This window comes from Streptomyces sp. NPDC002328 (genome assembly GCF_042890065.1).
In the GTDB taxonomy this organism is placed as follows: Bacteria; Actinomycetota; Actinomycetes; order Streptomycetales; family Streptomycetaceae; genus Streptomyces.
Map to the genome: position 1 here is coordinate 1 of NZ_JBIARQ010000033.1, position 55,702 is coordinate 55,702.

Below are 55,702 nucleotides of genomic sequence, written 5' to 3' on the forward strand. Positions count from 1 at the left end.
CCAGCCCGAACCCGGTCCCGAACTCGAACCCGGTCCCGAGCCCGCCGAGCCCCAGCCCCAGCCCGCGCCCCCCCCCCCCCCCCCCCCCCCCCCCCCCCCCCCCCCCCCCCCCGCCCCCACCTCACCGGACCCCCATCACTCCATGGCCCTCACCGCAACCACTGATCACTTATGCCGTTCATCCCGTTCATCCCGTTCGAGGAGCCCCCCGTGCCCCGTTTCCGCAGATCCCGCATCGCCCTGATCGCGACCGTCGTCGCCACTACCGCCGTCACCGCCGCGTGCACCAAGCGCACCGACTCCACCGGCTCGGACGACTCCGGCGCTTCTTCCGGTCGGAAGCTGTCCGTGATCGTCGTGTCCGGCCCGCTGAGCGATCCGTTCTTCGGCGCCATGAAGACCGGCGCCGACAACGCCGGCAAGGAGCTGAACGTCTCCACCGAGTACCTCAGCCCGACCTCGACCGACGCCTCCGGCCCGACTCTCGCCAGGCTGATGCAGGCGGCCGTGGCGAAGAAGCCGGACGCGATCGTCGTCGGCAACTTCTTCCCCGAGGCCCAGAACTCGGAGGTCAAGGCCGCGGTCAAGGCCGGCATACCCGTGGTCGTCATCAACTCCGGCCAGTCGGACTGGGATCGGCTCGGCGCCCTCGCCTTCGTCGGCATCGAGCCGGCGGTGGCCGGCACCAGGTCGGGCGAGCAGTCGGCCGAGCTCGGCGTGAAGAAGGGGCTGTGCGTCAACACGGTCCCGGGCAACCCGGCCCTGGAGCAGCTGTGCCAGGGCTACACCGACACGCTCAAGAAGAGCGGCGGCACGGCGAGTTCGCTGCGCATCCCGTACAAGGACGCGACCAACCCGACGAAGGTCACCCAGGCCATCGCGGGCGCGCTCAAGGCGGACAAGAGCATCGACGGCGTGTTCACGACGGGCTCCATCGTCGCCGAGTGCGCGCTGACCGCGGCGAACGACATCGGACGCAAGCTGATCATCGGCAGCGGCGACCCGTCCACCAAGGTCCTCCAGGACATCGAGGCGGGCAAGATCCAGTACGCCATGGACCAGCAGCCCTACCTCCAGACGTACTACGGCGTCCTGATCGCCAAGCAGTACGTGCAGTACCGGATCTCCCCCTCCGGCAACGTGCTCACCGGTCCGCTGGTCATCGACAAGGACAGCGCGGCCGCCGTACTGAAGATCAACGAGACGTACAAGGGCATCCGCGGTGCCGCCTGAGACGCCGCAACAGCAGACTTCCAGTTTCAGGAGAGCGCACTCATGACCATCGACCAAGCGGCCGCAGCACCCGCCGTGCCGAACGAGCAGAGCGAACCCCCCGGCCCATCACTGATCGCACGCACGGCCCGGCGCCCTGAGTTCGGCGCGCTGATCGGCGCCGTCGCGGTGTACTTCTTCTTCCTCGTGACCGCGTCCGGCGCCGGCTTCACCAGCGTGGACGGCACCGCCAGCTGGCTGAACACCGCCGCCGAACTGGGCGTGGTCGCCACCCCGGTCGCGCTGCTCCTCATCGCCGGGGAGTTCGACCTGTCGATCGGCTCGGTCGTCGGCGCGACGTCGGTGATCGTGGCCATCGGCAGCGGGACGTACACCATGCCCCAATGGGCGTCGATCCCTCTCGCGATCGGCTTCGGCCTCCTCGTGGGACTGGTCAACGGCCTCGTCGCCACCCGCACCAAGCTGCCTTCCTTCATCGTCACCCTGGGAAGTTCCCTGGTCGTGGGCGGTGGCGCGCTGGGCCTCAGCCGCGCGCTGTCGGGGAGTACGGCCGTGACGTTGGCACCGGAGCCCGGCGTGCAGGCGGTGTTCGGCTCCGAAGCGGGGCAGTTCCAGGTCTCCATCGCGTGGTGGCTGGCGATCACCGTCGTCGCGTGGTGGGTGCTGACCCGTACCCGTACCGGCAGCTGGATCTATGCCACCGGCGGGGCCCCCGAAGTGGCCCGGGACGCCGGCGTGCCGACCGCCCGGGTCAAGGTCGGACTCTTCATGGCCACCTCCGCCGGTGCCGCGCTTGTCGGCGTCCTGCAGACGATCGCCTACAGCGGGGGCGACGTCACCCGCGGCTCCAGCTTCATCTTCGACGGCGTGATCGCCGCCGTGATCGGCGGAGTGCTCCTGCAAGGCGGCTACGGCTCCACCCTCGGCGTCATGCTGGGCACGGCGACCTACGGCATCGTCAGCCTCGGCATCTTCTACACCGGCTGGAACACCGACTACGCCCAGCTCTTCCTCGGCGGCCTGCTGCTGGTCGCGGTGATGGCGAACAACTACTTCCGCAAGCTCGCACTGAGCGGCAGGTGACCCTCATGACGACCACCACGACCGACCATCCCCTCATCGAACTCCAGGGCGTCACCCAGCGGTTCACCGGCGTGACCGCCGTCGCCGATGTCTCGCTCACCGTCCGCCCCGGCCAGGTGCTCTGTCTGCTCGGCCACAACGGCGCCGGCAAGTCCACCCTCATCAAGATCCTCTCCGGGGTGTACACGCCGACCGAGGGCACCCTGTCCATCGACGGTGAACCCGTGGCCCTCGGCGGCCCGCGCGACGCGCTGGACCGCGGCATCGCCACCGTCCACCAGGGCGCGGGCACAGTCCCGCTGATGAGCGTGGCCCGCAACTTCTTCCTCGGCGCCGAACCCACCAAGGGCCGCGGCCCGTTCCGCCGCTTCGACGCCGCGACGGCGGGCCGGATCGCGCTGCAGGAGATCCAGCAGCTGGGCATCCGCCGCATCCGCGACGCCGACCAGTTGGTGGGCACCATGTCCGGCGGTGAGCGCCAGGCCCTCGTCATCGCCCGCGCCCTGCACTTCGGCGCCCGGGTGCTGATCCTGGACGAACCGACCTCGGCACTCGGCGTCCGCGAGGCCGAGATCGTCCTGCAGGCCGTCGAGACGGCACGGGACCGCGGCGTCGGCGTCGTTCTGATCACCCACCAGGCCCACCACGCCCTGCGGGTCGGCGACCACTTCGCCGTCCTCGCCCACGGCCGGCTCGTCGCCTCGTTCGCGCGGGGCGAGATGGAGGCGGCCGAGGTCATCGACCTGATGGCGGGCGGCACGGTGATGGAGGAACTGGAGCGCAGGCAGGCATGAGCACCACGCACGACGCGCCTGCGGCGAAGGCCGCCGGATACACCGCGCCCCGGTTCGCGGGTGTCCGGGAGGCTTTCGAGAGCAACCTGCGCAACGGTGACGACTTCGGCGCCTCGGTCGCCGTCTACCACCATGGCCGACTGGTCGTGGACCTTCGGGGCGGCGCCCGGGACGTCAGCGGGGCGCCGTACCCGGAGGACGCCCTGCACGTCGGGTACTCCACGACCAAGGGTGTGATGGGCCTGGTGCTCGCGAGCCTGGTCGACACGGGCGAGGTGGATCTCGACGCCCCGGTGTCGGCCTACTGGCCGGACTTCGGCGCGGTCGGCAAGGACGGCGTCCTGGTCCGTGAACTCGCTTCACACCAAGCCGGATTGCCGGCCTTCGACGAGCCGGTGACCGAGGCCGACCTCGCCGACTGGGACGGCTGCGTGCGGCGCCTGGCCCACCAGGCGCCGGCGTGGCGTCCTGGTAGCCGGCACGGCTACCACGCCCTGACCCTCGGCTATCTGGTCGGCGAGGTCGTACGACGCGCGGGCGGCAAGACCGTGGGCACCCTGCTCCGTGAGCGGTTCGCCCAGAACGGAGACCTCCAGGCGTGGATCGGTCTGCCCACCGAGCACCATCACCGCGTCGTCCGGTACCAGGACGCCTTTCCCACTCCGGGAATCGGCGCCGTCGTGGCCACGGCCGCCGAAACGCCGGACACGCTGACCCACGCCACCTTCAACAATCCCGTCGTCACGGCCGATCTCTTCAACGACCCCGCGCTGTGGCGGCCGGAGATCCCCGCCGCCAACGGCGTCTTCGACGCCAGGTCACTGGCCCGGCTCTACTCCACCGTGGTCGACGGTCCCCTGCGTGTCGTCTCCTCCACCTCCGTCGACCGGGTCCGCCGCCAGCAGGTCCACGGCCCCGACGAGGTCCTGGTGGACCAACCGACCCGCTTCGGCGCCGTCTTCGGCCTGTCGTCCCCACGCCAGCCGATGCTCGGTCCCGGCTCGTTCGGCCACGACGGCCTCGGCGGACATCTGGCCTTCGCCCACCCGGAATCCGGAATCGCGTTCGCCTTCCTCACCAACCGGGCCATCCCCGACCCCACGCCCCACACCCGGCTGTGGCGCCTGCTCTCGGCAGTGGCCGCGGGGCTGTGACGCGTGTGCTCCGCCGCGGATCAGGTCGCCGCCGCCGGGCCAGGCGGCAGGTGGACCGTCATGATCAGGTGGCAGGTCTCGGTGCCCGCCCCGCGGTAGGTGTGCGGGGCATCGCCGTCGAACGTCGCGGTCTGGCCGGCTTCGACGGTGTGCTCGCTGCCGTCGACGACCAGGGTCAACTGGCCGGAGGTGACACTGACGGTCTCCACGACCCCGGCCTGGTGGGGGTGGCTGGGGTAGTCCTCGCCCGGTTCCAGCCGCCAGCGCCAGACCTCCACCGGAGCCGGCCCCGAGGTCGTCAGCATGAGCCGGGCCTCACCGCCCCGCTCGCCCGTCCACAAGGGTGCCACGGCATCGGCCGCCACGACCCGCACACGCCCTTGGGGCGAGCCCTGCATCAGGGCGGAGACCGAGATGCCCAGGGTGTCGGCCAGCCGGACCAGCGTGGCCAGGTTGGGGTTGCCCTGGGCCTTCTCCAGTCCCACGAGGGCGCCCTTGCTGACCTGGGCACGACGACTCAGTTCGTCCAACGACAGGCCCGCACGCATACGCGCCGCCCGGACATTGTGCGCGACCGTGCGCAACGCTGCGGCCGTCTCCGCCACCTGATCCCCTTCCCTACCACTGCACATTCCAATGCACCGTACGGTCGATCGGTTGTGATGCTCGGTCGCTTGGTTGTACGGTGTGGTCGTTCCACTGAATGGTAAGGGATTGTGCTGTGCTCGCTCTGTTGCTGGCCCTGGGCAGCTCATTCGCGTACGGATGCGCCGACTTCCTCGGCGGCCTCGGCGCCCGAAAAGCCCACGTGCTGCGCACGGTGATGGTCGCCGCCCCGGCCAGTCTGGCGGTCGAGCTGCTGCTGTGGCCGCTGCTCGGCGCCTCCTTCAGCCCTGGAGCCCTGGGCTGGGGTGCCGCCTCGGGCGTCGCCTCGGCCGCCGCGTTCGCCCTGCTGTACCGGACCCTGGCGATCGGCCCGATGAACGTGCTGTCACCCGTGACCGCGCTGGTCTCCGCGGCGCTCCCCGTCGGCGTCGGCCTGATGCAGGGCGAGCACCTGGCAGCCACTGGGCTGGTGGGTCTGCCGCTCGCGCTGGTCGCGGTGGTGCTGGTCAGCGCCGGACACGGTGCGGGCTCGACGCGCCCCTCCCGTACGGCGCTGCTGCTGGCCTTCGGGGCGGGCACCGCCATCGCCCTGCAACTGGTCTTCCTGCACCAGGCGCCGTCCGACAGCGGGGTGGCCCCGCTGATCGTGGGTCGGGCCGTCGCCTCGGCCGTCACCTTGTCCGCAGCCGGGCTGGTGCACCGCAGGCTTGGCCCCGATCGGCCCGCGTACGCGCTCTCGGCGGCCGCCGGCGTGCTGGACTCCGTGGCGAACCTGCTGTTCCTGCTCGCCGCCCGCAGCGGGGACCTCACCGTCGTCGCCGTCATCACCGCCCTCTACCCGGCCGGCACCGTCCTGCTGGCCCGCGGGGTACTCGCCGAGCGCATACACCGCGCCCAGCTCGCCGGCCTCGGCACCGCCGCCGTCGCCGTCAGCCTCCTCGCTCTGACCTGAGCAGACCCGCAAGATCTAGGAGATGAGCATGCTGATCCACCCCTGGGACGCCGGCCTCGACGAGGCCGAGTGGCAGACCTGGATCGCCGACGGCCACGACTTCGGGCAGCTCAGCGTGAACGGCCTGCCAGGCCGCCCGCCCATGGTCGTCCCCACCCACTTCACCTGCGACGGGACCTACCTCCTGATCCACCTCGCCAAGCCCAACCCGGTCTGGAAGGCGATCGAGCAGGACCCCGGCGTCGTCTTCACCGTCATCGGCGACTACGCCTTCATCCCCGGCCCCTGGCGTGCCAAGCCCGGCGCCCCGCCCACCGATGGCGTCCCCACCAGCTATTACGCGGCCGTCCAGTTCACCTGCCGCGCCGAGATCGTCGACGGCCCCGAGGCCAAGGCCGAGCTGCTGCGCCGCCAGCTCGCGCACTTCCAGCCCGACGGTGACCACGCACCCGTAGCGGTCGACGAGCCGCCGTACGGCCGGATGCTCTCCGGCATCCGCGGGCTGCGCCTCGAAGTCACCGACGTACGGGCCAAGTTCAAGTACGACGACCACAGGCCCGTCGAACACCGCAGCACGGTCGCCGAGCGCCTCACCGAGCGCGGACAAGGGCTGGACGTGCCCACCGCACGTCAGCAGCTGCGCCGCCTCGACAGCATCGGTCCCTGGAAGTCCTGACCACCTCCGCCCGCAGGAAACGGAAACGCCGCCCATGCCCGCATTCCGCATCGCCCCCGCCGTCGCCGCAGCCTTCCCCGACACCCTGATCGCCCTGGTCACCGCCACCGGCCTGCGCGGCCGAGAGTCCTGGCCACACACCGCCGTGGCCGTGGAGGAACTGGAGCAACAACTCGCCGACGGCACGTGGCATCCCGCAGACGAGGCCGACCCGCGCATCGAGGCGTGGCACACCGCCTACCGTTCCTTCGGCACCAACCCCCGCCGGATCCGCCCCAGCGTCGACGCGCTCGGACGGCGCCTCGCGAAGAAGGGGAGCCTGCCGCGCATCAACCCGGCCGTCGACTCCTACAACGCCGTCTCCGTCCGCCATGCCCTGCCTGCGGGCGCCTTCGACCTCGACCATGTCGCCGGCGACGTCGACATCCGCCACGCGGACGGCACCGAGTCCTTCACCCCGCTCGGCGAACCCGACACGGTCGAGAACCCCAAGCCCGGCGAGATCATCTACGCCGACACCACCGGGGTCCTGACCCGCCACTGGAACCACCGGGACGCCCACCGCACCCGCGTCACCGAGGACTCCACTCACATCGCGTTCGTCCTCGAGACCCTGCACGCCGACCGCGACGGCGACCTCCTCAAGGTCGCAGCGGACGAACTTCAGGGCCTGCTCGCCCCGCACGCCGAACAGACCGCCGTGCACTTCCTCAGCCCGACGCAGGCCCAGATCACCACCTGAGATCCGATAGGGCTCGGCCACCAGGAGCACAAACCGACCGCAGCGAATCGAGGTATCCCCATGCCGAATTCGAGCACTCGACCTGCCGGGCCGGACAAGCATGATCCGGCCATGCTCGCGTTCCGGCTCCAGGCGGTGCACTGCGGGAACCGGACTGACGCCGGCACGGGGGCGATCCGTACCCGATCGTCATGGCGAACTCCTTCCCCCTGCCCGAGGAGCCGTTCACCGGGGGCACCTATAGTCGCGCATCTTGTAGCCGGTGTTGAGGCAGTCGACGACGTTGCGGCCGAGCCGGTCGACAGCCGCGGCCACCAGACCGTCGTACGGACCCTTCTCATCGCGGAGCCAGGGGCACCAGGTGCGGCCGGGGCATCGGGTCGGTGGCGCCTGAGACCCCCCAGTCATCGGCCCAGCCGATGATGTGGCCCCCTACGGCGCCGGCCGCAGTGAGTACGTCCTCGCGTTGGCGCTCCGGGGACGACGTAGCGAGCTTCATCCGCGACAGCCGCCGTACGCCGAGCAGGCACTTGCCACATCCGTCGTAGGGGCGTTCGATCATGTTCAGGTCCGCCGCGCAAGGCTTCTCCGTTTCGAACGCGCCAGGTACGGAGATCTGGCGGCCGCGCCCAGGACGATCTCGCTCAGCCCAGGAAGCTCAACCGCACCTTCCGCTCCGGGTTGTCCTTGTTCGTGTCCACCAGGCACACCGACTGCCATGTCCCCAGCTCCAGCCTCCCGTCCACGACCGGCAGCGTCGCATGGGGCGGGACGAAGGCCGGCAGGACGTGGTCGCGGCCGTGGCCCGGGCTGCCGTGGCGGTGCTGCCAGCGGTCGTCGGCGGGGAGGAGGGTGTGCAGCGCGGCGAGCAGGTCGACGTCGCTGCCCGCGCCCGTCTCGATGACCGCAATGCCGGCCGTGGCGTGCGGGACGAAGACGTTCAGGAGACCGTCGCGGCCGGCTGCCTCCTCCCGCAGGAATTCCTCGCAGTCACGGGTGAGGTCGACGACCCGCTCCCGTGAGCCGGAGGCGATGTGCAGAACTCGGGTGGTGAACGCATCTGACATGCTCCCATCCTCACCCATACGCCGGATTTCACACCTCACCGACCGCTCGGCACGTGGGACGGGAGTCCGATCCGCGAGACGCCGTTGACCATGGCCACGCCACCTGACTACGTTCGGCCGCATGTTGCGTTCAGCCCTGCTCACCACGCGCGGTCACATCGACCTGCTGCGGGTGGCCTCCGCCGCGTGTCGTCGCGGCTGCTGACGCCTTCTCACCCCACCTCCGCGGTCACCGCCCTCGCCTTCCGCTCCGGCTGAGCCGCCTGGACGTGCGCCCGTATGCCGGGTCCCGTCTCGGGTCTCGCGTCGGATCGACGGCCTGTCAGCGCGTCCGATCACACGCCCGGTCCCGGGTCGCGACGACCGTCCGGTCGCGTGTCGTATCGAGCGCCCGGTCACGCGTCGCGACGATCGCCCTGGTCACGCGTCGCGCCTGACGTACGGCCGTGCTTCCCGCGCGCGTCGGAATGGGACCGAGCCCGCCGTGACCCGGCGGTGCGGAGGTGTGTCCGCCCGTCCCCCCACCGGTCGCCCCCTCCCCCTGTGGAGCCCCCCATGAGCATCAGTCATGCCCCGCCCGAGTCCTCCGGGCCAGGCATCTCCCCCACATCCCCCTCGTCATCGGCCACGGTGACGGACAAGGCCTCTCCCCCACAGGCCTCCCCCGCTCTCGAACCCCTCCTCCCACGCTCCACCCGCCGCACCCGCGTCCCCCGCTGGCTGCGTCGCACCACCGGGCCGCTCGCCCTTCTCGTGCTGTGGCAGATCCTCAGCAGCACCGGCGCGTTGACGCCGGACGTGCTCGCCTCGCCCGGCCGTATCGCCCAGGTCGCCCGGGAACTGATCGCCGACGGCTCGCTGGCCTCCGCCATGGGCACCTCCCTCCAGCGCGTGGCCGCCGGGCTCGCGCTCGGCACGGTCGTCGGCACCGGACTCGCCCTGCTCTCCGGGCTGTTCAGGACCGGCGAGGACCTGGTCGACGCGCCGGTGCAGATGCTGCGGACGGTGCCGTTCGTCGGTCTCATCCCGCTGTTCATCATCTGGTTCGGCATCGGAGAGGCCCCGAAGGTCGCCATCATCACGCTCGGCGTGACCTTCCCCCTCTATCTGAACGTGTACGCCGGCATCCGTGGCGTGGACGCCCAGTTGATCGAGGCCGGGGAGTCCCTGGGACTCTCGCGCTGGGGCCTCGTACGGCATGTCGTGCTGCCGGCCGCGCTGCCCGGCGCGATGACCGGCCTGCGCTACTCGCTCGGCATCGCCTGGCTCGCCCTGGTCTTCGCCGAGCAGGTCAACGCCGACTCCGGCATCGGATTCCTCATGGTGCAGGCACGGGACTTCCTGCGGACCGACGTGATCGTGGTCTGCCTCATCGTCTACGCCTTCCTCGGCCTGCTCGCCGACTTCGTCGTCCGTTCCCTCGAAAGGCTGCTGCTGCAATGGCGACCGACGTTCACCGGCCGGTGACCCCCACCTCGGCCGTGCGGGTCGAGGGGCTGACCCGCTCCTTCGACGGCCGCGCCGTCATCGACGACCTTCAACTCGACATCCGGCCGGGTGAGTTCGTGGCCCTGCTCGGCCGCAGCGGTTGCGGCAAGTCCACGCTGCTGCGCATCCTCGCCGGGCTCGACCGCGACATCGAGGGCACCGTGCTGGTGCCGCGCCGCAAGGCGGTCGCCTTCCAGTCGCCGCGGCTCATGCCGTGGAAGAAGGTGTGGCGCAACGTGCTCCTCGGTCTGCCGGGGCGGCCCGAACGCCCGGTCGCCGAGAAGGCGTTGGAGGAGGTGGGGCTCGGCCACCGCTCCGACGCCTGGCCGAAGACCCTCTCCGGCGGCGAGGCCCAACGCGCCTCGCTGGCCCGGGCCTTGGTCCGCGAGCCCGATCTGCTGCTGCTCGACGAGCCGTTCGGCGCGCTCGACGCCCTCACCCGCATCAAGGCCCAGCGCCTGGTGGACGAGTTGTGGCGGCGGCGCGGCTGCGCGGTGCTGCTCGTCACGCACGACGTCGAGGAGGCGGTCCTGCTCGCCGACCGCGTCCTGGTGATGGACGACGGCGTCATCGCGCACGAGCAGCGCATCGACCTCGACCGCCCGCGCGACATCGCCGACCCCCGGTTCGCCGAGCTGCGCGCCGGACTGCTGCGGCAGCTCGGCGTCGACGCGACGGAGGCCGAAGCTGAAGCTGAAGCCGTGGCCGTGGCCGTGGCCGTGGCCGAAGGCAAAGCCGCCGCCTGAGCTCGACGAGCCGTATCTCCGGCTCCCCCTCCCCAATCCTCAATCCCCCATCCTCAATCCCCCCACGACTCACAACTTACGGCTCACGCCCCACGCCCCACGGAACGGATCCCCCCATGCGACGACGCCTCGCCCCCGGCGCTCTACTCCTCCCACTCGCCCTGGTCCTCACCGCCTGCGGCGGTGCCTCGTCCGCCAACACGGGCACCGGTGGTGGCACGGACGGCAAGGGCTCCGTCACCATCAACGTCGGAGACCAGAAGGGCGGTTCCGAGGCCATCCTGCGAGCCGCCGGCGAACTCGACGACCTCAACTACAAAATCAAGTGGTCCACCTTCACCTCCGGCCCGCCCCTCCTGGAGGCCGTCAACGCCAAGGCCGTCGACGTCGGCGGCGTCGGCAACACCCCGCCCGTGTTCGCGGCCGGCGCCGGCTCGAAGATCTCGGTCGTCGCGGCCTGGCACGGCACGTCCAAGGGCGACACCATCCTCGTCCCGAACGACTCGAAGCTCACCAAGACCGACCAGCTCAAGGGCAAGTCCATCGCCGTGGCGCAAGGCTCCTCCGCCCACTACCAACTGGTCGCGTCCCTCAAGGCGGCCGGGCTGAGCCTGAACGACGTCAAGGTCAAGTACCTCCAACCGGCCGACGCGCTCGCCGCGTTCACCTCCGGCAAGGTCGACGCGTGGGCGGTGTGGGACCCGTACACCTCCCAGGTGCTCCAGTCGAAGCAGGGCCGCCTGCTCACCACCGGCGACGGCATCACCAACGGGCTCACCTTCCAGGTCGCCGCGCCCACCGCGTTGAAGGACGCGAAGAAGGCCGCCGCCATCAAGGACTACTTGGACCGGCTGCGGCGCGCCACCGCCTGGGTGTACGACCACAAGGAGGAGTGGGCCAAGGTGTGGGCGAAGGACACCGGACTCCCGTACGAGGCGGCGCTCGCCTCGGTGAAGCGGACGAACGCCACCCGGATCGCGGTCGCCGTCGACCAGCCGCTCATCGCCTCCGAGCAGAAGATCGCCGACGCGTTCACCGAGCTGAAGCTCATTCCGCGCAAGGTCGACTTCGGCGAGTTCGTGGACCCGCGCTACAACGGCGACCTGCCCGCCTCGACGAGCACCCCGCGCGCGTCCTCGTAGCGCGCCGCCCGCGCACTGCCACACGGGCGAGCCGGCCGCCCGGCGTCGGGGAAGATCCACGTCCCCGACGCTGTTGGTAGAAACGTGAACGACATACGTGAGGTCGAGGTGGTCGTCATAGGCGCTGGTCAGGCCGGTCTGTCCAGCGCCTATCACCTGCGGCGCGCCGGTTTCGAACCGGAGCGCGACTTCGTGGTGCTCGACCACTCCCCCGGCCCGGGCGGCGCCTGGCAGTTCCGGTGGCCCTCACTGACGTACGGCAAGGTGCACGGGATGCACGCCCTGCCCGGCATGGAACTGACGGACGCGGACCCGGCGCGGCCCTCGTCCGAGGTGATCCGGGAGTACTTCGAGCGTTACGAGCGCACGTTCGACCTGCGGGTGCGCCGGCCGGTGGACGTACGGGCCGTTCGATCAGAGGTCAAGCGCGGGGAGAGCGGGCCCGAGCCGCGCGGCGGGCGGCTGCTCGTGGAGACCTCCGACGGTACGTGGTCCACGCGAGCCCTGATCAACGCCACCGGCACCTGGGACCGGCCGTTCTGGCCGCGCTACCCCGGCCAGGAGACCTTCCGCGGACGGCAGCTGCACACCGCGCACTACCCGGGGCCGGAGGCCTTCGCCGGACTGCGCGTGATCGTGGTGGGCGGGGGCGCGTCCGGCACGCAGCATCTGCTGGAGCTCGCCCCGTACGCGGCCGGCACCACCTGGGTGACCCGGCGCCCGCCCGTGTTCCGCGAGGGCCCCTTCGACGAGGACGCGGGCCGTGCGGCGGTCGCGCTCGTGGAGGAGCGCGTGCGGCAGGGGCTGCCCCTGAAGAGCGTCGTCTCCGTGACGGGTCTGCCGCTGAACGACGCGATCCGCGAAGGGCTGGCGGACGGAGTGCTCGACCGGCTGCCCATGTTCGACCGGATCACCCCGGACGGCGTGGAGTGGAACGACGGACGGCACGTGAACGCCGACGTCATCCTGTGGGCGACCGGGTTCCGGGCCGCCGTGGACCATCTCGCGCCGCTGCGGCTGCGCGAGCCGGGCGGCGGCATCCGCGTCGAGGGCACGCGTGCGGTCGCCGATCCCCGCGTCCACCTCGTCGGTTACGGCCCGTCGGCGAGCACGATAGGCGCCAATCGGGCCGGACGCGCCGCGGTACGGGACATCGCTCGGCTGCTCGCCGAGGGGGCGGGAGAGCAGGAGGCAGCCGCCGCCTGACATCCCCGCACGCTCTTCTGGCGCCGGGTGAAATCCGCGACGTTGCGCTGGTGTTCCTCGTAGCTCGCCGTGAAGCGCGTGTCGCCCGGCTTGACCGTGACGAAGTACAGCCAGTCGCCCGGCGTCGGACTGATCGCGGCCTGCATCGCCTTCTCTCCGGGACTGTCGATGGGCGTCGGAGGCAGGCCCATGCGCTGGAAGGAGTTGTAAGGGCTCTCGATGCGGGTGTCGGCCTCCGTGGTCTTCGCGGCGAAGCGGTTCAGGGCGTAGTGGATGGTGGAGTCCATCTGGAGCGGCATGCCGCGCTCCAGACGGTTGAAGACGACGCGGGCCACCTTGCCCATGTCGGCCTTGGTGGCGGCCTCGGCCTGGACGATGCTCGCGATGGTGACCGCCTGATAGACGTTCATGGCGTTGCGCTGCGCCCCGGCGGCGATCGGCGCTCCGTTGAACTTCCTGTTCGCCGTGTCGACCATCGACGTCAGAAGGGCCTGTGGGGTGGCCTCCTCGTCGAGCGGATAGGTCGCGGGGAAGAGATAGCCCTCCGGGTTGCCCTCGGCGTCGTTCGGCAGTTGCAGGTCGGCCGTCGGCAGCGTCTTCCTGGTGGTGCCGGCGGGCAGGGCGAGGACCTTGTCGACGGCCTCGTAGATCTGGTTCGCGCGCCAGCCCTCCGGGATGACCAGCGAGGTCGGCCGCTTGGCCTCGTCGGGTCCGTCCGGGGTGAGCAGCGGTACCGCCACGGCCGTGCCGGCCACGACGGCTCCGGTCGCGATGAGGGCGAGACGGCCCCGGCAGGTCAGTCGCATCGTTCTCCGTGACGAAGTGTTCGTCTGCATGCGGGCACGGTAACCCGCACACCGTCACAAACCCGGCGCAACCTGCCATATCTTCATCTCGTCGGCTCCAGCCGGGCGTCCCGCCGTACCAGAGCCGCGTAGCGCCCGCCGCGCGCCAGCAACTCCTCGTGCGTGCCGCTTTCGGCCACTCGTCCGGCGTCGAGGACGACGATCTGGTCGGCGCCGCGAACCGTGGACAGCCGGTGGGCGATGGTGAGCGTGGTGCGGTCGGCGGAGAGCGCATCGATGGCCTCCTGGACGGCGTGCTCGGTGCGGGTGTCCAGGGCGCTGGTCGCCTCGTCGAGGATCAGCACCGGCGGGTCGCGCAGGATGGTGCGGGCGATGGCCAGGCGCTGCTTCTCACCGCCGGAGAAGCGGTGTCCGCGCTCGCCCACGACCGTGTCGTAGCCGTCGGGCAGTGCGGCGATGTGGTCGTGGATCTGGGCCGCGCGCGCCGCCGCGTGCAGTTCCTCGTCGGTGGCGTCGGGCTTGGCGAAGCGCAGGTTCTCGGCGACCGAGGCGTGGAAGAGGTACGTCTCCTGCGAGACGACGCCGACCGCGCGCGCGAGGGTGTCGAAGTCGAGGTCTCGGACGTCGACGCCGTCGAGGGTGACCCGACCGCCGGTCACGTCGTACAGACGGGGCACCAGATAGCCGAGCGTGGACTTCCCGGCGCCGGTCGGGCCGACGAGAGCGAGGCTGCCGCCGGCGGGGACGGTGACGTCGATGCCGTCCAGGATCGTCCCCTCGGAGCCGTCGCCGCCTCGGTCTGCGTCGTCGTACCGGAACGAGACGCCCTCGAAGCGGACCTCACCCTTCACCTGGTCCAGGTGGACCGGGTCCTCGCGTTCGATGATGTCGACCGGGAGGTCGAGGTACTCGAAGATGCGCTGGAAGAGCGCGAGGGAGCTCTGGATCTGCACGCCGGTCGACAGCAGGCTCACGGCCGGGCGGAACAGGCCCTGTTGCAGGGAGACGAAGGCGACGATGGTGCCGAGGGAGACGTCGGGGCCGCCCAGTTGGAGGGCGATGCCCGCCGTCCAGTAGATGAAGGCCGGCATGGCCGACATGACGATCCCGATCACCGCCATGCGCCATCGGCCGGCCATGTTCGACCTGACCTCCAGATCGACCAGGCGCTCGGACTCGTCGGCGAAGGAGCGCGTGAGGGAGCCGGAGCGGCCCATGGTACGGCCGAGGAGGATGCCGCTGACCGACAGCGACTCGGTGACCGTGGCGGCCATCGCCGCCATCTGCTTCTGGCGCTGGGTGGTGATTCTGCGGCGCTCGTCGCCCACGCGGCGGCTGATCCACACGAAGACCGGGAGCAGCAGCAGCGAGACGACGGTCAGGCGCCAGTCCAGGGCGATCATCGCGATGATCGTGGCGAGGACGCTGGTGAAGTTGGAGACCAGGGAGGTGGCGGTCGAGGTGACGGTGGCCTGCATGCCGCCGATGTCGTTGGCGATGCGGGACTGCACTTCGCCGGTACGCGTGCGTGTGAAGAACGCGAGCGACATCCGCTGGAGACGGCCGAAGACGGCGGTGCGCAGGTCGTGCATGACCCGCTGGCCGACCGTGGTGGAGATCAGGGTCTGGAGGACGCCGAAGACGCCCGCCAGGACGGCGCTGACGATCATGCCGAGGGCGAGCAGGCTCAGGAGCCCGGTGCGGCCTTGCGGGATGGCGACGTCGAGGATCTCCTTGAGCAGGAACGGCGTCGCGACCGAGACCAGTGAGGAGGCGGCGACCAGCAGGCCGACGACCGCGAGGCGGCCTCGATAGGGGCGGAACAGCCGCAGGATGCGGCGCACCTGCCGGCTCTGCGGCGCATCGGCGTCGGTCGGCGGGGACCAGGAGTCTGGTTTGTCGGGTTTCATGGGCTCCTACGTAGGTGTGGTGAGCGGACTTGGAGAGCGTAGCTCATTGTTACCTATACTCACAATGAACGGCGTCCTGATATTGTTCCCGCATGACCACCCCCGATCCCGAAGGCGCGCTCGCCGAGCAGCTGCTGCGGTTCACCCGCCGGGTGCACCGCATCCAGAAGCGCCATCTGGAGCATTCCGAACTGGGCGTCACCCCGGCCCAGTCGCGCCTGCTGCGCACGCTGAGCCACTTCGACGGGCCGCCGCGCATGGCGGACCTCGCCGAGCGTCTCGAAGTGGTGCCGCGCGCGGTGACCACTCTGGTCGACGGCCTGGAGGCGAGCGGCAAGGTGCGCCGGGTCCCCGATCCGGCGAACCGCCGGGTGATCCGGATCGAGCTCACGGACGAGGGTCGCGAGACACTCCTCGAACTGCGCCGGGCGCGCCGGTCGGCCGCGCGGGAGATCCTGGAACCGCTGACGACCGTGGAGCGCGCGCTGCTCGGTGAGCTGCTGGACACGCTGGTCGACGGGACGCCCCCCGCCCACTGCTGAGCTCCCGGACGCGCGAAGGGCCCCGGCCCACCGCTCCTCACCTGCGGAGCGGTGGGCCGGGGCCCGTGAGCTGCGGATCCGTCAGCCGGTCTCGCCCACCGGCTCCTTGACCTTCGGCTGCGCCGGGATGCCCGCACCGGCCTTCTCTTCGGCAGGAGCCGGAGACTCGCGCCCGACCCCGACCCCGTTCCCGCCCCCGTCCGTGTCGGGCTCGGGCTCGGGCACTGCCTCCCCGTTCAGCACCTTCTTCGCCCGCTCCACGTCCAGCGCGCCCTCCCATCGGGACACGGCGAAGACCGCCACGCAGTTGCCGAGCAGGTTGGTGACGACGCGCATCGAGTCCATGATGCGGTCCACGCCGAGCAGCAGGGCCACGGCGCCGGCGGGGATCGCCCCCAGCGACGACGCGGTCGCGGACAGGGCGAGGAAGGCGGATCCGGGGATGCCCGCCATGCCCTTGCTGGTGAGCATGAGCACCAACACCACGGTGATCTGCTGGCTCAGACTGAGATCCACGCCGACGGCCTGGGCGACGAACAGCGTGCCGATCGACAGATAGAGCGAGGCGCCGTCGAGGTTGAAGGAGTAGCCCGTCGGCAGCACCAACCCCACGGCGTCGTCGCGGGCGCCGGCCTTGCGCAGCTTCTGCATCACGCGCGGCATGACCGACTCGGTGGAGGCGGTGCCGAGGGCGAGGAGCATCTCCTCACGGATGTAGCGCAGGAACTTCCAGAGACTGATCCCGGTGAGCGCCTTCAGGGCGACGGCGAGCAGCACGATGAAGAACGCGGCGGCCGCGTAGCACAGAATGATCAGTTTGGCATAGGTCTCGATCACGCCGAGCCCGTACTGACCGATCAGCACGGCCATCGCGCCGAAGACCGCGAGCGGGGCCAGACGCATCACGAAGCCGACGATCGCGAAGATGATCTCCTGGGCCTGCTCGATGGCGGGCAGGACCTGCGGCACCTTGGTGTGGCCGAGGTGCAGCAGCGCCGCGCCCACGAGGCAGGCCAGGAGGAGCACCTGGAGCAGGGAGTTTTCCGCGAAGGCGCCGACGAAACTGTTGGGCAGCGCGTTCAGTACGAACTCGGTGGTCGAGGGCAGCGACCCACCGTCCGTCTTGGCGTCGAGGGCCGAGGTGTCGAGCGTCGCCGGGTCGACGTTCATCCCCGAGCCGGGCTGGACGACGTTGGCCGCGAGGAGCCCGATCACCAGGGCGAGCGTGCTCGCGACCTCGAACCAGATCAACGCCTTGAGGCCGATCCGGCCGAACGCCTTCAGGTCGCCGGCCTTGGCGATGCCGACGACGACCACGCAGAACACCAGCGGGGAGATGATCGTCTTGATGAGCCGGATGAAACCGTCGCCGAGCGGCTGAAGGTCCGCGGCCACGCCGGGCCACAGCTTCCCGACGGCGATTCCGAGCACGAGCGCGCAGGCGACCTGCGCGAAGAGTGAGGTACGCAGTATGCGTGCGACGCGTCGCGGCAAGGACGGAACGGACGGTGGCACGGGCACTCCTTGGGGGGGACGGCGTCTCACAGAAGCGTGAACCGGGGGGACTTCTGCGATACGGAAAGCGGCTTCCGTAGGCCACTGTGAAGGTGCCGTTGATCGCTGAAGAAACCCCCGTGTTGCGAAGGTGTAAATCCCTCAGGAGCAGCCGACCGCTGCGCCGTCGCGGAAAAAACAGGTTGATTCCGACCGCCCATCGACGCGAACCTTTCACGGTTTGCTGCGCCGCTCTCACGGGCCGTCCGTGCGTCCGCCCGCTTCCCCTCCCCCCACCTGACACGAGCCAATGGGACGTCATGCAGATCCAAGACCTTCCGTATCCCGACCCTGGTGTGCCGGACGCGCGCTCGGGGCCCCACTTCCTGCGGTGGCTCGGCCGCAACCAACTCGGCGGCCAGCTCAGGTCCCTGGCCTGGGGTCTGCTGCACTTCATGGCCGTCTCGGCGCAGCCGTTCTGCGTCGGGTTCGCCGTCGAGGCCGTCGTCGACCGCTCGGGCTCCCGACTCGCCCTCGCCGGCGGGCTGATGATCCTGTTCGGGGCCGCCATCGCGCTCGGGGACACCTTCCTGCACCGGGCCGCCATCACCAACTGGATCACCGCGGCCGCCCGCGTTCAGCAACTCCTCGCCCGCAAGGCCGCCCAGTTGGGCTCCGCGCTGAGCCGACGGGTCGCCGCCGGCGAGGTCGTCGCCGTCTCCACCGGCGACGTCGAGAAGATCGGCTGGTTCGTGGAGGCCGTGTCGCGCTTCACCGCGGCCGCCCTCACGGTCGTGCTCGTCTGCGTCGGCCTGGTCGTCTACCAGCCGGCCCTCGGGATCGTGGTCGCCGTCGGCCTGCCCGTGCTGGCGCTGGCCGTGCTGCCGCTGCTGCCCCACGCGACCCGCCGGGCCGACCACCAGCGTGAGAAAGCCGGACGCGCCACCGAACTGGCCTCGGACACCGTGGCCGGACTGCGCGTGCTGCGCGGCATCGGCGGCGAGGAACTCTTCCTCGACCGCTACCGGCGCGCCTCCCAGGAGGTCCGCCACGCGGCCGTCCGCAGCGCCCGCATGTGGTCCCTGATCAGCGCCATCCAGGTACTGCTGCCGGGACTGCTGCTCGTCGCGGTCGTGGTCTACGGCGTCCACCTGGCCCGCGAGGGCCGGATCACCGTCGGCGAACTCGTCACCGTCTACAGCTCCGTCATGGTGCTCACCTATCCCCTCAGGCACTTCGAGGAGATCGCCATGGCCTACTCCTTCTCCCGCCCGTCGGCACAACGCGCCGCCCGCGTCCTCTCACTCGAACGGGTGACAGACATCGGCGGTTCGCGCGACGCGGACCTCCCCACGGGCGACCTGTACGACCCGGCCACCGGACTGCTCGCCCCGGCCTCCGTCCTCACCGCCGTGGTGTGCGGCGACCCGGACGCGGCCGGACGGCTCGCGGAACGCCTGGGCGGACACCCCTCGGAGGACGGCCCGTCCGCACTCCTCGGCGGAGTCCCGCTGGACGAACTGCCGTTGGACTGCGCCCGCACGGCCGTCCTCGTCCAGGACAAGGACCCCGTCCTGCTGTCGGGTTCTCTCCGCGACCTGCTGGACGTGCCCGCCTCGGGCGCCGTCGACGCGGCGTCCGCGCTGGCCGCCGCCCAGTGCGGCGACGTGCTCGACGCGCTCGTGCAGGGCTCACTGGAGGCCGACGACCCCATGGACGCCCGTATCACCGAACGCGGACGCTCCCTCTCCGGCGGGCAACGGCAGCGGCTCGCGCTCGCCCGGTCGCTGTTCACGGACCCCGAGGTCCTCGTCCTGGACGAGCCCACCTCCGCCGTCGACTCGCACACCGAGGCCCGCATCGCCGAAGGGCTGCGCGCACTGCGGGCCGGACGCACGACCGTCGTGTTCACCTCGTCCCCGCTGCTCCTGGACCGCGCGGACCGGGTCGTCCTCGTGCACGAGGGCCGGGTCGAGGCGGTCGGCGCGCACCGCGAACTGCTGGACACCGAACCGCGATACCGCGCGGTGGTGACCCGGGAGACCGACGAGGAGGCCGCCATGAGCGACGCCCTCAAGGGACTCGACGGACTCAAGGGACTCGACAACGACGAACTGCGAGAGATCGAGGAGACGGCATGATCGGCGTGGCGCCACCCGCCTACGACCCGGCGGCACCGAAGACGGCGAACACCCTGCCCGTCGGCGCCCCCGCGACCGTACGCGCCTACGTGGCCGAACTGTTGCGCCGGCACCGCCGCGCCTTCCTGCTCCTCGTCGGCGTCAACACCGTCGCCACGATCGCCTCCATGGTGGGCCCATGGCTCCTGGGCGACCTCGTGGAACGGCTCTCCCAGGGGACACGCGAACTCCATCTGGAGCTCACCGCCGCCCTGTTCGTGCTCGGCCTGGTCGTCCATGCCGCCTTCGTACGGCAGGTGCGGCTGCGCGGCGCGATGCTCGGCGAGCGGATGCTGGCCGACCTGCGCGAGGACTTCCTCGTCCGGTCCGTGCGGCTGCCGCCGGGCGTGCTGGAACGGGCCGGCACGGGCGACCTGCTGTCCCGCATCACCACGGACATCGACCGGCTGGGCAACGCCATGCGCGAGGCCGTGCCCCAGCTGACCATCGGCGTGATGTGGGCGGCGCTGCTGCTCGGCGGGCTCGTCGTCGCCGCGCCGCCCCTCGCCCCGGCCGTGCTGGTCGCCGTTCCGTTGCTGGTGGTCGGCTGCCGCTGGTACTTCAAGCGCGCGCCGGCCGGCTACCGCTCGGAGGCCGCCGGGTACGCCGCCGTGGCCGCCGCCCTCGCCGAGACCGTGGACGCCGGGCGCACCGTCGAGGCCCACCGCCTCGGCGACAGCCGCGTCGCGCTGTCGGAGCTGCGGATCAGGCAGTGGACGGCCTGGGAGCGGTACACGCTGTGGCTGCGGTCGGTGCTCTTCCCCGTCATCAATGTCGTGCACGTGACCGTTCTCGTCTCGGTGCTCATGCTCGGCGGGGTGTTCGTCCTTCAGGGCTGGATCGGCGTCGGCCAGCTCACGACGGGCGCGCTCCTCGCGCAGATGCTCGTCGACCCGGTGAACCTGATCCTTCGCTGGTACGACGAGCTTCAGGTGGCGCAGGTGTCGCTGGCCCGTCTCGTGGGGGTGCGCGACATCGAGTCGGACGCCGGGGACTCCGCCCTGGAGCCCGCCGGGCGGGACGTGCACGCCGACCGCGTCCACTTCGGCTACCGGGAGGGCGTCGATGTCCTGCGCGAGGTCTCCCTGGAGGTCGCGCCGGGAACCCGGCTCGCCCTGGTCGGGCCCTCGGGGGCGGGCAAGTCGACGCTGGGCCGGCTCCTCGCCGGAATCTACGCCCCGCGCGACGGCCGGATCACCCTCGGCGGCACCGAACTGTCCCGAATGACCGCCGAACGCGTCCGCTCGCACGTGGCGCTGGTCAACCAGGAGCACCACGTCTTCGTCGGCTCCCTGCGCGACAACCTCCGGCTCGCCCTGCCCCACTCCCGGCTCCACCTCGACGAGAGCACGCCGGGGCCGGGGGGCGCGCAGGAGGCCGAGGACGCCGAGCTGTGGGCCGCGCTGTCGGCGGTCGACGCGGACGGCTGGGCGCGGGCGCTGGACGACGGTCTGGACACCGAGGTCGGCTCCGGGGGCCTCGCGCTCACTCCGGCGCAGGCCCAGCAGATCGCGCTGGCCCGGCTGGTGCTGGCCGACCCGCACACGCTGGTCCTCGACGAGGCGACCTCGCTCCTCGACCCACGGGCCGCCCGCAATCTCGAGCGGTCCCTGGCCCGTGTCCTGGACGGCCGTACCGTCGTCGCCATCGCCCACCGCCTCCACACGGCCCACGACGCCGACGTCATCGCCGTCGTCGAGAACGGCCGGATCACGGAGCTGGGCAGCCACGCGGAGCTGGTCGCGGCGGACGGAGCGTACGCGGCGCTCTGGCGGTCCTGGCACGGGTGACGGGAGCGGGAGCCGGAACGGAAGCGGGAGCCTGAGCGGGAGCGGGAGCCAGAGAGGGCGCGGGCTCGTACGGGAGGGCGGTGCGGAGGAAGCCGGCGGCGGGGCGGGCGCCGGCTTCCGGGCCGCTGCCGCCTCTGCCGTTGCGCGCCACCGAACCGGGGTGGAACGCTGGAAAGCGGCACCCGCGCGGAGGGCAGCCGGACCCCACCGTCCGGAAGACGCCGCGCTCGGCCGGTGGTCCGTGCGGCTGTCTCCCGCAGCCCACCCCGGAGAGGACGGGCCCGTCACCCCTTGGAGGTACCCGTGAACAACGCCGACGAATGGGGGGACGACGTCTACCAGCCCGATGCCTCGGAGATCCAGGACGACGCGGGACTGCTCGACGCGGAGGACACCCTGGAGAACGACGGGGTCGCCGACCCCCTGGACCGGGGCTGGTCGCCCCCGGAGAGGCCGTGGGCCGTCGAGCACACGGGTGTGACGGCCGCGGAGCGCCGGCAGGGCGAGACCCTCGACCAGCGGCTCGCGGAGGAGCTGCCGGACCTCGCCCCGCCCGACGGCGACGGCATCGGTGACTGCGACGACACCGACGGGGAACTCCTGGACAAGGAGGTCGGCTCCGCCCGCTCCGGCCGGCTCCTGGCGCCGGACGAGGGAGCCCACGAGGACGAGGAGAGCGCCCTGATCGCCACGGACGTCGGCATCGACGGCGCGGCAGCCTCCGCCGAGGAGGCGGCGGTGCACATCGTCGACGAGGACGCCCTGTACGGCTGACGGGCCCCCATCGCACGAGGAGCACGTATGCAGCAGGACAAGCACCCCGACTACCGCCCGGTCGTCTTCCGGGACCGCGCCGCCGGCTACGCCTTTCTGACCCGGTCCACCGCGATCAGCGAGCAGACCATCGACTGGGACGACGGGGAGACCTACCCGGTGGTGGACGTGGAGATCTCCTCTGAGAGCCACCCCTTCTACACCGGCAAGGCCCGCACGGTGGACACGGAGGGCCGCATCGCCCGCTTCGAACGGCGCTACGGCGAGGGTTCGCCGACGCCCTGACCCGCCAGCGGCGGCCGTCAGATGACGTTGAGCGCCGCCGCGCCGCCCACCCCTCCGAGCAGTATGAACACCGGCATCAGCACCTTCAGTTCGACCCAGCTGCCCGCCCGGAACCGCAGCGCCTTGGGCGGACCGAGCGGGTACCAGCGCTTGCGCCCGATCGGGATGGGCCACAGCACCGGGCAGCCCGAGACGGTCAGTGCGTCCCCGATGTCGTGCACCAGCGCGCCCAGCAGGATCGGCAGGCCCAGCCACAGGTACTCCTGGCCGGGGTCGGTGAAGAGCCAGTCCGAGCCGTTGCCCGGCTTGTCCAGGATCCCGGCGATGATCCACGCGCTGGTCGCCGCCAGCAGCCACACCAGCACATCGCTGCTGGAACCGCGCGTCGCCCGCCACAGCAGACCCTCGATCGCCAGCACCATGTGCACGAAGAGAATCGCCAGCACCGCCCAACGGCCACCGGTGATCGCCAGCGCCGAGGCGCCCCCGCCGATCATGACCGCCCACAGCCAGGTGTGCGTCAGGGTGCGGTGCCCGCCGGAGCGGCGTGGGTCGCCCTGCTTCCTGGTGGCCTTGTAGACGGCGTAGGAGAGCTTGTCGACGATCTCGCATATCCAGCGCGAGACGGGACCGAAGGCGCGGGAGATCGTCGCGGCCTTGTGGTCGAGATCCGGAGCGAGAGCCGCTCCGGCGCAGATCAACGCACCCGCCAGCAGGACCGGCCAGGGCATCGTGTGGCCGGCCGCGGCCGCCGCCGCTCCGACGCCGAGCCAGGCGGCGGCGCCCGACAGTGAGTGTGCTGGTCCCATCATGGCCGTTGCCCGCCCTGTTCCTCGTGTGTCGCTGTCCAGTTGACCGGGTGCGATGACGCTCCGTCGGCGACCCAGCGTATCGGCCGTGATCTTCGGTCCGGCATCCGATTCCCGCCTCGGGCACCTGGGCAGGCAAGATGGGGGCGTGACCCTCATCGATCAGTTGCCGCCGACCGCAGATCCCGACGCCCTGTACGAAGCCTTCGAGTCCTGGGCCGAGGAGCGGGGTCTCACGCTCTACCCCCACCAGGAGGAGGCGCTGATCGAGGTGGTCTCCGGGGCGAACGTGATCGTCTCGACGCCCACCGGCTCCGGCAAGAGCATGATCGCCGCAGCCGCGCACTTCGCGGCCCTGGCCCGGGACGAGGTCACCTTCTACACGGCGCCGATCAAGGCGCTGGTGTCGGAGAAGTTCTTCGAACTGTGCAAGATCTTCGGCACGGAGAACGTCGGCATGCTCACCGGCGACGCCTCCGTGAACGCCGACGCCCCGGTCATCTGCTGCACCGCCGAGGTGCTCGCCTCGATCGCGCTGCGCGACGGCAAGAACGCGGACGTCGGCCAGGTCGTCATGGACGAGTTCCACTTCTACGCGGAGGGCGACCGCGGCTGGGCCTGGCAGATCCCCATCCTGGAGCTGCCCCAGGCGCAGTTCGTCCTCATGTCGGCGACGCTCGGCGACGTCTCCTTCTTCGAGAAGGACCTCACCCGCCGCACCGGCCGGCCGACCGCGGTGGTCCGTTCGGCGACCCGGCCCGTGCCGCTGTCCTACGAGTACCGCTACACGCCGCTGACCGAGACGCTCACGGATCTGCTGGTGACGAAGCAGGCACCCGTGTACATCGTGCACTTCACGCAGGCGCAGGCGGTGGAGCGGGCGCAGGCGCTGATGAGCATCAACATGTGCTCGCGTGAGGAGAAGGAACAGATCGCCGAGCTGATCGGCGCCTTCCGCTTCACCACGAAGTTCGGCCGCAACCTCTCGCGTTACGTACGGCACGGCATCGGCGTGCACCACGCCGGCATGCTGCCCAAGTACCGGCGGCTGGTGGAGAAGCTCGCGCAGGCCGGTCTGCTGAAGGTGATCTGCGGTACGGACACGCTGGGCGTCGGCGTCAACGTGCCCATCCGGACCGTGCTGTTCACGGCGCTCACCAAGTACGACGGCAGCCGGGTGCGCACGCTCAGGGCCCGGGAGTTCCACCAGATCGCGGGCCGCGCCGGCCGGGCCGGGTTCGACACGGCGGGCTTCGTGGTCGCGCAGGCGCCCGAGCACGTCATCGAGAACGAGAAGGCGCTCGCCAAGGCCGGCGACGATCCGAAGAAGCGCCGCAAGGTGGTGCGCAAGAAGGCGCCGGAGGGCTTCGTCGCCTGGACGGAGAACACCTTCGACAAGCTCATCGAGTCCGAGCCGGAGCCGCTGACCTCCCGGTTCCGGGTCACACACACGATGCTGCTCTCCGTGATCGCCCGACCCGGCAACGCCTTCAAGGCGATGCGGCACCTGCTGGAGGACAACCACGAGCCGCGCAAGCAGCAGTTGCGGCACATCCGGCGCGCGATCGCGATCTACCGCTCGCTGCTCGACGGCGGCATCGTCGAGAAGCTTGACGAGCCGGACTCCACGGGCCGCCTCGTCCGCCTCACCGTCGACCTGCAACAGGACTTCGCGCTCAACCAGCCGCTGTCCACCTTCGCGCTGGCCGCGTTCGAACTCCTCGACCCCGAATCGCCGTCCTACGCGCTCGACATGGTCTCGGTCGTCGAGTCCACGCTCGACGACCCCCGCCAGATCCTCGCCGCCCAGCAGAACAAGGCGCGCGGCGAGGCGGTCGCCGCGATGAAGGCGGACGGCGTCGAGTACGAGGAGCGCATGGAGCGCCTCCAGGACATCACCTACCCCAAGCCGCTGGAGGAGCTGCTCTTCCACGCGTACAACACGTACCGCAAGAGCCACCCGTGGGTCGGCGACCATCCGCTGTCGCCGAAGTCGGTGATCCGGGACATGTACGAGCGGGCGATGTCGTTCACCGAGCTGGTGTCCCACTACGAACTGGCCCGCACCGAGGGCATCGTGCTGCGCTACCTGGCCAGCGCCTACAAGGCCCTCGACCACACCGTCCCGGACGACCTGAAGTCCGAGGACCTCCAGGATCTGATCGAGTGGCTGGGCGAGATGGTCCGCCAGGTCGACTCCAGCCTCCTGGACGAGTGGGAGCAGCTGGCCAACCCGGAGGAGATGACCGCCGAGGAGGCCCAGGAGAAGGCCGACGAGGTCAAGCCGGTCACCACCAACGCGCGCGCCTTCCGCGTCCTCGTCCGCAACGCGATGTTCCGCCGCGTCGAGCTCGCCGCCCTCGACCAGGTCGAGGCACTCGGAGAGCTGGACGCCGAGTCGGGCTGGGACGCGGACGCGTGGGGCGAGGCGATGGACAAGTACTGGGACGAGTACGACGACCTCGGCACCGGACCGGACGCGCGCGGCCCCAAGCTGCTGGTCATCCAGGAGGAGCCGCAGAACGCGCTGTGGCGCGTCCGCCAGATCTTCGACGACCCGAACGACGACCACGACTGGGGCATCAGCGCGGAGGTCGACCTCACGGCCTCGGATGCCGAGGGCCGCGCGGTCGTCCGCGTCACCGACGTCGGCCAGTTGTGAGCACAGGAGAAGCGCACCCATGACGAATCCCGCCGAGAGGCTCGTAGACCTGCTCGACCTGGAGCAGATCGAGGTCAACATCTTCCGCGGCCGCAGCCCGCACGAGTCCCTCCAACGGGTCTTCGGCGGCCAGGTGGCGGGCCAGGCACTGGTCGCGGCCGGCCGGACCACGGACGGGGACCGGCCCGTGCACTCGCTGCACGCGTACTTCCTGCGTCCGGGCCGGCCGGGCGTGCCCATCGTGTACCAGGTCGAGCGGGTGCGGGACGGTCGGTCGTTCACGACGCGCCGGGTCACCGCCGTGCAGCAGGGCCGCACGATCTTCAATCTCACCGCCTCCTTTCACAAGCCTGAGGAAGGTCCTTTCGAACACCAGCTGCCGCCGGCCCGCGAGGTCCCGGACCCGGAGTCCCTGCCGACGGTCACCGACGAAGTCCGGGAGCACCTGGGCGGACTGCCCGAACAGTTGGAGCGGATGGCGCGCCGCCAGCCCTTCGACATCCGGTACGCGGACGGGCTGCGGTGGAAGCCCGAGGAGATCAAGGACGCCGAGCCGCGCAGCGCGGTGTGGATGCGCGCCGTCGGTCCGCTCGGCGACGACCCGCTCGTGCACACCTGCGCGTTGACGTACGCCAGCGACATGACGCTCCTGGACGCCGTCCGGCTCCCCGTCGAACCCCTCTGGGGACCGCGGAACTTCGACATGGCGTCGCTGGACCACGCCATGTGGTTCCACCGGCCGTTCCGGGCGGACGAGTGGTTCCTGTACGACCAGGAGTCACCGATCGCGACGGGCGGGCGCGGTCTGGCGCGTGGGCGGATCTACGACGTCCAGGGCCGTCTGCTGGTGTCGGTCGTGCAGGAGGGGCTGTTTCGGGCCCTCTAGGCCGCCGGCTGCCGGGCCGTCATGTGCTTCTGCCGCGCAGCCAGCCGAGGAGGCCGCCGCGCGACTTCCGCGGCTCGTAGGCCGCCCCCGCTTCCTCTTCCGGCGTCGACGCCGGCGTGGTGGCGGCGGCGGTCGCCGGGCGGGGCGCCGGCTGCTGGGTACGGGCCTCGTCCAGGGCCCGTGCCAGGTCGGACCTCAGCCAGCCGATCTCGTCGGGATGGTCGGCCGTGGTGATCTCGTCCACGAGGTGCGCGGCCGGTGAGCCGGGGGCGCCGTGGGCCGGCGGGTCGGGCCGGAACCGGTTCAGGTGGGTGCGTTCGTAGGGATCCGTGACGATCTCCGCGACGTGGGCGGGGTCGAGGAACGCGGCCAGGACTCCCGCCTGCTGCCAGGGGCCGTCCGCCTGCCGCAGCAGGAACCCCAGATGGCGTCCACGCCAGTTGCGGGGCCGCGTGTCCAGGCCGGCGGCCAGCTGGTCCCGGATCCAGTCGGGCGTCCGCCCCGTGAACAGGAACTTGTTGCTCCTCTCCTCCGCGAACTGCCGCAGTTCCTCGGCGAGATACAGCCAGACGACGGCACGGTAGCGATTGAGGTAGAACTTCACCGGCACCACGAGCCCCACCCGTGCGAGGCGTGTGAAGCGGGCGGGCGGCACGCCCAGGAGCATGGCTCCCTCGGTGGTGCCGACGGCCTGGACGCTCCTGACCAGCGCCTCGGGGAAGCCGGGGGACGAGCCCAGCCGCTCGATCTCGGCGAGCGCCACCCGGCGGCCCCCGCCTGCTTCGTCGGGCACGGTCCTGATCCGCCCGAGATGCACGGCGAGATCGAACTCGCTCCGCTTCAGACCCAGTTCCCGCGCTGCGCGGCTGAGGCTGCGGAGCGGGGTGTGCGATGGCGTGACGGTGTTGTCGGACATGGTCGTTCTCCCCCGTGGAGTGCGGTGCCTCCGCGCCGTCCGCGGTGGCCTGGGAAAAACCGTAGCCCGATCCGCGCACATCGTGGCAAGCCTGTGGATAACTAAGGAAAACTCCCCGAGGCTCGCAGAACGTGCAGGTCAGAGGTCTGTGTACGGTGCCCAGTCAGGTCGGCGGGCGTCGACCGTGAGGTGCTCTCCGACCCGGTTGACGAGCAGCGCCATCTCGTAGGCGATCTGGCCCATGTCGGCCTCCGCGCCGCTGAGCACGCACAGACAGCTTCCGGTGCCGGCGGCGGTGACGAACAGCAGCGCGTCGTCGAACTCGACCATCGTCTGGCGCACCTGGCCCGCCCGGAAGTGACGGCCGGACCCCTTGGCCAGGCTGTGCAGTCCGGAGGAGACGGCTGCGAGGTGTTCGGCGTCCTCCCGGCGCAATCCCGTGCTCGAACCCGCCACCAGCCCGTCGTTGGACAGGACCAGCGCGTGACGCACGTGGTCGACCCGTTCGGTCAGGTCGTCCAGCAGCCACCCCAGCCCCTGCTTCTGCCCCATGTCTCCGTCTCCCCGCGTGACGTTCCCCGTGTCGTGTCCCCGTGCCGTGTCCCCGCCCGGTCCGAGGACCCGCCCGCCAGCCTTCCCCACCACCGGCCGCCGGGCAAGGAGGATGGGGGGCATGGCACACAAGATGACCGATGAGGAATGGCGGGCGTTCGTCTCGGACGGCACCCGCACCGCGAAGCTGTCCACGGTCCGTGCGGACGGCAGTCCGCACGTGGCGCCGATCTGGTTCCTGCTCGACGGGGACGACGTGGTTTTCAACACGGGCAAAGGCACGGTGAAGGGACGCAATCTGGCGCGGGACGGCCGGGTCGCGCTGTGCGTGGACGACGACCGCCCGCCGTTCGACTACGTGGTGCTTCAGGGCAGCGCCCGGCTCTCGGAGGATCTCGACGAGGTGCGCCACTGGGCGGCCCGCATCGGGGCGCGGTACATGGGCGAGGAGCGCGCCGAGGAGTTCGGCGCGCGCAACGGCGTCCCCGGCGAACTCCTCGTCCGCGTCGCGATCGACAAGGTCCTGGCGCAGAAGGCCGTGGCCGACTGACTGTCGTGCGTGCCAGTCAGCTGACGGAGTCGAGCAGCCGGGCGGTGTGCATCCGCCCGGCGTACTCGACGAGCCGGATCAACACCTCCTTCCCCGAGGCCCGGTCGCGCGCGTCGCACAGGACGACGGGAGTGCCCTGGTCGAGGTCGAGGGCACGCGAGACCTCGGGGGCTCCGTAGGCGCGCGCTCCCGTGAAGCAGTTGACGGCGACCACGAACGGGATGTGCCGGTGCTCGAAGTAGTCGACGGCGGGAAAGCAGTCCTCCAGGCGTCGGGTGTCGGCGAGGACCACTGCGCCCAGGGCTCCCTGTGACAGTTCGTCCCAAAGGAACCAGAAGCGGTCCTGGCCCGGGGTGCCGAAGAGGTACAGGGAGAGACCGGAGCGGATGGTGATCCGGCCGAAGTCCATGGCGACGGTCGTCGTGACCTTGTGGTCCACGCCGTCGGTGTCGTCCACCGACTGGCCCGCCTCGCTGAGGAGTTCCTCGGTGCGCAGCGGTTTGATCTCGCTGACCGCGCCCACCAGGGTGGTCTTTCCCACGCCGAATCCGCCGGCGACCAATATCTTCAACGCCAGGGGAGTCGTGTCGCCGCCCGCGGGGTCGGAGTGCTCGGGGACCATGGATCACTTCTCTCGTTTCCGGATCGGTCGGAAGGTTCGTCTTCGGAGCCCGGTCACAGAGCTCGCAGTCCTGCGATGACCTCGCGCAGAATCCGTTCGTCGGGGAGTTGCGCGGGCGGCACCGGCCGGCTGACTCTGACGCGGCCGAGTTCCAGCAGGTCACCGAGGAGGACCCGGACGACGCCGACTGGCAGGTCGGAGCCGGCGGCGAGTTCCGCGACGGACTGCGTCTCGGCGTGGCACAGATCGACGAGGGTCCGGTGCTCCGGACCGAGTCCCGTGCCGTCGGCGGCGGGCGATCCCGGCGCGCCGGGATCGAGGGTCACCAGGGCGATCAGGTCGAAGCGAACCCCGGTGGGTCCCGGCTTCGTCCGTCCGCCCGTCATCGCGTAGGGACGGACGAGCGGCCCGGCCTCGGTGTCGTACCACTGGCTGCCCTGTTCGCCCGCGGCGGCGGTCGGGTCCTCGGTCATCCGCACAGGTCGCTCTCTCGCCTCAGCCCGCGGCGGGCGGCCGTGCGGAGAGACGTGGCGGCGTGCGGAGATGCTCGCCGACGCGTTTGACCAGCCGGGCCATCTCGTAGCCGACCAGGCCGATGTCGGCGGTCACGGCGGTGAGGACGGCGAGGCAGGAGCCGTCGCCCGCGGCGGCCACGAACAGGAAGCCGTCGTCCATCTCGACCATGGTCTGGCGTACGCCGCCGACCCCGAAGTGCCGGCCGGCGCCCTTGGCGAGGCTGTGGAAGCCGGAGGCGACGGCGGCGAGGTGTTCGGCGTCCTCGCGGCTGAGGCCGCCGGAGGCGCCGACGGCGAGGCCGTCGTTGGACAGCACCACGGCGTGCCGCACCTCGTTCACGCGCACCACCAGGTCGTCCAGCAGCCAGTCGAGTTCACCGGACCGCTGGGACGGTCTCGTGCTCGGGTCGTGGATCATGCGGGGTCTCCTTCGCTGCTGTCGCTGCGCGGTTCGGGATCCGGCGTGGTTCCGCGGCCGGGCTGTCCGCCGCGGCCGGGTTGTCCGCCGCGGCCGGGCTGTCTGCCGCCGCCGCGCGCCCAGCCGTCCCGGTAGGCGGCCATGCGGTCGCGTACGAGTTCGGGTGTGCGCCGCTCGTCGGCGTCTCGGCCCGGCGCCTGGGTGAGTTCTTCGGGGAGTGACCTGCGCAGTTGGGGCGCGAGGTTCGCCTGTCGTACCCGGCGCGGCAGGTCGTCCGATCCGGCGAGGTGTCCCCCGGGCGATCCCGCGGACGATCCGGAGGACGGGCCGGGGTCGTCCGGTGGGCGGTGCAGGCGCAAGGCGGTGACTCCGGGGGGTGGGGTGTCGGCGGCCGTCGGCTCGGCGGCGGCCCGGACGGGGGCCGCCTGCGTCGGCACGGCCCTAACGGAGCCAGCACGGACGGAAGCAGCCCGGACGGCAGCCCGGACCGGGACGGGCTCAACGGCAGCCGGCGCAACGGCAGCCGGCTCGACGGGAACGGGCTCGACAGACACGGGCTCAGCGGAAACGGGCTCAATAGGGCCGGGCTCGACGGGACCGGCCCCAACAGGACCGGCCCCAACAGGAGCGGCCTCGACGGGGGCGGCCAGGGCCGGCCGGTCGGCGGTCGCGGTGACGGCCTCATGGTGCCGGTCGGCGACGGGCACGCGCGCGTACGAGTGGTCCGCCGGTGTCTCCGCGTCGGCCACCTCTCGGGCGGAACGTTCCGGCTCGCCGTTGTGCAGCAGGGCGATGGGCAGCAGGACGACCGCCGTGGTGCCGCCGTAGGGCGAGGTCCGCAGGTGGACCTTGACGTCGTGGCGGGCGGCGAGCCTGCTGACGACGAACAGTCCGAGCCGGTCGCTGTCGAACAGGTCGAGGGCCTCGGACTCGGCGATGCGCCGGTTGGCCTCGGCGAGCCTTTCCTTGCCCATGCCCAGTCCCCGGTCCTCGACCTCCAGGGCGTAGCCGTTGCCGACGGGCTCGCCGGTGACCCGCACGCGCGTGTGCGGCGGTGAGAACTGGGCCGCGTTCTCGACGAGTTCGGCCAGGAGGTGGGTGAGGTCGGCGACGGCGGTGCCGATGACCGACGCCTCCGGGAGTTGGCGTACCTCCACGCGCGCGTAGTCCTCGACTTCGGAGACGGCGGCGCGTACCACGTTGGTCAGGGACACCGGCAAGCGCCAGGCCCGGCCGGGGGCCGCCCCGGACAGGATGATCAGGCTTTCGGCGTGCCGCCGCATGCGGGTGGTGAGGTGGTCGAGCCGGAAGAGGTCGCTGAGCTCGTCCGGGTCGTCCGAGCGGCGCTCCATGCTGTCCAGGAGGCGGAGCTGGCGGTGCACGAGCACCTGGCTGCGGCGGGCGAGGTTGACGAACACTCCCGAGACGCCGTTGGCCAGTTCGGCGCGCTCAACGGCGGCCATCAGGGCGGCGCGGTGAACGGTGCCCAGAGCTTCGGCGACCTGGCCGGTCTCGTCCTCCGCGGGTGGTCCTGGCGGCGCCTCGGCCCGTACGTCGATCTCCTCGCCCGCGCGGAGCCTCCGCATGGCCTCGGGTAGTTTGCGCCGGGCGATCTCCAAAGCGCTGTTGCGCAGGCCGACCAGTTCGACGACGAGGGCGCGGCCGATGCGCACCGAGATGACGAGCGAGGCGGCGACGGCGGCGAGGCCGAGCAGCACGGCGGTGCCGGCCGGAGTCAGCAGGCCGCGGGTGAACGGGTCGGCGCGCTCGGCGACTCGACGCGCGGCGTCCGCCTCGACGGTCCGCATGCCGTCCTGTACGCGTGTGTGTGCCTGGGTCCAGGTGGCCTCGGGTGCGGCGGCGACGGCACCGGCTCCGGGGTCCGCTGCGAGCACCGTGTCCTCGACGGCGTGCAGTGCGGTGTAGGCGCTGCTCGTGGCCAGGTCCTGCCAGGCGGTGCTTTCGGGGCCGCCGAGATCGGCCGCGGCCGACTCGGTGAGGGCGCGTCGGGTGTCGACGGCACCGGTGAACAGGCGCAGGCGTTCGCCGTCGAGGCGGCCGTCCAGGCGTGCGCTGTCCAGGACGACGTCCTCCTGGGCCAGCGCCTCTCCGGCCCGGCCGAATTCGAGCAGCACGCGCGCGTCGGAGCCGAGTTCGGCGTCCTGGATGCCGGAGAGGGCGCCGCCGACGGAGAACGCGGCCGAGATCGTCCTTGTGTAGCCGCTGTAGGCCTCGTCCCAGTCGGCGCTGCCGTCGAGCACGGCGGTCCGCAGCGCGCGCAGCCCCTCGGCCCCGGAGACGAACGCCTCCAGGCGTTCGGCCACTCCGGAGGGCAGGTCCTGGCCGTCGGCGACGGTGCTGTCGTCGCCGAGGCGGAGCCCGGCCACCGCGCGGTCCGTCCGCTCACCGAGTCCCTTCAGCTCGACGTCCTGTCCGGTGCCTTCCGCGGCGGCCGTACGCGTGGCGTGGCGCACGGCGGCCGCCCGCTCGGCTTGGAGTGCCGTGACCGCGTCCGCGACAGGCGTGCGGATCTGGGCGTCCACGCGCTGCAACTGGCGCAGCCGGGAGATGTCCTGGGCGGTGCTGACCGTGGCGTAGGCCCACAGGGCCAGCAGAGAGACGACCGGCACCATCAGCAGGCAGACGATCTTGGCGCGGACGGTGCGCGGACGCAGTCGTCGGCGTCCCGCGCGCGTGAGGGCCGCGGCCGTCGGGGCGCCCGGCTGCTCGTCCGGCCCTTCGTCGGCGGGCGGGCCGGCATGGGCGCGGCGCCCGCGCACGGGGGGCGGCGGCTGGGAGCCGGCCGTGGGAGTGCTGCGTGGTGTACGCATGGCCTCCTCGCTCGGAAGTCGTCGGGACGTGTGGTCCGGCGCCGTCACACGGTCCGGGCGGGCCGGCCGCCGGTGGCGCGCTCCACGGTCTGCTGCGCCGAGGCGGACGCCTCGCGCTCTCCGGTGGTGGGCGACAGCGCGACGAAGGCCGAGGTCAGGAAGAGGTAGGAGCCGAGGCCGACGGCGAGGGGGAAGATGAACTGCATCGCCGTGGCCCCGGGCAGGGCCTCCCTGGAGGGCGTGACGTGCACGTCCACCGCGAACATCGCGGTGTAGTGCATGCTGCTCACCGCCGCGCCCATGACGAGCGAGGCAAGGGTGACGGCGACCGGCGACTCGATGTTCAGCGCCGCCCAGAGGGCCGCGGTCGCCGCGACGACGGCGATCAGGACGGAGAGCGCGACTAACATCGGGTCGTAGGTGACGTCGCCGTGCAGCCGTACGGCGGCCATGCCCAGGTAGTGCATGCTCGCCACGCCCAGGCCGGTGGTGAGCCCGCCGATCAGCAACGCGCGCGTGCGGTCGCGGCTGTAGCCGACGGCGAAGACGCCGGCACAGACGACGACCATGGCGACGAGGAGGCTGAGCACGGTCAGCGGAACGTCATAGCGGATGTCGGTGCCGCTGACGCCGAAGCCGAGCATGGCCACGAAGTGCATGGTCCAGATGCCGGTGCCGATCGCCGAAGCCGCCGTGACGAGCCAGTTGCGGCGTGAGCGCCCGGTGGCGCCCAGCGCCCGGACCGTGCAGCGCAGACCGAGGGCGGCGCCGATGCAGGCCATCGCGTACGACAGCACGGGGGTCAGCCAGCCGAAGGCGGCGTGGTCCAGGTGTCCCATGGATCCGGGACGCTAGTGGGGGCACAGGAGCACAAAGGGGGCGCATTTCGAAAGGTGCCGCAATATGACTCGGAAGTGCGCCGGCTCGATCGCCCCACGCTCGAACGTGCGCATCGCGACGTCCTCCTTGCCGGTGAGGGATCATGCGGAGCATGAGCGACGACCACACACACGTCCGGGAGTTCTTCACCGCCCGCGCGGCGGACTGGGACCGCCGGTTCCCCGACGACGGTCCCGCCTACGCGGCCGCGGTCGCCGAACTCGGGCTGCGCGAGGGCGAACGCGTACTGGACGCGGGCTGCGGCACCGGACGGGCTCTGACGCCCCTTCGCGCGGCCGTGGGGCCCTCCGGAGCGGTCGTCGGGGCCGATCTGACGCCGGCCATGCTGGAGGCCGCCGTACGGGCCGGACGCCACCGCGACGGGCGGCTGCTCCTCGCCGACGTCTCCGCGCTGCCCCTGCGCTCCGCATCGCTCGACGCCGTCTTCGGGGCGGGGCTCGTGTCCCACCTGGCTCGGCCGGCGGAGGACCTGCGGGAGTTGGCGCGGGTGGTGCGCCCCGGCGGCACGCTGGCGCTGTTCCACCCCATCGGCAGGGCGGCGCTCGCGGCGCGACACGGACGGCAGATCACCCCGGACGATCTGCGCGCGGAGTCGAACCTGCGTGCCCTGCTGGCCGGTTCGGGGTGGCGCATGACGTCGTACGTCGACGAGGATTCCCGCTTCCTGGCGCTGGCCGTGCGCGAGGCCTGAGGCACCGAGACCGAGGGTTCACGCTCCGCCGGCGACCGCCCTCACGAACGCGTCGGGGTTGTCGAACATGACGTTGTGCCCGGCGTCCGGGACCGTCAGCACGCGCACGCCCGCCGTCTTCAGGGCGTCAGCCCCGTCGAGGTCCCCGCTGAACTCGCCCTGGAGGTAGACGCGCTCGACCGTGGTGAGGCCGGTCAGGATCTCCCGCATGACCGGGTCGGATCCGCGCCTCAGCCCGACGGCGCTGCGGTGCAGGGCGCGCGGGTCCGCCAGCCGCATGGTCGCCGCCCACAGGGGCCCGACGCGGTCCAGCACGCGCGCGTGGCCGCCGTCGACGAACTCGTCCTCCGAGTGCTCGGCGATGCCGCTGCTGCCCGCGGTCGGCGGCGGGAACGCGTCGAGGTTGGCCTCCGTGAGGACGAGCCGGGAGACCAGGTCGGGTCGGCGGTGGGCGAGGACGATGGCCACGGAGCCGCCCATGCTGTGGGCGACGAGTTCGGCGCCGGCGAGGCCCGCCGAGTCCAGCGCGGCGGCCAGCGCGTCGGCGTGCTCTTCGAGCGTGTAGCCGAAGTCCGCGGGCCGGTCGCTGATCCCGTGACCGGGAAGGTCGACGAACAGACTCCGCCGGCCGGCGAGTTCGGTCCTGGCCGCCACGTGCGCGTGGTAGACGGCCGAGCTCGCGCCCAGCCCGTGGACGTACACGCGCGCGGGTTCCGCGCCCGGCGTCTCCGTCCAGCGGATCCGGCTCTCCCCGCCGCCGAACTCGGCCTGTCGCATCACAGCCTCCTCAGAACTTCAGGTCTATTCACATCGCGCCGCTCGCCGCTCGCCGCTCGCCGCTCGCCGCTCGCCGCTCGCCGCTCGCCGCTCGCCGCTCGCCGCTCGCCCGAGACAATACATCGACCCCGAGGTACACCGTCAACGGAATACACCTGTTCCTGGATACAGCGAACGTGCGGCAGAATGCGGGCATGCTGGAGCTCGCCATCCTCGGCTTCCTGTACGACGACCCGCTGCACGGCTACGAGTTGCGCAAGCGCATCACGGCGCTGACCGGACACGTCCGGCCCGTGGCGGAGAGCACCCTGTACCCGGCGATCAAGCGCCTGGAGAAGTCGGGCCTCCTGGCGCGCACGACCGAACCGGGTGCCGTGGCCGCCCCTCGGCACGTCCTGAGCCTCACCGAGGAGGGTCGACATGAGCTGCATCGGCGGCTCGCCGAACCGGATGAACGGGACGTCACCGACGAGAACCGCTGGTTCACCGTGCTCGCGTTCCTCCGCCACCTGGACGACGCCGGGGCCCAGGCAGCCGTGCTCCGCCGCCGGCTGGCCTTCCTGGAGGAGCCGGCGAGCTTTTTCTACGACGGCGACCGACCGCTGCGTGCCGAGGAGTTGGGCGATCCGTTCCGGCGCGGGATGCTCACCATCGCGCGGGCGACCTCCAGGGCCGAGCTCACCTGGCTGCGCGACACCCTGCGGTCACTGGACTGCTGACCCGTCGCCGCCGCGGTCCGAGGGCCGTACCGGGCAACCCCGTAGGCCGGGCACCGGGCGGGTGCCCAGGTCCGCCAGCCGGTAGCCGTCCGGGTAGCCCTTGATCTCCCAGTTCTGGCGCGCGAAGTGAGGTGCGCTGCGAGGAGGCAGCAGCCGGACGGCGCGCCCACGCGCGCGTACCGCTCGGCGCACCAGCGCGCGGGTGACGGGACCCGGCGGGGTGTAGCGGAAGGCCTTCAGCAACGGTTCGTCGAGCAGGGCGAGGGTGGTGGCGCGCAGCACGGGGGCGAGCGGACGCGGGTACCAGGAGGCCATCAGTTCGAGCGTGGCGTCCGAGACGCGCCGGGCGCCCTCGTCCCACGCGAAGTGGGCCTCTTCGTAGGCGTCGAGGCAGGCCTCGAACTCCTCGTAGGTCTCGGGGATGTCCTTGATCCCCATGTGCTGCCCGAGGGTGCGGTAGTGGACGGTGGAGGCGACGATCTCGTGGCGCGACAGCCGGCGCCATCCGTAGGCGTCGATCCAGCGCTTGGGCATCACGACGAACGTGCAGAGCACGTAGCGCATGTCGTCGTCGGCGATGTCGTAGCTGCGATGCATCTGATTGACGCGGCGGACGGCCGTGCGGCCCTGGTCGCTGTGGAAGCCGTGCTCGACGATGGCGTCGAGGAGCAGCGAGGTGTCGTCGTAGCGCTTCTGGGTGCGGTCCGTGAGCTCCGCCGTGCGCGCGAGGAGGCTTCCGATGCTCGGCACCGCGTACGTGCGGTACAGGGCCAGTTCGAGGGCGCGTGTGAAGTCCCAGGGGAATTCGTACGCCACGGTGAGCCGATAGATCTCCGACGCGTTCTCGTACGGGTCCATCCGCCGGATCTGTGCGAGTCGCTCGAACCTCTTCACCGCGCTGCCCCCTTCTGCCGCCGAAGCCCCGACTTTACGTGTGTGGGCGGGAGATGAACGCCCGGCAAAGGGGGAATCACGCTGGGGAAGGGTGGTGGGCATGTTCGAAGGAGTCCGCCCAGACCTGGGGAAGAGTCATCGGCGTCACGCGCGCGCAGGCGCGGCAGCGGGACGGAGGGCGAACGGGCGGGGAGCGCGTCGAAGGCGAGCGGCGCTCCGGCGGGAAGCGCACGCACAACCTGTTCGAAGCGGCCGCCGCGTATGTCTCGGGCTGCGCGGACGACGACCAGGACCGGATCGACGAGGCTGCCGGATGGGTGTCGCCGGAGGCCCTGTCCTTCGGGGTCAACGAGCTGGCGTGCCGGGCGGTCATCGCGCTCGCGCGGGAGCGCGACGAGTCGCCGAGGACGGTGGCGCGGGCGCTGCTGGGGCTGCCGCCCGCCTGACATTCGCCGACAAGCGCGGCGATTCGCCCCTGCCGCGGTCGCCCCGGTGAAATGTGCAGCTCCGGGTATGTCCCGGAGTCGTGACAAGCGCCTTCCCGCCGCACTAGGGTGCGCGCCGTTGGACGAACCTGTGGGGAGGCTGGGATGGCCGGGACGGACGAGGACGCCGTCGCCGCCGCGGACGATGCGCTCTATGTGCTCACGGCGGTGTTGCTGACGCCGGCGAAGTTCCCGAGTGTGCTGGGCGACGACTACCCGGAGGCCTGTGCGGCGCTCGGCCTGGCGCCGCTCGCCGACGGGTACGGCCTGGTGCTGGGCCAGGACGGCGAGGGCGCGCGGTGGACGGTCGTCATCGACGACGTGTCGCTGGTGGCGGTGGCCATCGCGTCATGGGACTGCGGCATGGAATACGACCTGTCTCCCGACGACCGGACGGTGGTCGCGGCGCTGCCCGGCTGGCCGCTGGCGGTGGCCGTCGCGGCTCCCGGCGTGCCCGCGCCGCACGATCCCGGCCCCGAGGTCGCGGACCGGCCCGCCCTGTCGCCGCCGGACACGACGACCTGGGGCCCGGCCCAGCGGCGGCTGGGGGCCGACGAGATCGCCCTCCAGTGGGCCCAGTGGCGTGACCAGATCGACGACTCCAAGTTCGCACCCGCGCGCGGGGCGGCCGAGCCCGCCTCCGAGGACGCGGACGGGGCCGAGAAGGCGGGCGGTGCCGAGGGAGCGGGCGGGACCGACGAGGCAGCGCCGCGGGGGCACAGCGGCGTCCGGCGCGTCCTGGCGGAAGCCCGCACCTACGTGGACACCCCGCCCCCGCTGGGCCGGGTGCGGTCGTCGTTCGCGCCCGGCGACGCGCGCACCCTGCGCGCCGACGGGCCCGGCTGGTCGCTGGTGGCCCGGACCGACGACATCGCGTTCGTCCTCCTCGACGACGAGCCCGGCGAGGTCCTGCCGGTCGGCCGGGGCCCCGAGCTGCCGGGTCTGCTGGAAGCGCTCGACAAGATGGCGGTGCGGCCGATCTGATCCCCGGCCGGAGGCGGGAGCGGTCGGCGTCGGCCGATGGAGCCGCCCCCGCAGGCGGCGACGGCGCGGACGACATTCCGGCGGGCGACGGGGACCGCCCTCGCGGTCCCCGCCTTTCAGCGCCCGAGTTCCTTGCGGGTTACGCGGCGCAGTCTGCGCCGCTGCGAGGGATCCAGCGTGAGGTATGCCGCCGTCGGGACTCCCAGCACGATCAGCAGAGCCGCCCACCAGGGCAGCCAGATCAGCAGTAGGAGCCCGGCCGCCACGCCTCCTGCGGCGATCTTCGCGTTCTTCGACATGTGCGTCGCCTCCTCCGCGGCCACTGCCGCTCTCTGTCTGTGAAAACGGCTCCGCGCGGCGCGCGGTTCCGGACCTGACCCTGAGCCGTCCCTGACCTACATCCCTTAGATGCCCCCGAGAACCCTTCGAAGCTCCTCTGAGGCGGTCGCATCCCGCCGAAAGAGCTTCTGAGAGCTTCTTCGAGAAGTGGTGCGCGTTTGCCGCCGAAGTGCTGTACCCTCGGCGACCGATCACCGGTAGTCAAGTTTGAGGAGTTGGTTCATCCCCGTGCAGTGGGTTTCCGTCGAAGCACCGTCCGAGGTCTCCGAACTGGCTCGCCGCCCTGCCGTCTTCCTGCCCGGCACCCCAGCGCGCACAGGCGCGTTCGCCTTCTGGGCGCCCGACGGGAGCGCTCCGCCCCCTGGCGCGCCGGGGGAGGTCGGGGAGCTGTCCGTCGTCAGACTCTCCGACGACGGCGACGACGACGACAACGGCGTGGAGCACGTACGCGTTCCCGCCGTGCTGCTTCCCGTGCGCGAGGCACTGCCTCTCCTCACGCGCGCGTGGGCCGTCCCCGGCGGGCACCGTGCCGTCGCGTTCTGGGGCATGGCGGCGCTGACCGCCCTGGAGTTCGTCGCACGCGGCCTGCTGCTGCCCGGCCTGTCCCCGGACGACCACGACGCCTGGCGCGCGGGCCCGCTGGGCCCCGACGACGTCGACCGGCTGCGCCGCCTGGCCGCCGCGATGCCACCCGAGGCGCACGCCGTGCCCGTGGACGACACGCCGCCCCTCCGGCTGCCCGACCCGGAACGGCTGCTGCGGGCCTTCGTGGACGCGGTCGCGGACACCCTCCCCCGCTCCCCCGCAGCCGCCCTGATGACGGGCGGGCCGGCCTACGCCGACCAACGGCCGGTGCACGCACCGTGGTTGCGCGCCTGGGCCGCCGACGTGGCCGCGGGACACGACGCCGGGGTGCGCGTCTCGCTGCGCATCGAGGTGTCGGGGCTGTCCGCCACGGCACTGGAGGAGGAGGCGGCACCGGCGTTCCGGGCCGTGCCGCAGGTGCACGGCGTCAGCGATCCCGCGCTCGTCGCGGACGCCGCCGACGTGTGGCAGGACTCCGGTCCCGCGCACCAGGCGTTCGGTCCACGCGCGCGCATGGACGCGCTGCTCGCGCTGCGCCGTGCCGCACGTGCGTGGCCGGCGCTCACTCCCCTACTGTCGGCGGCCGTCCCGGACGCCGTCGACCTGCACGACGAGGAGGTCGCGGAACTTCTCGGAGAGGGTTCGCGGGCGCTCGCGGGCGCGGGCGTCGAGGTCCACTGGCCGAAGGAACTGGCCCGCACGCTGACCGCCCGCGCCGTCGTGGGACCGACGGAGGACGGCGCGGGCCATGACCGGGCCGACGCGGACATGCCGTCGTTCCTCTCCGCGGACGCCCTGCTCTCCTTCTCCTGGTCGTTCGCGCTGGGCGACCGCCGCCTCACGCGCGAGGAGCTGGACCGTCTCGCCGAAGCCCATCGCCCCCTGGTGCGGCTGCACGACCAGTGGGTCCTGATCGACCCCCAGGAGCTGCGCCGCGCGCGGGACCAGCAGGACCGCAAGGTCACCCCGATCGACGCGCTCGGAGCCGCCCTGACAGGCTCCGCGGAGGTGGACGGCCGCCGGGTCGAGGTACGCCCCACCGGCTGGCTGGCGGCCCTGCGCGAGCGGCTGACGCGCCCCGAGTCGCACGACCCGGTGGAGCAGCCCGCCGCGCTCGACGCGACGCTGCGCGACTACCAGCGGCGCGGCCTCGACTGGCTGGCCCGCAACACCTCCCTGGGTCTCGGGTGCTGTCTGGCCGACGACATGGGGCTCGGCAAGACCGTCACGCTGATCGCCCTGCACCTGCACCGCCGGACGGACCCCTCGGCCGCCGGGCCGACCCTGGTGGTCTGCCCGACGTCCCTGATGGGCAACTGGCAGCGGGAGATCGAACGGTTCGCACCCGGCACTCCGGTGCGCCGCTTCCACGGCCCGCGACGCGACCTGGAGGCGCCGGCCGACGGCGAGTTCGTGCTGACGACCTACGGCACCCTGCGGCTGGACGCGCGCCGGCTCGCCTCCGTGCCATGGGGCCTGGTCGTCGCGGACGAGGCGCAGCACGTGAAGAACCCGTACTCGGAGACTGCGCGAGCCCTGCGCACGATCAACTCACGCGCGCGTGTGGCGCTCACCGGCACCCCGGTCGAGAACAACCTGTCGGAGCTGTGGGCGATCCTGGACTGGACGACGCCGGGGCTGCTGGGCCGGCTGAGCGCCTTCCGCACGCGCTACGCGCGCGCCGTCGAGGGCGGCGGGGACCCGGCCGCGGCGGAACGCCTCGCACGGCTCGTGGGGCCGTTCCTGCTGCGCCGCCGCAAGTCGGACCCGGGCATCGCCCCCGAGCTGCCGCCCAAGACCGAGACCGACCGGCCGGTGTCCCTCACCCACGAGCAGGCGGGCCTGTACGAGGCCGTCGTGCGCGAGACGCTCGCGGCGATCGCCGAAGCCGACGACATGGCCCGCCGGGGCCTGGTCGTGAAGCTGCTGACCGCCCTCAAGCAGATCTGCAACCATCCGGCGCAGTACCTGAAGGAGGAGCGGCCGAGGACCGTCGGGCGCTCCGGGAAGCTGGAGCTCCTGGACGAACTGCTGGACACGCTCCTCGCCGAGGAGGCGAGCGTCCTCCTCTTCACGCAGTACGTCGGAATGGCCCGCATCCTCGAACGGCACCTGGCGGCACGCGGCGTGCCCACGCAGTTCCTGCACGGCGGGACGCCCGTCCCCCAACGCGAGGCGATGGTCGCCCGCTTCCAGGCGGGCGAGGTCCCGGTGTTCCTGTTGTCCTTGAAGGCGGCGGGCACCGGCCTCAACCTCACGCGCGCGGAGCACGTCGTGCACTACGACCGCTGGTGGAACCCCGCCGTCGAGGCCCAGGCCACCGACCGGGCGTACCGCATCGGCCAGACCAGGCCCGTGCAGGTGCACCGACTGATCGCGGAGGGGACGGTCGAGGACCGCATCGCCGACATGCTGCGCCGCAAGCAGGACCTCGCCGACGCCGTGCTCGGCGGGTCCGGCGAGGCGGCGCTCACGGAGCTGACCGACGCCGAGCTGGCCGACCTGGTGGAACTGCGAGGGGGAACGCGATGAGCCGGTACGACGACATCCACGATCAGGGCGACGCCCGCGCCGGCGACCGCGACGAGGAGCGTATGTTCGCGGCGCTGCCTCCCGCGCGCGGGAAGGGCTTCGCGCAGACCTGGTGGGGCCGGGCCTGGCTGGCGGCCCTGGAGGACGGCGCGCTGGACGCCGAGCAGGTGCGGACGGGACGCAGGTTCGCGCGCGCGGGAGGTGTGGGCGCGGTGTCGGTGCGGCCGGGACGCGTCACCGCCGTCGTCCAGGGCCGGGACGGCACGGCGCACCGGGCGGACGTGCTGCTCGACGTCCTGTCGGACGCGCAGTGGGACCGTTTCCTCGACCTGACGGCGGAGCGCGCCGGTCACGTCGCCGCGCTGCTCGACCGGGAGATGCCGCCGCACCTGGTCGAGGACGCGGAGACGGCCGGCGTCGGCCTGCTGCCGGGCTTGGGCGATCTGGAGGCGGAGTGCGACTGCGGCGCCTGGGACCATTGCGGTCACACGGCGGCGCTGTGCTACCAGGTGGCGCGGCTGCTCGACCAGGACCCGTTCATCCTGCTTCTCCTGCGGGGGCGCCCCGAGCGGGCCCTCCTGGACGATCTACAGGCCCGCGGCACCGCCGTCCGGGCCGCAGCGCCTCCGGTCCCGCCGGAGGGCGTGGACGCGGCGGAGGCGTACCGCGCGGGACACATCCTGCCGCCCCTGCCCGCCGCGCCGGAACCGCCGCCGGAGCCGGGCCTGCCGCCCGCATGGGACACGGATGCCCCTCCCCCGGCGGACGTCGACCCGGCGGCCCTGCGAGTGCTGGCCGCGAGCACGGCCGCGGAGGCCTGGCTCCTGCTGGCGGGCGCGCTGAGCGAGGGGGCGGAACGACGGCCCCCGGCGGCCGGTTTGACGGTCGCTCAGGACGCCGTACGGCTGGCGGCGGTCCGTGCCGATGACGACGGGCCGACGGACGCCGTGACCGAACGCCTCGCCGCCGGTTCGGGGCGCAGCCGGGAGCAACTCGCGTCGGCCGTACGGGCCTGGCGGCTCGGGGGCGTGGCGGCCCTGTCGGTGCTCGAAGAGGAGTGGACCGTCGAGGGCGAGACGCTCGCACGCGCGCGTGCCGCTCTCCAATCCGCCTGGGAGGAGGACGAACGGCCGTTGCTGCGGGCGAGGGCCAACCGCTGGACCGTCGCAGGGTCGCCGACCCAGTTGAGGCTGGGCCGGGACGGCCGCTGGTGGCCCTACCGCAAGGAGCGGGGGCGGTGGGCGCCGGCGGGGGCCGCGGCCCTGGACCCGGCTACGGCGTTGGCTTCGGTCGAGGTCGAGGGTGGGTGAGCGGGCTGGTGGAAGGGCGAGGGGCGGGGTGAACAGGGTCTGAGGCGGGCAAGGGCTTTCTTGGGCCCCGCTCCACCCCGCCCGCCTCTGTCCAGGCCCGCCCATCCCGCCCATCCCGTCCGCGCCGGTCCGACGGGCGGCCGACTCCCTCCGTTCACCGGACCGTCGCACGGCGTTCGACGCCTCCCTCAACTGTGGCCGCTGTCAGCGAACTTGCTCCGCAGGAGGCCCGATGTCCCCGAACGCCGCCGCCCGGTACCGCGCCCAGCGTTCCGTCGCGGCCGCCGTGGTCCAGCGTTCCGTCGCGGCCGCCGTACCGCTCGCCGTGCTGGCCGCCCTCGGCACCGCCGGACCGGCCGCCGCGCACACGCCGTCCGGGCCCGGGAAGGCGTATGTGACCCGCACGGCGACGCTCGGCGACATCCCGCTCGGCAAGTTCAGCGACGCGCTGCTGCCGGGCACGGTGGCGGACGACCGGGGCGTGGACCTCGGCGGCATCGGCAGCGACATCTGCCCGGCGGGCCGCAAGGGCGAGTTCTGGACGGTCACCGATCGCGGGCCCAACGGCCAGATCAAGGTGGACGGCGTCAAGCGCCGTACGTTCCCGGTGCCCGGCTTCGACCCGGCGATCGTACGGATCAAGGTCGTCGGGAACGCGGTGAAGGTGCTCCAGGCGATCCCGCTCACCACGTCGTCCGGGAAGCCGGTCACGGGTCTGTCGAACCAGCCGGGGCGCGACGAGGCACCGTACACGTACGACGCGCGGACGCCGCTGGCCCACAACCCGAACGGGCTGGACACGGAGGGCATCGTCCGGGCGGCTGACGGCTCCTTCTGGCTCGCCGACGAGTACGGGCCGTCGCTGGTGCACGTCTCCGCGCGCGGGAAGGTCCTGACGCGTTACGTACCCGAGGGACTGAAGTCGACGGGTGCGGACTACCCGGTGGTCGAAGCCCTTCCCTCGGTCCTGCTGCACCGGAAGATCAACCGCGGTTTCGAGGGCCTCGCCCAACTGCCGGGCGGTGACCTGGTGCTGGCGGTGCAGAGCCCGCTGTCGCTGCCGGACACGGACGCGGGAGAGGCCTCGCGCACCGTGCGGCTGCTGCGGTTCTCGCCGAAGAAGAAGGCCGTCACCGCCGAGTACGCGTACCGCTTCGACCCGGTGAACGTGGTCGATCCCGGCGAGGACGACACCTCCGAGCTCAAGATCTCCTCGGTGGTCTCCGTGGGCGGTGACCGGCTCCTGGTCGAGGAGCGCACGGACAAGGCCGCCCGTCTCCAGCTCGTCCGGCTGGACCGGCGGGCGAACATCCTGGGCGGCCGCTGGGACGACGACGCGACGTCCCCGTCCCTGGAGCAGTTGCAGGACCCCGCCGCCTCGGGCGTCCCGGTGCTGCCCAAGCGGCTGGTCGTCGACCTGGGCACGGTCGCCGGCGTGCCCGGCAAGATCGAGGGCGTCGCGCGCGTGGATCACGACACGCTCGTCCTGATCAACGACAACGACTTCGGGATGACGGACGGAACGGGGGCGTTCGACGCGCAGGGCCGCCTGGTCGACAGCAACATAGAGACGACGGTGACGTACGTGCGCGTGCCTCGGGGATGGTGAGTCACCGGGACGTGTTTGGCTGGCCGTCATGTCGACGACTCTCGGTGCCTCCCGACCGGACCAGGCCTCCTACATGCTGCGAGCGGCGGCGAGCGACGCCGGTCGCCACTACAAGCAGCGACTGATCGACCTGCTGGACCTCGGGCCGGGCCACACCGCGCTCGACGTGGGATGCGGCCCGGGCAGCGACCTGTCGGCCTTGGCCGAACGGGTCGGCGAGGGGGGCACGGTCATCGGCGTCGACCGCGACCCCGCCATGCTGGCCCGAGCCCGGGAGCGCACGGCGGGCCTGTCGCAGGTGGAGGTTCGCGAGGGCGATGTCCACGCACTGCCCGTCGACCCGGGCTCGGTCGACCGGGCCAAGATCGACCGGGTTCTGATGCACGTCGCCCGGCCCGCCGAAGCGCTCGCACAGGTGCACCTCGCCACCCGGCCGGGCGCCCTCGTCGGGCTCGTCGAACCGGACTGGGACACCCTGGTCGTCGACGCGGAGGATCGTGAGACCAGCCGTCTCTTCACCCGCTACACCGCGGACGAGGTGGTCCGGCACGCCACCGTCGGACGCAGCCTCGCCCGGATGGCTCACGAGGCGGGCTTCCGCGTCGAGACCGTGGCCGCGACGACACCGGTCTTCCTCGACTTCGAGGACGCGGACCACACGCTCGGCCTCGGCCGCACCATGCGGCGGGCCATCGACGCCGGTCGCGTCGACCCGGACCGTGGCCGCCGGTGGTTCGCCACCCTGGCCGACGGGCCGTTCTTCGCGTCGTTCACTCTCGTCACCGTGGTCTGCTCCCGCTGACCTACGACCGGAGTCGGCTGCTGCTCGCAGGACCGGCGTGCGGCTCCTGGACGTGGGCACCGGGCCGGGGACCGTCGCTGCCGCCGCCTGTTCCCGGGGGCGACGGTGACGGCCGTGGACGCGGAGCCCAGCATGGTCGAGCTGGCGGTTCGGGCCGTACCGGCCGCCGACGTACGCGTGGCCGCGCTTCCCGAGCTCCCTTTCGCCGACGGCGAGTTCGACGCCGTCGTGGCCAACTTCGTGCTCAACCACGTGGGGCGGCCCAGGGTCGCCCTCGCCGAACTGCGCCGGGTCATGAAGTCCGGGGGCCGGATCGCGCTGACGATCTGGGCGGCCCCGCCTGCCCCTGGGCAGGCCCTGCTCGGCCGCGCGATCCAGGCCGCGGGCGCGGTGCGTCCGCCCCACCTGCCGGCAGGGCTGGCGGCCGACGACGACTTCCCCCGCGACGAGAGCGGACTGACCGGTCTGCTGACAGCGGCGGGGCTGCGCGCGGCGGAGTGCGAGACCCTGCGCTGGGATCACCGTGGCGACATCGACGAGTGGTGGAGCGGTCCCGCGGCCGGCGTGGCCTTCGGCGGTCAGATGGTGCAGGGGCAGACCCCTCACTTCCGCGCCGAGATCAAGCGCCACTTCGACCTGCTCAGCGCGGAATTCGCCGACGGTACGGGGGTGCTGACGCTGCCGCACGCGGCATTGCTCGCCGTCGCACGCCGCTGACGGCAGCGGGGCACGCGTGCGCGTACGGCACGCCGACATCGGCACGCGCGCGTGTACGGCTCACCGAATTCGGCACACGTACGCGTGCGGCACGCGGCGCTCGGCTACGGCAGCGCTCCACCCAACGACGGCAGCAGGGACTCCAGATCGCTGGGCAGCTCGCTGGGCAAGCCGCTCGGCAATTCGGTCGGGAACTCGGTCGGGAAGTTCGACGGCAGCCGCGTCGGCAGTTCGGTGGGGAAATTTGACGGCAGTTCGCTCGGGAACCCGCTGGGCAGCTCCACCGGGAGGCTGATCGAGGGGGAGGGAGAGGCACTGCGGCTCGCGGGCGGGTCGTCGTCCGGCGAGTCGTCGCCCCCGAGGGTCATCAGGACCACGGCGCCGACGGCCACGGCGGCGGCCAGCAGCGCGAGCACGACGAAGAGCGGGTTCCTGCGCCTGGGCCCGCCGGACGGCGAGGAGGGCGGCGGAGACGGCGGCCAGTCCCCTCCGCCGCCCCCACCGGAGCCGTGGGAGCCGTGGGAGCCGTACGAGCCATGGCTCGAGGCAGGCGGCCCGAAGCCGCCCCAGGGCGATGTGTCGTCGGCCGACCCGGAAGACCCCGACGGTCCGGAGGACCCGGGCGGGCCAGGTGGTCCGGGCGGGCCAGGTGGCTGAGGCGGTACGGGCGGCATGGCCATACGTCCAGCGTCGCCGCGCACCGGCCCCAGCGCGACCCCCGCACGGAAGTTGATACGCGCTCATGCCATGGACCGCATGATTCCGACGTATTCCGCTTCCTCGCGGAGGCCGCTCACGACGTCTGCCCGAGCCCTCGACGCGAACGGCGGCACACAGGACACACACGCACGCGGCACACGCGTGCGTGTCGTCAGCCCCGGGTGCCCAGCAGGTGGTCCATGGCGAGCTGGTCGAGGCGCTCGAAGGCCATGCCGCGCGCGGCGGCGGCGTCGGCGTCGAAGTCCTCGAAGGCGGCGCGGTCGCCGAGGAGGGCCTCGAGCCCGTCGGCGGCGGTGGGCTGGGCCAGCTGGTCGAGGCGGGAGTCGCGCAGGGCCTGCTGGACCTCGGGGTCGGCGCGGAAGGCCGCGGCGCGCTCCTTGAGGATCAGGTAGTTGCGCATGCAGCCCGCGGCCGACGCCCACACGCCGTCCAGGTCCTCGGTGCGCGGCGGCTTGAAGTCGAAGTGGCGCGGGCCCGTGTAGCCGGCGCTCTCCAGCAGGTCGACGAGCCAGAAGGCGGAGCGCAGGTCTCCGGCGCCGAAGCGCAGGTCCTGGTCGTACTTGATGCCGGACTGGCCGTTGAGGTCGATGTGGAAGAGCTTGCCCGCCCACAGGGCCTGCGCGATGCCGTGCGGGAAGTTGAGGCCCGCCATCTGCTCGTGGCCGACCTCGGGGTTGACGCCGTACAGCTCGGGGCGCTCCAGGCGCTCGATGAACGCGAGCGCGTGGCCGACGGTGGGCAGCAGGATGTCGCCGCGGGGCTCGTTCGGCTTGGGCTCGATGGCGAAGCGCAGGTCGTAGCCCTGGGAGGTGACGTACTCGCCGAGGAGGTCGAAGGCCTCCTTCATGCGGTCGAGGGCCGCGCGCACGTCCTTGGCGGCGCCGGACTCGGCGCCCTCCCGTCCGCCCCAGGCGACGTAGATCTTCGCGCCGAGCTCGACGGCCAGGTCGATGTTGCGGATCGTCTTGCGCAGGGCGTAGCGGCGGACGTCGCGGTCGTTCGCGGTGAACGCGCCGTCCTTGAAGACGGGGTGGGTGAAGAGGTTGGTGGTGGCCATCGGCACGGTGAGGCCGGTGGTGTCCAGAGCCTGGCGGAAGCGCTTGACGTGCTCCTCGCGCTCGCTGTCCGAGGACCCGAAGGGGATCAGGTCGTCGTCGTGGAAGGTCACGCCGTGGGCCCCCAGCTCGGCCAGGCGCTGCACCGTCTCGACCGGGTCCAGGGCGCGCCGCGTGGCGTCGCCGAACGGGTCCCGTCCCTGCCAGCCGACGGTCCACAGACCGAACGTGAACTTGTCCTCGAGGGTGGGCTGGTAGCTCATGCCACGGCTCCTTGCTGGAAGACTGCCTTGCCGACTATTTCGTCATGGCCGTTTACAAATTAGTATGCGGACGCATCTCTGGGAAGACAGATCCCGCAGAGCCGCGGAAAAACTTGCCGCGAAGAACCTAGGGAGAGCCCGATGTCAGCAGCCGAGGGTCCGCTCGTCGTCGGCGTGGACACGTCCACCCAGTCCACCAAGGTGCTGGTCGTCGACGCGGCCACCGGCCAGGTCGTCGCGAGCGGCCAGGCGCCGCACACCGTGACCTCCGGCGCCGGCCGGGAGAGCGACCCGCGCCAGTGGTGGGACGCGCTGCGCGAGGCGCTGCGCCAGTGCGGTGACGCGGCGCACGAGGCCGCCGCCGTGTCGGTCGGCGGGCAGCAGCACGGCCTCGTGACGCTGGACGGGCACGGCGAGCCGGTACGCCCGGCGCTGCTGTGGAACGACGTGCGTTCCGCACCGCAGGCGCGTCGGCTGACCGAGGAGCTGGGCGGGGCGAAGTTCTGGGCGGAGCGCACCGGGTCCGTCCCGGCCGCTTCCTTCACGGTGACGAAGTGGGCGTGGCTCGCCGAGAACGAGCCGGAGGCGCTGCGCGCGACCAAGGCGGTGCGACTCCCCCACGACTACCTCACCGAGCGCCTCACCGGCGAGGGCACGACCGACCGCGGCGACGTCTCCGGGACGGGCTGGTGGGCGTCCGCTACGGAGGCGTACGACGACGAGATCCTCGCCCATGTGGGCCTCGACCCCGCGCTGCTCCCGCGCGTGGTGCGGCCCGGCGAGGTGGCGGGCACCGTACGCGACAGTCACGACCTGCCGTTCTCCAAGGGCACCCTGGTCGCCCCGGGCACCGGCGACAACGCGGCGGCGGCGCTCGGCCTCGGGCTGCGCCCCGGCACGCCGGTGCTGAGCCTCGGCACCTCGGGCACGGTGTACGCGGTGTCCGAGCGACGCCCCGCCGACCCGACCGGCACGGTGGCCGGCTTCGCCGACGCCCGCGGCGAGTGGCTCCCGCTGGCCTGCACCCTGAACTGCACCCTCGCCGTGGACCGCGTCGCCGCCCTGCTCGGCCTGGACCGCGAGGCCGTCGAACCCGCGGCCGGCCTCACCCTCCTCCCCTACCTGGACGGCGAACGCACCCCGAACCTGCCGAACGCCTCCGGCCTCCTGCACGGCCTGCGCCACGACACCACCGCCGGCCAGCTCCTCCAGGCCGCCTACGACGGCGCCGTCCACTCCCTCCTGGGCGCGCTCGACCTCGTACTCGAGGAGGAGGCGGACCGCTCGGCCCCGCTGCTCCTGATCGGCGGCGGCGCGCGCGGGGCGGCGTGGCAGCAGACGGTGCGCCGGCTGTCCGGACGTCCCGTGCAGATCCCCGAGGCCAAGGAACTCGTCGCGCTGGGCGCGGCGGCGCAGGCGGCCGGCCTGCTGACCGGCGAGGACCCGGCCGCGGTCGCCCGGCGCTGGAACACCACGCGGGGCCCGGTGCTGGAGGCCGTGGAGCGGGACGAGGCGACGCTCGCCAGGATCGCCGGGGTACTCTCCGACGCGTCCCCGCTGCTGGAGCGGAACACGACCGCCGACTGAGCATCGAGAAACCGATAAGTCGATGAAGCGTGAAGCGATGAAGTGATGAAGCGATGAGGGTATGACCGCACTGCCGCACGACGCCCGCCCGACCGGCCCCCCGCGCGCGCTGCCCGACACCCAGCAGGGCATGCGCCGCCGCAACCTGGCCCGGGTGATGCACGCCGTCAGCGCCGAGGGGTCGCTCTCGCGGGCGGCGGTCGCTTCACGCATCGGGCTGACCCGGGCGGCGGTGTCGACGCTCGTCGACGAGCTCATACGCGCCGGCCTGCTTGAGGAGCTGGGCCCGGAGCGGCCCGGCCGGGTGGGCCGGCCGGGCTCGGCGCTCGCCGTGAGCGGACACGGCCCGGCGGGCATCGGCGCGGAGGTGGGCGTGGACCACCTCGCGGTGTGCGCCGTGGACCTGCGCGGGGAGGTGCGGGCGCGGGCGGTGCGGCACGGCACGAACCGGGGCCGGGCTCCGGAGCCGGTGATCGGGGAGCTGAACGGGCTGGTGCGCCAGGTCGTCGCGGAGGCGGAACGCGAGGGGTTGTGGCCGGCCGGGCTCGCCGTGGCCGTCCCCGGCCTGGTGGCCCGCGACGCCCGCACCGTCGTCCGCGCGCCGAACCTCGACTGGAACGACGTCGACCTCGGGGCTCTGCTGCCCGCCGAGTACCCGTTGACGGTGGACAACGAGGCCAACTTCGGCGGGCTGGCCGAACTCTGGCTCGCCGAGGACACGCCACGGGACTTCCTGCACGTGTCGGCGGAGATCGGCATCGGCGCGGCCCTGGTCGTGGACGGCAGCCTGCTGCGCGGCACGCGGGGCTTCGCGGGCGAGCTGGGACATGTGCCGGTCCGTCCCGACGGCCCGCAGTGCGTGTGCGGCGGGCGCGGCTGCCTGGAGCAGTACGCCGGCGAGGAGGCGGTGCTGCGCGCGGCCGGCCTGGAGCCGGGCGGGGACCGCGTCGGCCTGCTCGCCGGACGGGCGGCGGGCGGCGACGAGGACGTACGGCGCGCCCTGCGCGAGGCGGGCACGGCGCTGGGCATCGCCCTGACCGGGGCGCTCAATCTGCTCGACCCCGAGGGCGTCGTACTGGGCGGCGCGTTGGCGGGGCTGGCGCCGTGGCTGCTGCCGTCGCTGGAGGCAGAGTTGGCCCGGCGCACGGCGGGCCCGCCGTGCCCGGTCCTCGTCTCCCGACTGGGGCCGCAGGGGCCGCTGTTGGGAGCGGCGCACTCGGTGGTGCGGACGGTGCTCGACGATCCGGCGGCGGTGGCGGGGCGGGGTTGATCACAGCCGCCGCTGGAGGGACGGCAGCGCTCGGGCAGCTCACGGACGGGCGGTGTTGATCTGGTAGCTGCCGGACGGGCGGGTTGATCAGGCAGGCCGGCGGACGGGCGGGTTGATCAGGCAGGCCAGCGGCGGGGCACGGTCGAGCAAGCAGACCGCTGGACGGGCAAGACCGGTCAAGCAGACCGCTGGACGGGCAAGACCGGTCAAGCAGGCAGGCGTCTGAGGCGGTTCCGGATCTCGTCGAAACCCTTCGCCGAAAGCGCCGCACCGCCCGCAAGCGGACGCACCGCTTTCGGCGACCGCGGCCCAAACGGTTGTCGGTACGCGCACCCGGAGTGACGATGTCCCCAGCATCGCCTTCCGGGAGGCCGAGTTGACCGATCCCTGGGTGGCCCTGGAGCCGGGGGCCGACCCCGCCGAGCGCGTACGGGCGCTGCGGCGCGCGCACGAGACGTTCACCGCGGCCGGCACGGTGCCGCGGCCGGTGCGGGCCGTGGTCGCCGACTCGTGGCGGCGTTCGGCGCGGGCCGGCGTCGGCCCCGACGGCACGGCGAGCGTGGAGCTGACCGACGGCGACCTCGGCGCCTACCGGGCCGAGCATCCGCTGGCGCGCGTGTTGCCGCTGTTCCGTGAACTCATGGGCACGTTCGCCGCCGACGGGGAGCACCTCCTCGCGGTGTGCGACGCGCACAGCAGGCTGCTGTGGGTCGAGGGCCACCCGGCGACCCGGCGGCAGGCAGGGCGGATGAACTTCGTGCCGGGAGCGCGGTGGGCGGAGAACGCGGTCGGAACGAACGCGCCGGGCACGGCCGTTGCCGTGGACCGTCCCGTGCAGGTGTTCGCGGCCGAGCACTTCATCCGCCGGGTGCAGCCGTGGACGTGCGCCGCGGCCCCCGTCCACGATCCGCGCACCGGGCGGGTGTTGGGAGCGGTGGACATCACCGGAGGAGACGGGCTCGCGCACCCGCACAGCCTGGGCTTCGTCCAGGCGGTCGCACGGGCCGCGGAGTCCCACCTCGCCCTGCTCGCCCCCGAGCGACCGCAGTCCGACCCGCACGAGCTGACTGCCTTGGGCCGGGACGAGGCGCAACTGATCGCCGGCGGCCGCAAGTTGAGGCTCAGCCGCCGGCACAGCGAGATCCTGGTGCTGCTGGCGCACCATCCGGAGGGCCTGACCGGCGACGAGCTGCTGTGCGCGCTGTACGAGGACGAGTCGGTGACGCCGGTGACGCTGCGCGCCGAACTCGCGCGTCTGCGCGGGGTGTTGGGTCCCGGGCTGCTGGCCTCACGGCCGTATCGGCTGACGGTGCCCGTCGAGTCGGACGTCGCCGTCGTCGAACGGCGCCTGGCGGCGGGCGCGGTGACGGCGGCGGTGACCGCGTACGGCGGACCGCTGCTGCCGGCCTCGCAGGCGCCGGCGGTGGTGCGGCTCAGGCACCGCCTCGCCGGGGGCTTGCGCGCCGCGCTGATCGCCGGCCGCGACCCCGACCTGCTGGCGGACTGGGCGCACGCGCCGTGGGGCGAGGACGACCTCGACGTGTGGCGGGCGCTGGCGGCGACCCGGCCGACGGCGGCGATCCGGGCCCGCTTGGCCACGCTGGAGTCGGAACTGCGAGCGCCGGTGAGCCGGCCGCACGGGTGGACCGCAACGTCCCTGCAACGTGGGCTTCCCTAGCCTCCGCCAGAGAGCTGCCCAACGGCGGGCAGCGCTGCTGAGGGAGGCAGGCCACCATGACCCGTTTCGCGGCGCCCGGAACCGAGAGCGCGATCGTCTCCTACCAGGCGCGCTACGACCACTTCATCGGCGGCGAGTACGTGCCGCCGGCCCGCGGGCAGTACTTCGACAACCCCAGCCCGGTGAACGGTCAGCCCTTCACCGAAGTGGCGCGCGGCACGGCGGAGGACGTGGAACGGGCGCTGGACGCGGCGCACGCGGCGGCGCCGTCCTGGGGCCGCACCTCGGCGACCGAGCGCTCCGACGTCCTGCTGAAGATCGCGGACCGGATGGAGGCGAACCTGGAGTCCCTTGCCGTGGCGGAGAGTTGGGAGAACGGCAAGCCGATCCGCGAGACGCTGGCGGCGGACATACCGCTGGCGATCGACCACTTCCGCTACTTCGCCGGCGCGGTCCGCGCTCAGGAGGGCGCGCTCAGCGAGGTCGACGACGACACGGTGGCGTACCACTTCCACGAGCCGCTGGGCGTCGTCGCGCAGATCATCCCGTGGAACTTCCCGATCCTGATGGCCACTTGGAAGCTCGCGCCGGCCCTGGCCGCTGGGAACGCGGTCGTCATCAAGCCGGCCGAGCAGACCCCTGTCTCGCTCCACTACTGGATGAGCCTGGTGGCCGATCTGCTCCCGCCGGGAGTGGTGAACATCGTCAACGGTTTCGGCGAGGAGGCGGGCAAGCCGCTCGCGTCCAGCCCGCGGGTAGCGAAGGTCGCCTTCACGGGTGAGACGTCCACGGGCCGCCTGATCATGCAGTACGCGGCGGAGAACCTGAAGCCGGTCACGCTGGAGCTGGGCGGCAAGTCGCCGAACATCTTCTTCGACGACGTATGGGACAAGGACGACGACCTGCGCGACAAGGCCCTGGAGGGCTTCACGATGTTCGCGCTGAACCAGGGCGAGGTGTGCACCTGCCCGTCACGCGGCCTGATCCAGCGCGGCAACTACGGCGACTTCCTCCAGGCGGCCGTCGCGCGCACGGAACTGATCAAGCCTGGCCACCCTCTCGACACCGACACGATGATCGGCGCCCAGGCGTCCGGCGACCAGCTCGCGAAGATCCTCTCCTACATCGACATCGGCCGACAGGAGGGCGCGAAAGTCCTCACCGGCGGCGAACGCGCAGAGTACGACGGCGAGTTGAAGGGCGGCTACTACGTCCAGCCGACGGTCTTCGAAGGCGACAACCGCATGCGGATCTTCCAGGAGGAGATCTTCGGCCCGGTCGTCTCGGTCGCGTCGTTCGACGACTTCGACGACGCCATCAAGATCGCCAACGACACGTCGTACGGCCTCGGCGCCGGCGTCTGGACCCGCGACATCAACACGGCGTACCGCGCGGGCCGAGCGATCCAGGCGGGCCGAGTCTGGACGAACTGCTACCACGCCTACCCGGCCCACGCGGCCTTCGGCGGCTACAAGCAGTCCGGAATCGGCCGCGAGACGCACAAGATGATGCTGGAGCACTACCAGCAGACGAAGAACCTCCTGGTGTCGTATTCACCGAAGAAGCTGGGCTTCTTCTAGGCACAGAAAAGGGCGCCTGACCTGGGCAGATGCCCGTCAGGCGCCCTTGAGGGCATACTTCTATGCGGCAAGTTGAAATATGGCTCTTCTCCTGATATCTCCCACCGCTGTCCCATGTCTGACCAGCTGTTCCGGGATATATCCGGGCCAGATTCCTCATGACGCGCCTTCAGGGGTGGTCGGCCGACTCCTCCCAACCCTTCATCGACGCGTCGATCAGCCGGTTGACGTGGTCGCGTGTGGCGACCAGGAACTTGGCGTAGTAGCGGAAGAGGACCTGGATGCTCTGTCCGGCCCGACGTGCGCACTCCGCGGGGTCGACGCTGGAGGCCAGCCAGAACGAGATGCCCGCGTGGCGCAAGTCGTAGGGGCGCTTGGCCAGTTCGAGAGCGTGCTCTTCCAGCGTGAGGACAGCTTCGCGTGCACGCCCCCAGGTGATGCCGTACGCCGCGGGATCGACATAGTTCCCGGCCGCGTTCTGGAACACCCGTCCGTCGGCCGCGACCCCGAATGCCCGTCTATGCTCGCGCAGCATGCGGACGAGTACCGGAGGTATCGGCACGGGCCGCGTAGCCTTGGCCGCGCGCCGCTTCAACGAGTGGATTTCGTAGACGCCACCGTCGTCGGTCCGCTCCTTGCCGGCGGTCACCATACCGCCCTTGAGATTCAGCAGACCCCAGCCGCTCGCCGGCAGACGGCACTGGTTCTGCTTCAGGTGGATCACCTCCGCCGGACGCATGGACGCGTGATACATGCAGCCGAAGAAGGCATACA

52 protein-coding genes (1 of these 52 cut by a window edge) are annotated in these 55,702 nt (G+C 72.0%); 33 read left to right on the top strand and 19 right to left on the bottom strand.

Annotated elements, in window-relative coordinates:
- The first annotated feature begins 210 nt into the window (after positions 1-210).
- From ACFYX4_RS39160 to ACFYX4_RS39175, 4 genes are read left to right on the top strand one after another with little or no spacing between them, the layout of a single operon-like run.
- Positions 211-1,233, top strand: a complete 1,023-nt coding sequence (locus ACFYX4_RS39160) for a sugar ABC transporter substrate-binding protein (RefSeq protein ID WP_389344409.1) — start codon at positions 211-213, stop codon at positions 1,231-1,233.
- Between the two features lie 42 nt (positions 1,234-1,275).
- The gene (locus ACFYX4_RS39165; RefSeq protein WP_389344411.1) at positions 1,276-2,316 is read left to right on the top strand and encodes an ABC transporter permease; all 1,041 of its coding nucleotides are present in this window, start codon (positions 1,276-1,278) and stop codon (positions 2,314-2,316) included.
- Positions 2,317-2,321: 5 nt separating this feature from the next.
- Entirely contained in the window at positions 2,322-3,110 is a 789-nt protein-coding gene (locus tag ACFYX4_RS39170) for an ATP-binding cassette domain-containing protein (RefSeq protein WP_389344413.1), read from the top strand.
- A complete protein-coding gene (locus ACFYX4_RS39175) occupies positions 3,107-4,264 on the top strand; it encodes a serine hydrolase domain-containing protein (RefSeq protein ID WP_389344415.1) in 1,158 nt (385 codons plus the stop codon). The genes ACFYX4_RS39170 and ACFYX4_RS39175 overlap by 4 nt, the downstream gene beginning before the upstream one ends.
- A gap of 20 nt (positions 4,265-4,284) precedes the next feature.
- Here the strand turns inward: ACFYX4_RS39175 and ACFYX4_RS39180 are convergent, their stop codons facing one another.
- Positions 4,285-4,869 (bottom strand): helix-turn-helix domain-containing protein, encoded by a 585-nt coding sequence (locus tag ACFYX4_RS39180; protein ID WP_389344417.1) that lies wholly within the window; start codon positions 4,867-4,869, stop codon positions 4,285-4,287.
- Between the two features lie 116 nt (positions 4,870-4,985).
- On the opposite strand from ACFYX4_RS39180, the gene ACFYX4_RS39185 reads away from it, so the two are divergent.
- Genes ACFYX4_RS39185 through ACFYX4_RS39195 form a run of 3 tightly spaced genes read left to right on the top strand, consistent with a single transcriptional unit; the run spans position 4,986 to position 7,240 of the window.
- Positions 4,986-5,822 carry an EamA family transporter gene (locus ACFYX4_RS39185; protein ID WP_389344420.1) on the top strand — a complete coding sequence of 279 codons (837 nt, stop codon included), beginning with the start codon at positions 4,986-4,988 and terminating at the stop codon, positions 5,820-5,822.
- A gap of 28 nt (positions 5,823-5,850) precedes the next feature.
- Positions 5,851-6,498: an FMN-binding negative transcriptional regulator gene (locus tag ACFYX4_RS39190; RefSeq protein WP_389344518.1), complete on the top strand. Its 648-nt coding sequence runs from the start codon at positions 5,851-5,853 to the stop codon at positions 6,496-6,498.
- A gap of 34 nt (positions 6,499-6,532) precedes the next feature.
- On the top strand, positions 6,533-7,240 hold the full coding sequence (locus ACFYX4_RS39195; RefSeq protein WP_389344422.1) for a B3/4 domain-containing protein: 708 nt from the start codon (positions 6,533-6,535) through the stop codon (positions 7,238-7,240).
- A gap of 644 nt (positions 7,241-7,884) precedes the next feature.
- Here the strand turns inward: ACFYX4_RS39195 and ACFYX4_RS39200 are convergent.
- Positions 7,885-8,307, bottom strand: coding sequence for a secondary thiamine-phosphate synthase enzyme YjbQ (locus tag ACFYX4_RS39200; protein WP_389344424.1), 423 nt, complete (start codon positions 8,305-8,307; stop codon positions 7,885-7,887).
- A gap of 121 nt (positions 8,308-8,428) precedes the next feature.
- On the opposite strand from ACFYX4_RS39200, the gene ACFYX4_RS39205 reads away from it, so the two are divergent.
- From ACFYX4_RS39205 to ACFYX4_RS39225, 5 genes are all read left to right on the top strand, one after another.
- Complete coding sequence (locus tag ACFYX4_RS39205) at positions 8,429-8,512, top strand: putative leader peptide (protein ID WP_349817350.1); 84 nt, start codon at positions 8,429-8,431, stop codon at positions 8,510-8,512.
- Between the two features lie 350 nt (positions 8,513-8,862).
- Entirely contained in the window at positions 8,863-9,774 is a 912-nt protein-coding gene (locus tag ACFYX4_RS39210) for an ABC transporter permease (RefSeq protein ID WP_389344426.1), read from the top strand.
- Positions 9,747-10,541, top strand: coding sequence for an ABC transporter ATP-binding protein (locus tag ACFYX4_RS39215; protein WP_389344429.1), 795 nt, complete (start codon positions 9,747-9,749; stop codon positions 10,539-10,541). Before ACFYX4_RS39210 ends, ACFYX4_RS39215 begins: the two co-directional genes overlap by 28 nt.
- Positions 10,542-10,657: 116 nt before the next feature.
- Positions 10,658-11,683 carry an ABC transporter substrate-binding protein gene (locus tag ACFYX4_RS39220; protein WP_389344431.1) on the top strand — a complete coding sequence of 342 codons (1,026 nt, stop codon included), beginning with the start codon at positions 10,658-10,660 and terminating at the stop codon, positions 11,681-11,683.
- Between the two features lie 84 nt (positions 11,684-11,767).
- Complete coding sequence (locus ACFYX4_RS39225) at positions 11,768-12,889, top strand: NAD(P)-binding domain-containing protein (protein ID WP_389344433.1); 1,122 nt, start codon at positions 11,768-11,770, stop codon at positions 12,887-12,889.
- On the opposite strand, the gene mltG is transcribed toward ACFYX4_RS39225, so the two are convergent.
- The gene (mltG, locus tag ACFYX4_RS39230) at positions 12,775-13,725 is read right to left on the bottom strand and encodes an endolytic transglycosylase MltG (RefSeq protein WP_389344436.1); all 951 of its coding nucleotides are present in this window, start codon (positions 13,723-13,725) and stop codon (positions 12,775-12,777) included. The genes ACFYX4_RS39225 and mltG overlap by 115 nt on opposite strands.
- A 53-nt stretch (positions 13,726-13,778) precedes the next feature.
- A complete protein-coding gene (locus ACFYX4_RS39235) occupies positions 13,779-15,605 on the bottom strand; it encodes an ABC transporter ATP-binding protein (protein ID WP_389344438.1) in 1,827 nt (608 codons plus the stop codon).
- 92 nt (positions 15,606-15,697) lie between these two features.
- Here ACFYX4_RS39235 and ACFYX4_RS39240 point away from each other — a divergent pair, with 92 nt between their 5' ends.
- Positions 15,698-16,147, top strand: coding sequence for a MarR family winged helix-turn-helix transcriptional regulator (locus ACFYX4_RS39240; RefSeq protein ID WP_389344440.1), 450 nt, complete (start codon positions 15,698-15,700; stop codon positions 16,145-16,147).
- 81 nt (positions 16,148-16,228) lie between these two features.
- On the opposite strand, the gene ACFYX4_RS39245 is transcribed toward ACFYX4_RS39240, so the two are convergent.
- The gene (locus tag ACFYX4_RS39245) at positions 16,229-17,662 is read right to left on the bottom strand and encodes a cation:dicarboxylate symporter family transporter (RefSeq protein ID WP_389344442.1); all 1,434 of its coding nucleotides are present in this window, start codon (positions 17,660-17,662) and stop codon (positions 16,229-16,231) included.
- A 299-nt stretch (positions 17,663-17,961) separates the two neighbouring features.
- On the opposite strand from ACFYX4_RS39245, the gene ACFYX4_RS39250 reads away from it, so the two are divergent.
- From ACFYX4_RS39250 to ACFYX4_RS39265, 4 genes are all read left to right on the top strand, one after another.
- Positions 17,962-19,782 carry an ABC transporter transmembrane domain-containing protein gene (locus tag ACFYX4_RS39250; protein ID WP_389344444.1) on the top strand — a complete coding sequence of 607 codons (1,821 nt, stop codon included), beginning with the start codon at positions 17,962-17,964 and terminating at the stop codon, positions 19,780-19,782.
- Entirely contained in the window at positions 19,779-21,611 is a 1,833-nt protein-coding gene (locus ACFYX4_RS39255) for an ABC transporter ATP-binding protein (RefSeq protein WP_389344446.1), read from the top strand. The genes ACFYX4_RS39250 and ACFYX4_RS39255 overlap by 4 nt, the downstream gene beginning before the upstream one ends.
- Positions 21,612-21,914: 303 nt before the next feature.
- A complete protein-coding gene (locus tag ACFYX4_RS39260) occupies positions 21,915-22,385 on the top strand; it encodes a DUF5709 domain-containing protein (RefSeq protein WP_389344448.1) in 471 nt (156 codons plus the stop codon).
- 27 nt (positions 22,386-22,412) lie between these two features.
- Positions 22,413-22,670, top strand: a complete 258-nt coding sequence (locus ACFYX4_RS39265) for a type B 50S ribosomal protein L31 (RefSeq protein WP_389344450.1) — start codon at positions 22,413-22,415, stop codon at positions 22,668-22,670.
- Between the two features lie 17 nt (positions 22,671-22,687).
- Here ACFYX4_RS39265 and ACFYX4_RS39270 read toward each other — a convergent pair whose 3' ends face one another.
- On the bottom strand, positions 22,688-23,482 hold the full coding sequence (locus ACFYX4_RS39270; protein WP_389344452.1) for a metal-dependent hydrolase: 795 nt from the start codon (positions 23,480-23,482) through the stop codon (positions 22,688-22,690).
- Between the two features lie 145 nt (positions 23,483-23,627).
- Between ACFYX4_RS39270 and ACFYX4_RS39275 the strand changes: the two genes are divergently transcribed.
- On the top strand, positions 23,628-26,141 hold the full coding sequence (locus ACFYX4_RS39275) for a DEAD/DEAH box helicase (RefSeq protein WP_389344454.1): 2,514 nt from the start codon (positions 23,628-23,630) through the stop codon (positions 26,139-26,141).
- A 19-nt stretch (positions 26,142-26,160) separates the two neighbouring features.
- Entirely contained in the window at positions 26,161-27,027 is an 867-nt protein-coding gene (locus ACFYX4_RS39280; protein WP_389344456.1) for an acyl-CoA thioesterase, read from the top strand.
- Positions 27,028-27,046: 19 nt separating this feature from the next.
- Here the strand turns inward: ACFYX4_RS39280 and ACFYX4_RS39285 are convergent, their stop codons facing one another.
- Together ACFYX4_RS39285 and ACFYX4_RS39290 are read right to left on the bottom strand one after the other, a co-directional pair.
- The gene (locus tag ACFYX4_RS39285) at positions 27,047-27,943 is read right to left on the bottom strand and encodes a DUF6397 family protein (protein WP_389344458.1); all 897 of its coding nucleotides are present in this window, start codon (positions 27,941-27,943) and stop codon (positions 27,047-27,049) included.
- A 138-nt stretch (positions 27,944-28,081) separates the two neighbouring features.
- Positions 28,082-28,495 carry a roadblock/LC7 domain-containing protein gene (locus tag ACFYX4_RS39290; protein ID WP_389344460.1) on the bottom strand — a complete coding sequence of 138 codons (414 nt, stop codon included), beginning with the start codon at positions 28,493-28,495 and terminating at the stop codon, positions 28,082-28,084.
- Positions 28,496-28,616: 121 nt separating this feature from the next.
- On the opposite strand from ACFYX4_RS39290, the gene ACFYX4_RS39295 reads away from it, so the two are divergent.
- A complete protein-coding gene (locus tag ACFYX4_RS39295) occupies positions 28,617-29,045 on the top strand; it encodes a PPOX class F420-dependent oxidoreductase (protein ID WP_389344462.1) in 429 nt (142 codons plus the stop codon).
- 16 nt (positions 29,046-29,061) lie between these two features.
- On the opposite strand, the gene ACFYX4_RS39300 is transcribed toward ACFYX4_RS39295, so the two are convergent.
- From ACFYX4_RS39300 to ACFYX4_RS39320, 5 genes are read right to left on the bottom strand one after another with little or no spacing between them, the layout of a single operon-like run.
- On the bottom strand, positions 29,062-29,667 hold the full coding sequence (locus ACFYX4_RS39300; protein ID WP_389344464.1) for an ATP/GTP-binding protein: 606 nt from the start codon (positions 29,665-29,667) through the stop codon (positions 29,062-29,064).
- A gap of 53 nt (positions 29,668-29,720) precedes the next feature.
- Positions 29,721-30,140, bottom strand: coding sequence for a DUF742 domain-containing protein (locus ACFYX4_RS39305; RefSeq protein WP_389344466.1), 420 nt, complete (start codon positions 30,138-30,140; stop codon positions 29,721-29,723).
- 22 nt (positions 30,141-30,162) lie between these two features.
- Positions 30,163-30,600 carry a roadblock/LC7 domain-containing protein gene (locus tag ACFYX4_RS39310; RefSeq protein WP_389344468.1) on the bottom strand — a complete coding sequence of 146 codons (438 nt, stop codon included), beginning with the start codon at positions 30,598-30,600 and terminating at the stop codon, positions 30,163-30,165.
- Positions 30,597-33,431: a nitrate- and nitrite sensing domain-containing protein gene (locus tag ACFYX4_RS39315; RefSeq protein WP_389344470.1), complete on the bottom strand. Its 2,835-nt coding sequence runs from the start codon at positions 33,429-33,431 to the stop codon at positions 30,597-30,599. The genes ACFYX4_RS39310 and ACFYX4_RS39315 overlap by 4 nt, the downstream gene beginning before the upstream one ends.
- Before the next feature lie 44 nt (positions 33,432-33,475).
- Positions 33,476-34,270: an MHYT domain-containing protein gene (locus tag ACFYX4_RS39320; protein ID WP_389344472.1), complete on the bottom strand. Its 795-nt coding sequence runs from the start codon at positions 34,268-34,270 to the stop codon at positions 33,476-33,478.
- 152 nt (positions 34,271-34,422) lie between these two features.
- On the opposite strand from ACFYX4_RS39320, the gene ACFYX4_RS39325 reads away from it, so the two are divergent.
- Entirely contained in the window at positions 34,423-35,022 is a 600-nt protein-coding gene (locus tag ACFYX4_RS39325) for a class I SAM-dependent methyltransferase (RefSeq protein WP_389344474.1), read from the top strand.
- Positions 35,023-35,040: 18 nt separating this feature from the next.
- On the opposite strand, the gene ACFYX4_RS39330 is transcribed toward ACFYX4_RS39325, so the two are convergent.
- Positions 35,041-35,799: an alpha/beta fold hydrolase gene (locus ACFYX4_RS39330; RefSeq protein ID WP_389344476.1), complete on the bottom strand. Its 759-nt coding sequence runs from the start codon at positions 35,797-35,799 to the stop codon at positions 35,041-35,043.
- 194 nt (positions 35,800-35,993) lie between these two features.
- Here ACFYX4_RS39330 and ACFYX4_RS39335 point away from each other — a divergent pair, with 194 nt between their 5' ends.
- Positions 35,994-36,518, top strand: coding sequence for a PadR family transcriptional regulator (locus ACFYX4_RS39335; RefSeq protein ID WP_389344478.1), 525 nt, complete (start codon positions 35,994-35,996; stop codon positions 36,516-36,518).
- On the opposite strand, the gene ACFYX4_RS39340 is transcribed toward ACFYX4_RS39335, so the two are convergent.
- Positions 36,504-37,412 (bottom strand): oxygenase MpaB family protein, encoded by a 909-nt coding sequence (locus ACFYX4_RS39340; protein ID WP_389344480.1) that lies wholly within the window; start codon positions 37,410-37,412, stop codon positions 36,504-36,506. The genes ACFYX4_RS39335 and ACFYX4_RS39340 overlap by 15 nt on opposite strands.
- A 137-nt stretch (positions 37,413-37,549) precedes the next feature.
- On the opposite strand from ACFYX4_RS39340, the gene ACFYX4_RS39345 reads away from it, so the two are divergent.
- Both ACFYX4_RS39345 and ACFYX4_RS39350 read left to right on the top strand, forming a co-directional pair.
- Entirely contained in the window at positions 37,550-37,858 is a 309-nt protein-coding gene (locus tag ACFYX4_RS39345; RefSeq protein ID WP_389344521.1) for a hypothetical protein, read from the top strand.
- Between the two features lie 144 nt (positions 37,859-38,002).
- Positions 38,003-38,881, top strand: a complete 879-nt coding sequence (locus ACFYX4_RS39350) for a hypothetical protein (RefSeq protein WP_389344482.1) — start codon at positions 38,003-38,005, stop codon at positions 38,879-38,881.
- 116 nt (positions 38,882-38,997) lie between these two features.
- Here ACFYX4_RS39350 and ACFYX4_RS39355 read toward each other — a convergent pair whose 3' ends face one another.
- The gene (locus tag ACFYX4_RS39355; RefSeq protein WP_389344484.1) at positions 38,998-39,180 is read right to left on the bottom strand and encodes a hypothetical protein; all 183 of its coding nucleotides are present in this window, start codon (positions 39,178-39,180) and stop codon (positions 38,998-39,000) included.
- 268 nt (positions 39,181-39,448) lie between these two features.
- On the opposite strand from ACFYX4_RS39355, the gene ACFYX4_RS39360 reads away from it, so the two are divergent.
- The 5 genes from ACFYX4_RS39360 (at position 39,449) to ACFYX4_RS39380 (ending at position 46,775) form a co-directional block, all read left to right on the top strand.
- Positions 39,449-42,337 carry a DEAD/DEAH box helicase gene (locus tag ACFYX4_RS39360; protein WP_389344486.1) on the top strand — a complete coding sequence of 963 codons (2,889 nt, stop codon included), beginning with the start codon at positions 39,449-39,451 and terminating at the stop codon, positions 42,335-42,337.
- Complete coding sequence (locus ACFYX4_RS39365) at positions 42,334-43,647, top strand: SWF or SNF family helicase (protein ID WP_389344488.1); 1,314 nt, start codon at positions 42,334-42,336, stop codon at positions 43,645-43,647. The genes ACFYX4_RS39360 and ACFYX4_RS39365 overlap by 4 nt, the downstream gene beginning before the upstream one ends.
- Positions 43,648-43,879: 232 nt before the next feature.
- On the top strand, positions 43,880-45,256 hold the full coding sequence (locus ACFYX4_RS39370) for an esterase-like activity of phytase family protein (protein WP_389344490.1): 1,377 nt from the start codon (positions 43,880-43,882) through the stop codon (positions 45,254-45,256).
- Positions 45,257-45,284: 28 nt separating this feature from the next.
- Positions 45,285-46,058: a methyltransferase domain-containing protein gene (locus tag ACFYX4_RS39375; RefSeq protein ID WP_389344492.1), complete on the top strand. Its 774-nt coding sequence runs from the start codon at positions 45,285-45,287 to the stop codon at positions 46,056-46,058.
- Between the two features lie 114 nt (positions 46,059-46,172).
- Positions 46,173-46,775: a class I SAM-dependent methyltransferase gene (locus ACFYX4_RS39380; protein ID WP_389344494.1), complete on the top strand. Its 603-nt coding sequence runs from the start codon at positions 46,173-46,175 to the stop codon at positions 46,773-46,775.
- Positions 46,776-46,879: 104 nt separating this feature from the next.
- On the opposite strand, the gene ACFYX4_RS39385 is transcribed toward ACFYX4_RS39380, so the two are convergent.
- Positions 46,880-47,191 carry a hypothetical protein gene (locus tag ACFYX4_RS39385; protein ID WP_389344496.1) on the bottom strand — a complete coding sequence of 104 codons (312 nt, stop codon included), beginning with the start codon at positions 47,189-47,191 and terminating at the stop codon, positions 46,880-46,882.
- 455 nt (positions 47,192-47,646) lie between these two features.
- On the bottom strand, positions 47,647-48,813 hold the full coding sequence (xylA, locus tag ACFYX4_RS39390; RefSeq protein ID WP_389344498.1) for a xylose isomerase: 1,167 nt from the start codon (positions 48,811-48,813) through the stop codon (positions 47,647-47,649).
- 141 nt (positions 48,814-48,954) lie between these two features.
- Between xylA and xylB the strand changes: the two genes are divergently transcribed.
- The 4 genes from xylB (at position 48,955) to ACFYX4_RS39410 (ending at position 54,928) form a co-directional block, all read left to right on the top strand.
- Entirely contained in the window at positions 48,955-50,400 is a 1,446-nt protein-coding gene (gene xylB, locus ACFYX4_RS39395) for a xylulokinase (protein WP_389344500.1), read from the top strand.
- A 61-nt stretch (positions 50,401-50,461) separates the two neighbouring features.
- On the top strand, positions 50,462-51,670 hold the full coding sequence (locus tag ACFYX4_RS39400; protein WP_389344502.1) for an ROK family protein: 1,209 nt from the start codon (positions 50,462-50,464) through the stop codon (positions 51,668-51,670).
- A gap of 376 nt (positions 51,671-52,046) precedes the next feature.
- On the top strand, positions 52,047-53,348 hold the full coding sequence (locus ACFYX4_RS39405; protein ID WP_389344504.1) for a GAF domain-containing protein: 1,302 nt from the start codon (positions 52,047-52,049) through the stop codon (positions 53,346-53,348).
- A gap of 56 nt (positions 53,349-53,404) precedes the next feature.
- Entirely contained in the window at positions 53,405-54,928 is a 1,524-nt protein-coding gene (locus ACFYX4_RS39410; protein WP_389344506.1) for an aldehyde dehydrogenase family protein, read from the top strand.
- Positions 54,929-55,097: 169 nt separating this feature from the next.
- On the opposite strand, the gene ACFYX4_RS39415 is transcribed toward ACFYX4_RS39410, so the two are convergent.
- A protein-coding gene (locus ACFYX4_RS39415; protein ID WP_389344508.1) for an integrase crosses the window boundary here: on the bottom strand, positions 55,098-55,702 show its 3' portion. It continues 697 nt past the right edge of the window; 605 of the gene's 1,302 nt are visible here — the last part of the coding sequence; its start codon lies beyond the right edge, outside the window; its stop codon occupies positions 55,098-55,100.

What these genes read in the sequence shown, in the direction of transcription:
- ACFYX4_RS39165 (WP_389344411.1), top strand. Translation starts at nt 1,276, where the DNA reads ATGACCATCGACCAAGCGGCCGCAGCACCCGCCGTGCCGAACGAGCAG.
- ACFYX4_RS39170 (WP_389344413.1), top strand. Translation starts at nt 2,322, where the DNA reads ATGACGACCACCACGACCGACCATCCCCTCATCGAACTCCAGGGCGTC.
- ACFYX4_RS39175 (WP_389344415.1), top strand. Translation starts at nt 3,107, where the DNA reads ATGAGCACCACGCACGACGCGCCTGCGGCGAAGGCCGCCGGATACACC.
- ACFYX4_RS39190 (WP_389344518.1), top strand. Translation starts at nt 5,851, where the DNA reads ATGCTGATCCACCCCTGGGACGCCGGCCTCGACGAGGCCGAGTGGCAG.
- ACFYX4_RS39195 (WP_389344422.1), top strand. Translation starts at nt 6,533, where the DNA reads ATGCCCGCATTCCGCATCGCCCCCGCCGTCGCCGCAGCCTTCCCCGAC.
- ACFYX4_RS39200 (WP_389344424.1), bottom strand. Translation starts at nt 8,307, where the DNA reads ATGTCAGATGCGTTCACCACCCGAGTTCTGCACATCGCCTCCGGCTCA.
- ACFYX4_RS39205 (WP_349817350.1), top strand. Translation starts at nt 8,429, where the DNA reads ATGTTGCGTTCAGCCCTGCTCACCACGCGCGGTCACATCGACCTGCTG.
- ACFYX4_RS39210 (WP_389344426.1), top strand. Translation starts at nt 8,863, where the DNA reads ATGAGCATCAGTCATGCCCCGCCCGAGTCCTCCGGGCCAGGCATCTCC.
- ACFYX4_RS39215 (WP_389344429.1), top strand. Translation starts at nt 9,747, where the DNA reads ATGGCGACCGACGTTCACCGGCCGGTGACCCCCACCTCGGCCGTGCGG.
- ACFYX4_RS39220 (WP_389344431.1), top strand. Translation starts at nt 10,658, where the DNA reads ATGCGACGACGCCTCGCCCCCGGCGCTCTACTCCTCCCACTCGCCCTG.
- mltG (WP_389344436.1), bottom strand. Translation starts at nt 13,725, where the DNA reads ATGCAGACGAACACTTCGTCACGGAGAACGATGCGACTGACCTGCCGG.
- ACFYX4_RS39235 (WP_389344438.1), bottom strand. Translation starts at nt 15,605, where the DNA reads ATGAAACCCGACAAACCAGACTCCTGGTCCCCGCCGACCGACGCCGAT.
- ACFYX4_RS39240 (WP_389344440.1), top strand. Translation starts at nt 15,698, where the DNA reads ATGACCACCCCCGATCCCGAAGGCGCGCTCGCCGAGCAGCTGCTGCGG.
- ACFYX4_RS39250 (WP_389344444.1), top strand. Translation starts at nt 17,962, where the DNA reads ATGCAGATCCAAGACCTTCCGTATCCCGACCCTGGTGTGCCGGACGCG.
- ACFYX4_RS39255 (WP_389344446.1), top strand. Translation starts at nt 19,779, where the DNA reads ATGATCGGCGTGGCGCCACCCGCCTACGACCCGGCGGCACCGAAGACG.
- ACFYX4_RS39265 (WP_389344450.1), top strand. Translation starts at nt 22,413, where the DNA reads ATGCAGCAGGACAAGCACCCCGACTACCGCCCGGTCGTCTTCCGGGAC.
- ACFYX4_RS39270 (WP_389344452.1), bottom strand. Translation starts at nt 23,482, where the DNA reads ATGATGGGACCAGCACACTCACTGTCGGGCGCCGCCGCCTGGCTCGGC.
- ACFYX4_RS39280 (WP_389344456.1), top strand. Translation starts at nt 26,161, where the DNA reads ATGACGAATCCCGCCGAGAGGCTCGTAGACCTGCTCGACCTGGAGCAG.
- ACFYX4_RS39285 (WP_389344458.1), bottom strand. Translation starts at nt 27,943, where the DNA reads ATGTCCGACAACACCGTCACGCCATCGCACACCCCGCTCCGCAGCCTC.
- ACFYX4_RS39290 (WP_389344460.1), bottom strand. Translation starts at nt 28,495, where the DNA reads ATGGGGCAGAAGCAGGGGCTGGGGTGGCTGCTGGACGACCTGACCGAA.
- ACFYX4_RS39295 (WP_389344462.1), top strand. Translation starts at nt 28,617, where the DNA reads ATGGCACACAAGATGACCGATGAGGAATGGCGGGCGTTCGTCTCGGAC.
- ACFYX4_RS39300 (WP_389344464.1), bottom strand. Translation starts at nt 29,667, where the DNA reads ATGGTCCCCGAGCACTCCGACCCCGCGGGCGGCGACACGACTCCCCTG.
- ACFYX4_RS39305 (WP_389344466.1), bottom strand. Translation starts at nt 30,140, where the DNA reads ATGACCGAGGACCCGACCGCCGCCGCGGGCGAACAGGGCAGCCAGTGG.
- ACFYX4_RS39310 (WP_389344468.1), bottom strand. Translation starts at nt 30,600, where the DNA reads ATGATCCACGACCCGAGCACGAGACCGTCCCAGCGGTCCGGTGAACTC.
- ACFYX4_RS39315 (WP_389344470.1), bottom strand. Translation starts at nt 33,431, where the DNA reads ATGCGTACACCACGCAGCACTCCCACGGCCGGCTCCCAGCCGCCGCCC.
- ACFYX4_RS39320 (WP_389344472.1), bottom strand. Translation starts at nt 34,270, where the DNA reads ATGGGACACCTGGACCACGCCGCCTTCGGCTGGCTGACCCCCGTGCTG.
- ACFYX4_RS39325 (WP_389344474.1), top strand. Translation starts at nt 34,423, where the DNA reads ATGAGCGACGACCACACACACGTCCGGGAGTTCTTCACCGCCCGCGCG.
- ACFYX4_RS39330 (WP_389344476.1), bottom strand. Translation starts at nt 35,799, where the DNA reads ATGCGACAGGCCGAGTTCGGCGGCGGGGAGAGCCGGATCCGCTGGACG.
- ACFYX4_RS39335 (WP_389344478.1), top strand. Translation starts at nt 35,994, where the DNA reads ATGCTGGAGCTCGCCATCCTCGGCTTCCTGTACGACGACCCGCTGCAC.
- ACFYX4_RS39350 (WP_389344482.1), top strand. Translation starts at nt 38,003, where the DNA reads ATGGCCGGGACGGACGAGGACGCCGTCGCCGCCGCGGACGATGCGCTC.
- ACFYX4_RS39355 (WP_389344484.1), bottom strand. Translation starts at nt 39,180, where the DNA reads ATGTCGAAGAACGCGAAGATCGCCGCAGGAGGCGTGGCGGCCGGGCTC.
- ACFYX4_RS39365 (WP_389344488.1), top strand. Translation starts at nt 42,334, where the DNA reads ATGAGCCGGTACGACGACATCCACGATCAGGGCGACGCCCGCGCCGGC.
- ACFYX4_RS39370 (WP_389344490.1), top strand. Translation starts at nt 43,880, where the DNA reads ATGTCCCCGAACGCCGCCGCCCGGTACCGCGCCCAGCGTTCCGTCGCG.
- ACFYX4_RS39375 (WP_389344492.1), top strand. Translation starts at nt 45,285, where the DNA reads ATGTCGACGACTCTCGGTGCCTCCCGACCGGACCAGGCCTCCTACATG.
- xylA (WP_389344498.1), bottom strand. Translation starts at nt 48,813, where the DNA reads ATGAGCTACCAGCCCACCCTCGAGGACAAGTTCACGTTCGGTCTGTGG.
- xylB (WP_389344500.1), top strand. Translation starts at nt 48,955, where the DNA reads ATGTCAGCAGCCGAGGGTCCGCTCGTCGTCGGCGTGGACACGTCCACC.
- ACFYX4_RS39400 (WP_389344502.1), top strand. Translation starts at nt 50,462, where the DNA reads ATGACCGCACTGCCGCACGACGCCCGCCCGACCGGCCCCCCGCGCGCG.
- ACFYX4_RS39410 (WP_389344506.1), top strand. Translation starts at nt 53,405, where the DNA reads ATGACCCGTTTCGCGGCGCCCGGAACCGAGAGCGCGATCGTCTCCTAC.